The following is a 57,671-nucleotide window of genomic DNA, read 5'->3' as shown; positions in this document are numbered from 1 at the left end:
AGGTAACGCCTGAAAATATCACTGAGGTTACCGATGAAATGTATGCCAATGCTTTATTAACGGCAGGTATAGAGGATGCGGTAGTGGATGTAGCATCTCCTGTAAAAGTCAGCGGACATTCTGCCCTTGTTGGGATTTATAAAGCGTATGATGCAGGTGAAGGAGCTGGACTTGATAAAGATCGAACAGAAGTTGCCAATCAAGAATTGGACCTAGCGACTGACCTTGCTAAAAAAGAAGGATTGGATCAAGATAAAGTAAGTGAACTGTTGACAGAAATTAAAAAAGAAATCGCAGAACAAAATCCAGCGACAAAAGAAGAAATAGAAAAAATCATCGATGATAAGCTCAAAGCATTAGGAATTAACTTAAGTGCGGAAGATCGTCAGCTACTGATTGACCTGTTTGAAAAAATGAGAGACTTAAATATCAATTTTGATAATGTTAAATCTCAACTTGAGAATCTATCCCAAGATATCCAACAACGAATTGAAGAAGCAGTCGGAGATAAGGGATTCCTTCAAGCTGTTTCAGATTTCTTTAAAAATTTGTTTGATAGCATCAAAAGTATTTTTTCATAATGAGAAAAAGCTGTCCTTCGCTGGACAGCTTTTAGTATGCTGAGTAGGTGTGAAAAATGAATGACCAATATTATGATGCACTCTTAAATATTAAAACAGTGGGAGTTCAAAAAGGATTTAGTGAGTCTTTGCATTATCATCGTTATGAGCCTACGCCCTATAGTGCATTGGAAAGGCTATTCGCCGATTATGAATTACAACAAAGTGATCAGATTGTTGACTTTGGCTGTGGTAAAGGGAGGTTAAACTTCTTCCTTCATCATAGGTTTCATATGACCGTAATGGGGATTGAAATGAATGAAAGCTTTTTTCAGGATGCACTAGAAAACAAAAAACGTTTTTTGGAGAAGCATAGGAAAAGAAAGGATAAAATTCACTTTCTTCATTGTAAAGCAGAAGAATATGAGATTCAGCCAGAGGATAATCGATTCTATTTTTTTAATCCATTCTCCATCCAGATCTTTATGAAAATCATAATAAATATTTTAGGCTCTGTAGAACAATTCGAACGTGATATTGAAATAATCTTGTATTATCCATCAGAGGATTATATCTTTTTCCTGGAGAATCAAACTCCTTTTACACTTAAGCGAGAGATTAAACTTCATGGTATGTACGAACAAAATGTGAATGAGAGATTTTTAATATACGAAAATTCGTATTAAAGGATTAAAGCCCTCGGTGTCATGGAGACAATTGAGGGCTTTTAAAATTGAGGGATAATAATGAGGTTAGAGCATTTCTTAAGCTGCTCATATCGCTTTCTTGTAACCATTTGTTTGGAATCTTCATAAATTCACAGTGACTACTGTTTAAATAGCTATAGATAATTTGAGCTTCATCAATTTCGTCTCTGCTTACAGGTGGATTTACAGTAGATTGATCAAAGTAGGTCATGTTTGCCGCAAGATGTTCAATATTTGACGGATGTAAGACATACTTATCACTGAATAGAATTTTATTCCGCTTAATAAGGAACAGCTTAAATGTGCTTTCATTTAAAAATTCAATCACGGCTATATTATTATTTTCTTCCGTAAAGTCAATGACTTTTTCTTTGTTTATAAGAAAATTAATTGCACTTATATAATCTCTATACTTTGCAGCTGTTTCAAAATCAAATTGCTCCGCCGCAAAATCCATTTTTTGTTCCAATTCATTGAGCATACCCAAGTCCTGACCAGAAAGTAACGAGATGATATTTTGGATTATTTTGTTATGCTTGTGTTTAATAGGACCGCCTAAACACATACCCATACATAGACCTAAGGAATGATTTAAACAGGCTGTGCCCTTTTTCGAGGGGTTACTGCAAAGAATTTTAAAGTTTTCTTTTAACGAAACGATTGCTTTGTCCACTGTGTGTCTGCTTATAAAGGGACCAAAATATAATTTCCCCTCTCTACGGATGGGGTTGTTAGTGACTTCTATTTGATGGAGTTCTCGGTCCAAATGAACCACTATATAAACATACGAATTTGAACTTTTCATTTTCTTATTAAATAAAGGTTTATGCTCCTTAATCAATTTACATTCAAGCATAAATGCTTCAAATTCTGTATCAGTAAGAATAAAATCAAAATCTTTAATGTTGCTAACCATTTTCTTTATTTTTTGCGGATGTGCTTTTGATTTTTGAAAGTAGGATTGCACCCTGCGCTTTAGGTTTTTTGCTTTTCCAACATAAATAATCGTTTCCTGTGAATCTTTCATTAAATAGACTCCGGGGGTAGAGGGGAGTTGTTTTACCTTTTCTTTAATTGTCATTTCATTCTCCTCCCTATCTAATTTCTCTTCCCATCATAAAAGAAAAATCAGGAGGTCTGCAACATTCAAGTGGATCTAGTATATAAAATACCTAATAGGACAAGCATGACGATATCTAATCGAGCATGGAAAGCAAATTGTATTATTCCTGTGTTTATCAAGGGGAACTTTGTTAATAGAAGAGCGGCAATCATAATCCCTATTAAGGGAATAACAGCATTTTTCACATTACGATTCGTTAGGATCAAGATTCCACAAATAATTTCTAAAAATGCAACTACATGCAGCATGATAGATGGATAAGGTAATCCTAATCGGACAAAGGTATTAGCTAGGTCTTCACTGATTAATTTTAACGCACCAGAAGTAATGAAAACGTACGCGACAGCGTAGCGAATGAAGCTAATGACAGAAAGCGAAGTATTCATGATTTATCTCCTCCTTTGCTATAAATGTATGCTGAAAATAGGACAAACAATGACTAATGATAAGGAAAATGTGCATACTATCAACGGAGATCATTACATATGAGGAAAACAAAGAGGAGGAGGAAGCTCAGCTGGAGCTTCTCCTCCTTCGATATTTTTTAGCGGAACATGACATTTATCATGTATTAGGCATGACATGTGTGTCTGCAAACATGAGGTTCATTCAGCTATACTAAAATTACTAAAATTAGGAAGGGAATAAATGCGATGATGGAACAAAAACAAAAACAGTTGCGAAATCTAGTTGCTCCTTATGAAAACTCAACGACAAAAGCCAGTGTATGGCAATTAGTTAATACAATGGTACCATTCTTTGTCCTTTGGTTTCTTGCTTATCAAAGTCTGTCAGTATCCTATTTGTTGACACTTGCAATCTCGATAGTTGCGGCAGGATTTTTGGTGCGAATATTCATTATTTTTCATGATTGTTGTCATCATTCCTTCTTTAAGAATCGGCAGGCAAATAAAATACTTGGAATGATTACCGGCGTCTTAACACTTTTTCCATATAGTCAATGGCAGCATGAACATAATGTTCACCACGCTACAAGTAGTAATCTTGATAAACGTGGTGTTGGCGACATATGGGTTTTAACTGTCGAAGAATACATGGCGTTATCGTTTTGGGGGAAGCTGCAGTATCGACTATATCGGAATCCGTTCGTTATGTTCGGGTTAGGTCCAATCTATCAGTTTTTATTAAAGAATCGCTTTAATCGAAAAGGGGCACGTAAAAAGGAACGGATGAATACGTACCTTACAAATCTTTTTATCGTGGCATTAGTCAGCTTATTTTGCTGGACGCTTGGTTGGGAGTCGTTTCTATTAGTTCAAGCTCCAATCTTTCTAATCTCAGGTTCATTGGGAATTTGGCTATTTTACGTCCAGCATACCTTTGAAGATTCTTACTTTGAAGAAGACGTAAACTGGGAGTATGTGAAAGCGGCAGTAGAGGGAAGTTCTTTTTATAAACTTCCAAGGCTTCTCCAATGGCTGACTGGGAATATTGGCTACCACCATGTTCATCACTTAAGTCCAAGAGTCCCAAATTATAAGCTTGAAGAGGTCCATAACAGTACGCCACCATTACAAAATGTACCGACAATCACTTTGGCAACAAGTTTAAGTTCTTTAAAATTCCGCCTTTGGGATGAAAATGCGAAAAAATTTGTTAGCTTTAGAGAGCTAAAAGTACAAGTCAAGAATAATAAAGTACTTCGACCGGAAAAAGCATAAATATCATCTCAGCCCCAATCCAATTTGGGGCTATTCTTTTAAAGGAAAAATGGGAAATGTGTTACTATTGTTTATAGATAGGTATTCTAAGAATTAATGAGGTTTTAACTGTGATAAAAAGGTATTTAACATTTCAAAAGAACAGCGGAATTTCTCCTTATATTTGGACGATTTTATCCATATTGCCGTTTTATTTTATTTTCCAACAATCTTCTCCGATTAAAATTGTTGTAGGAATTATCCTTACGGTTCTGTTTTTTATTTTCTATCGAATTGCCTTTATTTCTAAAGGATGGCTGGTTTATTTATGGACATTTATCCTTATTGGGATATCGATTACTTCTACCAGTCTATATAGCTATGTGTATTTCTCCTTTTTCCTTTCTTATTTTATTGGAAATATTAAAGAGCGTATGACATTTTTGACGCTATATTTTATCCATTTAATCAGTACCTCTGCATCAATCAATTTTAGTATTGTCCAGCAGGATGAGTTTTTCCTAAAGCAATTACCCTTCGTTATTATCATTTGGATAAGTGTTATTCTGCTTCCATTTAGTATTCATAATCGGAAAGAGATGGGGCAGTTGGAAGAAAAACTAGAGGATGCAAATAAGCGGATTTCGGAATTAGTGAAACTAGAAGAGAGGCAGCGAATTGCTCGTGACCTGCATGATACTTTAGGACAAAAACTTTCGTTAATTGGACTTAAGAGCGATTTGGCAAGAAGATTAATCACCAAGGATCCTGAGCAAGCTCGCAATGAATTAAAGGATGTGCAGCAAACGGCAAGAACGGCATTAAGTGAAGTAAGAAAAATGGTATCTTCTATGAGAGGAATCCGCTTGAAGGATGAAATTGTCCGGGTAAAGCAAATTCTAAAGGCGGCAGAGATAGAATTTAATGGTGACCAAGATGTTTCCATTAAAAAGGTATCATTGTTAACAGAGAATATTCTCAGCATGTGTTTGAAAGAGGCTGTGAACAATGTGGTCAAACACAGCGGGGCAAGCGCTTGTTCCGTATCCATTGAACAATCATGGAAAGAAATTGTGATGAGAATTCATGATGATGGAGTTTTTAAAAGCAGTGATAATGCTGAATCGAAAGGCAGCGGGCTATTAGGAATGAAAGAACGGTTAGAATTCATTAATGGCAGCTTGGAACTATTAACAAAAGAAGGAACAACCTTAGTGATTAAAGTACCAAATGACGTAAAACCTGAGGATAGGGAGGGAGAATAAATGATAAAAATTGTAATTGCCGAGGATCAGCAAATGCTTTTAGGAGCCTTCGGTTCACTGCTGAATTTGGAAGACGATATGGAAGTAGTTGGCAAGGCATCGAATGGGGACGAAGCAGTTGAATTGGTCCGAAAGTTGAAGCCTGATGTTTGCATCATGGATATTGAAATGCCTGGAAAAACAGGTCTTGAGGCAGCAGAAGAGATAAGAGGGCAGGCATGCAAAGTCATTATTTTAACTACATTCGCTCGAACAGGATATTTTCAACGGGCTCTAAAAGCAGGGGTTAGGGGATATTTATTAAAGGACAGTCCTAGCGAAGAACTAGCAAGCTCTATTCGCAGTGTCATGGAGGGAAAACGAATCTATGCTCCGGAACTAATGGACGATGTCTATGGTGAAGAAAATCCCCTTACCGATCGGGAAAAAGAAGTACTAGAACTCGTCGCGAACGGAAAAAACACCCAAGAAATCGCTGACCAACTCAGCATCAAAACCGGAACCGTACGCAACTACATCTCAACCATCCTCGACAAACTAGACGTTAAAAACCGCATCGAAGCCATCACCCAATCGAAAGAAAAGGGATGGTTTAAGTAAATAGGTATCGATAAAGTGGTGACAGGCACCGCTCGTGGACACTGTCCACCCCAGATGGACACTTTGAAGGGTAAAAAGAAACAGAAGGAGTTTGGTTTCTGTTTCTTTTTTGCGTTCTCGGCATGATATAATTAGACTGAATATTATGTTTATTTAAATTAAGAAGGAGTGAGTGTTGATGAGTTTAGCTTCCCAGGAGACAGAGACGAGAGGAAAGAATTCTTATAGTTTTGATGAGTTTGTTTCGAGGCGTGAGAATCTTGATTGGTATCGTGATGACCCGTTTTTACAGAACGCAGTGAAGAAATTTACTGGTTCAGATTATGAACAGGTGCATGAAAAAATCCTCGCTTTTTCACCGACGGTTTCATCAAAATGGAATCAGCTGGCTGAACGAATAGCCAGGCCTGAGGTCCGACCGTATATGCTTCATTACGATGCGTTTAACCATCGAATTGATCGGATCGTTCGCCCAATGGAAGTCCATCAATTAGAAGGTGAAGTCTTCGGTGAAGGGCTGTTTTCGAGTAAGATGCCCCCTTGGGAAAGCTTTGTGAAACGAATGTTAACTCATCAAATTGGTGAAGGCGGTGTTACCTGCCCATTGACCTGCACCCATGGGCTAATAGCTTTGCTTGATCAATTTCCGAATTTAGAAATTCCTGAACTTCAAGATATTTTAATACATACTAAAGAAGGAATAAACGGAGAGTTTGCCATCGGAGCTCAATTTATGTCCGAAATTCAAGGAGGATCCGATCTTCCGGCAAATATATTGGAAGCGGTTCCAGACGGTAAGTACTATCGTTTATACGGAAATAAGTTTTTCTGTTCGGCAGCCCATGCGGATTATTCTGTTGTAACCGCTAAAATATCGGGCTCAAATAAAGTTTCAACCTTTATCGTGCCATCATGGCTTCCAGGCGATAAAGAGAAGGAAAAACGAAACAGTTATCAAATTAATCGGATAAAGTGGAAGCTAGGAACAGCAGAATTACCAACAGGAGAAATCCAATATGATGGGGCGCTGGCCTATCCAATCGGACCAAAGGATAAGGGAATTGCTGTTGCAGTAGGAATCGTCCTTACACTATCTCGTCTTGAAATTGGAATTGCCTGTTCTGCTTTTATGCTCCGGGCATCCAGAGAAGCAAATTTGTATGGTGAATTCAGAACTGTGTTTGGCAAGAAGGTAAAAGACTATCCGTTATCAGCAAGCAAACTAAAAGGAATTGAAAATGCCGCCCAAAGGACAACTGCCGGCGCCTTTAAAATTTATGATCTTTTCTTACGATTAGAAAAACCGCTTAATCCTGGTATTCACTCCGACCAGCCTATAGAGATTCGGAAACAACTGTTCAATCTTCGAGAGTTAGTGTTACTGCAAAAAATCTGTGCAACGAACGAAGGGGCAGAAATCTTACGTGATGCCATATCAATTTTTGCCGGACATGGTGTAATGGAGGAGTTTTCTTCATTACCGAGGATTTTCAGAGATGTTGTGGTGAATGAACAGTGGGAGGGACCTCGTAGTCTGCTGTTAACTCAGATTTATCGTGATATTCAAAGAGTGTCAGAGTGGTATTCACCGTCAGAATTTGTTAGTAATGTACTAGGCGGTGCCACCAAAGAAACGATACAAAATTTCTCCGGGAAGCTTGAAGATCTAATGCAAAGACCAGTATTAGGTGAAGTGAATGAAGCTTCCATCGAGGCAGCAGACGAATGGGATCGTTTTTGTGACTCCTTCTTTAAAGCTTACCAAGAAGTAGCTTTGGCCGAAATTAAATGAAAAATTATCGAAGACCTGTCACCTGCAGTGGCAGGTCTTTAATTTTTAAAAAATAGGCAAACTAGATGTTGACCTTAACGTAGCGTAAAGGTGTATCGTTAGATTATGAGGAGGTGATCGAATGGAATATACAGTACAAAAGTTAGCCAGTCTCGCAGGTGTCAGCACGAGAACTTTACGATATTATGATGAAATTGGAATTCTTAAGCCGGCAAGAATCAATTCATCGGGGTATCGAATCTATGGTCAGGCCGAGGTGGATCGCTTACAGCAAATCCTTTTCTACAGAGAGCTAGGTGTTGGGTTAGAAAGCATAAAGGATATCGTCACATCGCCTTCCTTCGATGGTGCCCAGGCACTGCGTGAACATCACGAGAAACTCCTCGAAAAGAGAGAGCAATTAAATTTATTAATTGCCAATGTGGAAAAAACCATAGCAGTAACAGAAGGGAGAATGAATATGTCTAATAAAGAAAAGTTTGAAGGCTTTAAGAAAAAGCTGATAGAGGATAACGAGAAAAAATACGGAAAAGAAATTCGTGAAAAGTATGGTGAGGAAACCGTAAATGCGTCAAATGCAAAAATGATGAACATGACGCAGGAACAATACGACGAGGTTACAGCGCTTGCGGATCAAGTCCAATTTACCTTAGCCGAAGCATTTAAAACTGGTGACCCCGCAGGTGAACTGGCACAAAAAGCAGTTGATTTACACAAGCAATGGCTCACCTATTATTGGAGTGAATACAGCAAAGAGGCCCATGCAGGTCTAGCGCAAATGTATGTGGATGATGAAAGATTTACAGCGTATTATGACAAAGAGCAGCCAGGTACAGCAGAATTTTTACGAGATGCCGTTCATATTTACACAGGAATGAAAAAGTAGAAAAAAATCACCCAACTGGGTTCTCAGGAATCATCCAGCTGGGTGATTTTTTTATCTAAAAACTATTAATGAATTTCTCAAGATAATATTTCGTAATCGCCAAATATTCCCGGGCATAGGATTTCGGAACGGCAACTAATGGAGTTTCTGCTGGCAGACCTTCAACCTTAAGTCCCTGATCCCTCGCTATGGATTTTGCACGATACAAATGAAAATCATTTGTTACAAGTAACCCTGTTTCAAAGTCATTAGTAAGTAGCTTTTTTGAAAATTTAATATTTTCGACGGTATCGGTAGATTTATCCTCAAGGAGAATCCTCTCTGCATGGATCCCAGCTTCCAATAAGCTATTTTTAATTGCTGCTGCCTCGCTGATATCTTCACCAGGCCCTTTTCCTCCAGAAGCAATCGCGATTGTTTCTGGATTTTTCTTCAAATATTCCGCTGCGGCTTCAATTCGATACTGCAGTGCCAACGATGGTTCAGTGCCCTTCACACGAGCCCCTAAAATGATCAGATAATCCCCATTATTAGAAGTTTCTAATTGGCTATGCTCTCTTATCTTCATGTGTAGAATGGAAAAATAAAGTATCAAACTAAAAAGTAAAATACATCCAACTATTAGTAAGCGTTTTCTCATGTTTATCATCCCAAATCCAATTCTAAAATATTATTCACACTCTTATCCTACCATAGTTTCCCAAAAAACAATTTAAATCTATGGAGCAAAAAAATCGTTTATTTCAATACATCTTGTTTTTAATGGGCTAAAGAGTAAAAATAGAGTGAATTATGTTAAAAATTTCACTTATTTGACAAATTACGCAAGAAGCAATAAAGTAATATATGTCATAATAATTATAAAATTTACTATATTATGATATTTCATTTTATTATTCAATTCAAAAAAAAATTATAAGGTAGGTGCAAATGTGAGTAAAAAACCTATTCTTCAAATAAAGGATTTAAAAGTGTCGTTTCAATCTGGGAAAAAGTTCGTCCCAGCCGTTGACGGAATCAGCTTTGAATTAAACGAAGGAGAGATATTAGGGATTGTTGGTGAATCCGGTAGCGGAAAGAGTGTGACCTCATTAACAACAATGGGATTAATCCCTTCACCACCAGGAAAAATTGAGAACGGTGAAATTGTATTTGAGGGAAAAGATTTAAAAAATATTTCCGAAAAAGAGTGGAGAGAAATTAGGGGAAATCAGATTTCAATGATTTTCCAAGAACCAATGACATCATTGAACCCGCTTTTCACGGTGGGAAATCAGTTGATGGAAGCCATTCGATTACATACAAAGCTTTCTAAAGCGGAGGCAAAACATAGAAGTATAGAGTTACTTAGATTAGTAGGAATTCCAAGAGCTGAAGGTATCCTCCAAGAATACCCACATCAGCTGTCAGGTGGAATGAGACAAAGGGTAATGATTGCGATGGCGATGGCATGTAATCCTAGGGTGTTGATTGCGGACGAGCCGACTACAGCACTCGATGTAACCATTCAAGCTCAGATTCTAGCATTAATGAAAGATTTAAATCAAAAAACAAATACTTCTATTATCTTAATTACTCATGATTTAGGAGTAGTTGCGGAGATATGCGAACGAGTGATTGTTATGTATTCCGGGCAAATAGTCGAGCAAGGTGATGTTCGAACCATTCTGAAAGACCCGCAACACCCATATACGAAGGGACTTTTAAAATCTGTACCAGATTTAAGAGGAAAAAAAGATCGTCTTTACAGTATACCAGGTTCTGTTCCGACACCGGGTACGATTCATAAGGGTTGTCGTTTTGCGGCCAGATGCTCAGAGGCTTTTGGAAAATGTCTGGAAGAGTCTCCTGAATTAATCAAAATGGAAAAACAGGGACATGAAGTAAGATGCTTCCTACATACATTAAATGAGAGGAGCGAAGAGTATGTCGGAATTACTTCTTGAGGTCAATGGCCTGAAAAAATACTTTCCAATTACGGGAGGAATATTAGGAAGAAAACAAGGTGAAGTAAAAGCTGTCGATGATGTTTCCTTTTTTGTGAAAAAAGGAGAAACACTCGGAATTGTCGGTGAAAGTGGTTGTGGGAAATCAACAACTGGCAGACTCCTTATGCGTTTAATTGAAGCGAGTGATGGAAAAATCATTTTTGAAGATAAAGAGATTACGAGCATGTCCAAAACAGAATTAAGGAAGACACGCCGTGATATTCAAATGGTATTTCAAGATCCGTATGCTTCCTTAAATCCTAGACATTCGATTGAACAAATATTGGAGGAACCTTTAATTGTTCATGGCATTGGCTCGAAAGAAGAACGCAAAAAACGTGTGAAAGAGATGCTTGAGGTTGTTGGTTTAAGTAGCTATCATGCCAAAAGGTATCCACACCAATTCAGTGGCGGTCAGCGCCAAAGGATTGGAATTGCCAAGGCATTAATGACAAAACCAAAGCTCATTATTGCGGATGAGCCAGTTTCAGCACTGGATGTTTCCATTCAGGCACAGGTGCTGAATCTAATGAAGGATATTCAAAAGGAATTTCAGCTTACCTACATATTCATCGCTCATGATTTAGGGGTTGTTCGTCATATTAGTGATCGAGTTGGTGTGATGTATTTAGGTAGATTAATAGAATTAGCAGATAGTGAAGAGCTATACGAAAATCCGAAACATCCGTATACCAAAGCCCTCCTTTCTGCTGTGCCTATTCCAGATCCAGATATCAAAAGAGAGACCATCTTAATTGATGGAGAGCTTCCAAGCCCGGCGAATCCACCGACAGGCTGTGCTTTTCATACAAGATGCAGGGAAGCAATGGAGATTTGTAAAACAGCAAGACCGAAGGAACACAATCTCAATGGTCATTTTGTTGCTTGTCACTTGTTTAACGAGTAGAAAGCAGCATTTATGATATAAAACAAAAAATATAGGGGGAAATGCGAATGTCGAGAAAGAGTTTTAAAATGCTTTTGATTGCCCTTTTAGCAATCAGCATGTTTCTAGTTGGCTGTAATACCAAATCCAATGAAGAAACAGGCGGTAAGAATAGTGGCAATGAAGAAGCAGGTTCTAAAAAGGATACACTTGTTTATGGCCGTGGTGGAGATTCCACATCTCTTGACCCAATCACAACAACAGAAGGTGAAACCTTCAAAGTAACGGAGAACATTTTTGAAACGCTTTTACAGTATGGGGACCAGGATACAACAGTTAACCCAGGACTAGCTGAAGAATGGGAAGTGTCTGAAGATGGATTAACTTACACTTTCAAGCTTCGTCAAGGAGTTAAATTCCATGATGGTACTGATTTCAATGCAGAAGCGGTTGTCTTTAACTTTAATCGCTGGATGAATGGAAACGCAGACAGCTTCCCTTACTACTCTATGTTTGGTGGTTACAAAGGGGAAGAAGGTCACGTAATTAAAGAAGTTACAGCTGTAGATGAGCACACAGTTAAATTTGTCTTAACTAGACCACAAGCTCCTTTCCTTAAAAACTTAGCAATGTCTCCATTTGGTATTGCCAGCCCAGCGGCTGTTGAAAAATTTGGTGACAAATTCCGTGAAAATCCAGTAGGTACTGGACCATTCAAGTTTGTTGAGTGGAAGCAAAATGACACGATTACTCTTGAAAAGAACCCAGAATACTGGCAAGAAGGCTTACCGAAATTAAACAAAGTTATTTTCCGTGTTATTCCTGAAAATACAGCTCGTCTAAATGCGCTTTCTAATGGCGAGATCGATGTCATGGATGGTCTTAATAACTCAGATGAAGCAACGGTTACGTCAAATGCTAATTTACAGGTTATCGAACGTCCATCTATGAACGTTGGTTATATCGGTTTAACAACAACTCGTAAACCATTTGATAACAAGCTTGTACGTCAAGCCATTAACCATGCTGTAGATAAGAAGTCAATCATTAAAGCATTCTATGGTGGTAAAGCAGAAGAAGCAGTTAACCCAATGCCTCCTTCTATCGAAGGCTATAATGATGCAATTGAGCCATACCCATATGATTTAGAAAAGGCCAAAGCATTACTTGCAGAAGCTGGCTATGCGGATGGTTTTGAAATTGATTTATGGGCAATGCCTGTAGCTCGTCCTTACATGCCTGAAGCACAAAAAGTTGCAGAGGTTATTCAAGAAAGCTTAAGCAAAATTGGTGTTACAGCAAAAATCCAATCTGTTGACTGGGCAACTTACTTAGACAAAGCTGCAAAAGGCGAATTTGATATGTTTATGCTTGGCTGGACAGGTGACAACGGAGATGCTGATAACTTTATCTACACTTTATTAGACAAAGATAGTATTGGAAGCAACAACTACTCTCACTATAGCAGTGATGAGCTTCATGATGTATTAATCCAAGCTCAAACAGAATCTGAACCAGCAAAACGTAATGAGTTATACAAAAAAGCACAAGAAATCGTCCATGAGGATGCTCCATGGGTACCGCTTGTACACTCTACGCCATTATTGGCAGCTGGAAAAGATGTAACAAATTACTTACCACATCCAACAGGATCTGAAGCACTTACAAAAGTAGAATTTAAATAATAGGTTCTAACAAAAGGGGAGCGAGCTTTGCCTCCCCTTTTGTTAACACGATGAAAGAATTCTATTCACTATCTTGAATTCTAGTATTTCTTGTAAAAAGAGGTGAAAAATCATGTTTACGTATACGGTTCGACGTATGCTGTCTTTAATCCCTGTATTATTCGGAATGACACTGGTTGTTTTTGCCATTATTCATGCGATTCCAGGAAATCCTGCACAGGTCATCTTAGGCCAAAGGGCAACCGCAGAATCAATTGCGACGTTAACGAAAGAATTGGGGTTGGACAGGCCTTGGTACATACAATATGTTGATTATATTAATAGCCTCCTCCATGGGGATTTAGGGACTTCCTTAAGGACAAGGGGTCCAATTAATGAAGAAATTTGGCCATTCTTGGCTGCAACGATAGAACTAACGGTTGTTGCAATGATAATCGCCGTTGTTATTGGAGTCAATGCTGGGATTATCAGCGCTTGGTTTTCAAAATCATGGTTTGACTATGTTGCGATGGTCCTTGCACTTGTAGGTGTATCTTTGCCAATTTTTTGGTTAGGACTAATGGAGCAATGGTTATTTTCGATTGAGTTAGGGTGGTTACCGACAACAGGAAGAGAAAATGTCAGGGATCCGATAACAGCGATTACAAATCTGTATTTGATAGATACCCTTATACAAGGAAGATTCGATCAATTTACAACAGTCATAAAACATCTCATCTTACCAAGCATTGCACTAGCGACGATTCCAATGGCAATCATAGCTAGAATGACACGGGCAACGATGCTGGAAGTAATGAAATCCGATTACATTCGTACTGCGAGAGCAAAAGGATTAAGAATGTTCTGGGTTGTTTACAAGCACTCATTAAAAAATGCCATCATCCCTGTTCTTACTGTTATTGGATTACAAATGGGGCTATTACTGGGTGGAGCGATTTTAACAGAAACGATTTTTGGCTGGCCTGGAATTGGAAGATACCTTTACGACGCCATTGCCTATCGTGACTATCCTGTCATTCAGTCAGGTATTTTAATTATTGCTGCAATCTTTGTCTTGATTAACTTAGTAGTCGATCTTTTATATGTCTTGGTAGACCCAAGGATTAAATATAATAAATAGGAGGGATCAATGATGGCTGAACTTGCAAAAAATCCTGTCGATATCACGGAGTTGAGCGTTCAGGAAGAAAAGCTGATTCCTCCGTGGAAAGAAGCCTGGTTATCATTCTGTAAGAATCGCTTAGCTTTGATCGGCTTGGGAATCGTTATCTTTTTTATCATCTTAGCAATTATTGCTCCAGTTATTGCACCATATAGCTTTAAAGAGCAAGATTTAACGAAAAGACTATTAGCACCTTCCAGTGAACATTGGTTTGGTACAGATGATTTTGGAAGAGATATTTTCTCGAGGGTCGTTTACGGTGCTAGAATCTCATTATGGGTTGGATTTTTCTCAGTATTAGGGTCCGTTGTTCTAGGTACAGCACTTGGAATCATTTCAGGATACTATGGACGCTGGGTGGATGCCATTATATCTAGGATCTTTGATATTATGCTAGCATTTCCGAGTATTTTATTAGCGATTGCGGTTGTGGCAATCCTTGGTCCATCCTTACAGAATGCCTTGATTGCGATTGCGGTTATTAATATTCCCAACTTCGGGCGTCTTGTTCGTTCAAAGGTTTTAAGTGTTAAGCAAGAGGAATACATCATGGCGGCTCGTGCAGTCGGAATGAAAGACTCACGTATTCTATTCCGTCACATCTTACCGAACAGTATTTCACCAGTAATCGTTCAAGCAACATTAGCCATTGCTACTGCCATTATTGAAGCGGCAGCGCTTGGATTCCTTGGTATGGGTGCGCAGGCACCAACACCAGAGTGGGGGAAAATGCTTTCTGATTCTAAACAGTACCTCATGCAAGCTCCTTGGACATTATTCTTTCCAGGGATGGCGATTATGCTGACAGTGCTTGGCTTCAACTTAATGGGAGACGGCCTCCGCGACGTTCTCGATCCAAAAATGAAACAATAACGAAAGAGACTCCAATGTGGGTCTCTTTTCTTGTCTTGTCCAACCTATGAATAAGCAAAATGCCCAAGGAATTCCAATGAAATTGGAATTTTTTTATTTTCCTTGCGAATACTAATCGTGACAATCTGTAAAGGAGATATGTGAATGAATTTTTACCCTTATGAAGAAGATTCATTGTTATTCTCAAAAAAATCAGCTAGGAACGTTTTTATCGTTTTAGTTGTTTTATTTTTTTCTGTCTATATCGGCTCTGAGCAATTTGGTTTTTTTGATATGGCATTATACGGGTATCTATGGGCAACAGTATTATGCTTTGTACTATTAACGATTCGAATCACTTCCTGGACACTCCGGCCTCCGACTAGAAGACTGTGGAAACAAGGAATCAAAATGATGTTCAGTGCAAAAGGTTTAGCGTTCGTCTTTAAAACTCTTTATACCAATATAGGAGAACAAAGATTTCTTAGAAGAAGATCCATGTATCGTTGGGCACAGCACATGTTCATTTCCTGGGGTGTCCTTTTTTCCTTTGCTATCACCTTTTCACTTGTATTAAATTGGCTGCATTTTGAGTTAGTCGAACCGAAAACCTACGCAGCTGTTGTATTTGGGATTCCGTTATTTCGAATGGGTGTGGATTCTCCGCTCGCCATTGCGATTTATCACGGGTTAAATTGGACGGGGATTGCAACCATCATTGGCTGCGGCATGGCACTTTATCGTAGAGTTACAGATGAAAAAAAACTTGTAGAACAATCAAAGGAATATGACTTTTTCCCTCTCTTTCTATTAATAGCGATCTCCATTACAGGTTCATTATTAACCGTGTCTGCTTTATGGATGGAAGGAGCATTCTATTTAGGGATTGCCCTTGCTCACCAGATAACTGTTATTGTTTTTCTTTTATATTTTCCATTCAGTAAGTTTTGGCATTTACCGCTTCGGTTTTTAGCGGTCATGGTGCCAATGTATCATTCTATGGCAGAACAGAAACCTTGTGCACGCTGTGGACGAGAGTATGCCACCGCTACTCAAATCAAAGATGTTCAACTAGCTTTAGAAAAAAGGCATTTATCCGTCCCAATTGACCATACCACCTTTCATTTCTCTGATATGTGTTCGGAATGTCGAAGAATAAGTCACCGCTTGGGCGGGTATGGTGCAAAAGTACAACTTGGACAGGCCAATCTTGTTTTAGAGCCAAATGGAAAAAATGGTCTTCAACTGAAGAAGGGAGGACAACAGTAGAATGGGTCATGCACAAAATAAGGATTATTCACAGAGAGATTACGATGCGATTTTACGAGATGGTGAAGAACTAATTTCTACCCATTGCTGTTTTTGCGGGATGCAATGTGGAATGAATATAAGGGTTAAAAAAGAGGAGCAAACCGTTGTCGGTGTGGAGCCAAGATATGATTTTCCAATGAATGGAGGACGGCTTTGTCCAAAAGGGGTGGCAGCCTATCGACAAGCTGAGCATCAGGAGCGAATTCTTCATCCGTTGATTCGGAAAAACGGTAAACTTGAGCAGGCAACTTGGGATGAGGCGCTGGATCTAATCGTTTCAAAAATCCAAGAGATTCAAGGGAAGTATGGGAAAGATGCCTTTGGAGTTTACAGCGGTTCTTCGATGACCAATGAAAAATGTTATCTCATGGGGAAATTTGCCCGGATTGGCCTTGGTACCAAAAATATTGATTATAATGGGCGGTATTGTATGTCATCGGCTTCGGTTGGTTTTAATCAAAGTTTAGGAATTGACCGCGGCGGAACGAATCCGTGGTCCGACATTAAGTTTGCCGATGTTTTACTCATTGCTGGCTCTAATACCGCTGAGTGTCATCCATTATCAATGCCTTATATCTGGGGGGCAAGAGATCGCGGGGCAAAATTAATTGTTGTCGACCCAAGGCAAACGAAAACAGCCCTTGTTGCTGATGTACATTTAAATATCCGTCCCGGAACAGATGTGGCATTAACGAATGGATTATTACATGTCATGATTGAGGATGATTTAATTGATCATGATTTTATCGCCAAGCATACAACGGGTTTTGAAGAGTTAAAGGAATTGGTGAAGAAATTTACACCTTCCTATGTTTCAGAGATTACTGGAGTGGAAGTTGAAAAAATTGTAACGGCCGCAAGGATTTTTGGTTCAGCTAAAAATGGATTTACGATGTTTGCCCGTGGGGTGGAGCAGCATGCAACCGGAACGGATGCCGTGTCTAACTACGTGAATTTATGTTTAGTAACTGGGAAATTTGGAAGAAAAGGATCTGGGGTAGCTACCTTCACAGGCCAGGGGAATGGCCAAGGAGGCAGAGAACATGGGCAAAAAACCGATCAATTGCCAGGTTTCAGAAAAATCACGGATCCAAAAGCAAGAGAATACATTGCTGGTGTTTGGGGTGTTGAAGAATCAGAGATACCTGGTCCAGGGTTATCCGCTTTTGAAATGCTTAAAGCACTAGGGTCGGAAGTTAAAGGGTTATTATTAGTATGTAGTAATCCGATTGTTTCATCACCGACCGTTGGTGACGTAGGGGAGCATCTAAAAAGTTTAGATTTTTTCGTTTGTATGGACTTCTTTTTATCAGAATCTGCCGAATTAGCAGATGTCGTTTTACCATCAACGGTATGGATTGAGGACGATGGGACCACAACCAATGTGGAAGGCCGAGTAGTGAGATTGAGAGGAATAGACCGCACCCCTGGTGAATCAAAACGTGATTGGAAGGTGATTTGCGAAATTGCTGAGCGGTTAGGCAGAGGGCAATATTTCCAGTTCAACTCTCCAGAGGAAATTTTTAATGAATTGCGCGTGGCGAGTAAAGGCGGAACGGCCGATTATTATGGAATTACGTATGAAAAACTGGATAAAATGCAAGGCGTTTTCTGGCCATGTCCAACTGAAGAATCTGAAGGTAAGCCAAGATTATTTGAGGACAAGAAGTTTAATTTCCCTGATGGTAAGGCAAGGATTTTAGCGTTTGATTACAAAGGGCCAAATGAGAAAACAAGTGAGGAGTTCCCAATCATACTCACTACAGGAAGGGTTGTCTTTCATTATTTAAGCGGGAATCAAACACGCCGGATTGAGACACTTAGAAATTTCTGTCCTGACCCATATGTGGAAATCCACCCGAAGCTCGCGGAAAAATATAAGATCGCAAATGGTGAAACAGTCAAGGTTTCGAGCCCTAGGGGGAGCATTGAACTAGTTGCGAAAATCACCAAAATCACGCGAGAGGATATGGTTTTTGTACCTTATCATTGGGGGAAATCATTGGCCATTAATCATTTAACGAATCCTGCTTTAGAACCAAAATCAAAGATTCCGGAATTCAAGGTGTGTGCGGTCAAGCTTGAAAAAATAGCCTCAAGTGCAGGTGAAAAGCATGGATAAGGTTTTATATATCGATTATGAGCGCTGTATTGGCTGCCGTGCATGCGTCATCGGCTGTGAGGAATGCAGCGGGCATGATCATTTATCACGAATGTTTGTGGATGAACTGAATCCTGGTGAGACAGTTGCAACATCCCCAACTCCCTGTATGCACTGTATAACACCTGCTTGTGCAGAATCATGTCCCGTGCAGGCTATCTCTATAGCTGCCGATGGAACCGTATTATCTGCTTCAATGGAAAAATGTATTGGCTGCAAAAACTGTACATATGCCTGCCCGTTTGGTATTCCAAGAGTAGATGATCAAAAGAAAGTAATGTACAAATGTGACATGTGCTATGACCGGACATCAAAAGGTAGACCGCCAATGTGTGCCAGTGTATGTCCGACGGATACGATTCGTTTTGTGGCTCCTGAAGAAATTAAAAATCAACCTCCTAAGCCCGTGCAGTTTAAATGGGACTTTGGGGGCACGATTATTGAAACACAAACAGTGATCGGTCTGCCAGATACTGAAACACACAGATTTGGATATAGAGAAGGCGATGGTGTTCAATCATGAGGAAAATAGAAGAATTTCTTCGTAAATTGTCTTTCAATATCAGAAGAGATAGAGAATTAGATTTAAATCGACGAGGCTTTATTGCTTCCACCCTATCGTTAATGGGGATTTTCTTTGTAAGTGCAACCCCTTTGGCGGTTCTATCTAAAAACCGGGTAGAGGAAGGGCATGAGTCAGAATTATTTATTGCTAGTGTCAAGGATATCGCTGTAGGAGATAGTGTCTCCTTCCATTATCCGGATGAAAATGACCCGGCATTGCTAATTCGAATATCAGAAGATCAATATCGCGCTTACAACATTAAATGTACACATTTAATGTGTCCGGTTTATTGGGAAAAGGATACTGGGAAACTAACCTGCCCTTGTCACAATGGTTTCTTCAATGTGGAGGATGGGTCGGTTCTTGCTGGTCCGCCGCCTCGCGGCTTACCTTCTATTAAGTTGAAATTTAAGAATAAGAAAATCTATGCTGTTGGAATTACCCAGGCTCAGCATTAGGAGGAAAGGGATATGAAAATGGCTTGGTGGGTTTTTATGAGCTTTATTACCGTACAAATTATTCTGATTCAATACATGGTAGAAGAATATTTGGCGGGGCATTATGAAAATCTATTCTATTACGTGTTGTCGTTAGGATTTATGTTTGTTTTAACGTTAATAACCTATCTATTCTTTAGAAAAATTGATAAAGTGATGGATCCTTGAAAGGGGTATTAAAGTGAACGATGACAAAATCGCTTCCGTTGTAAAAGACTTCTTCCATAAAATTCATGCAGATGAATTAATGAGTAAGTTCTTTAAGAACCATGATCAGGAAAGAATTCAGCACCATCCAGAAACATTTTTATCTCATGGCCTTGGTGAATCAAAGTATAGTAATGAAGAAATTGCAAATGCCCATAAAGATATGAATATTAATAATGAACATTTTAGTTCGATGATTGCACATTTTATAACCTCTCTGGATCAGAATGGCTTTTCTGAAGAGGATAAAAGAAAAGTGAATGATGTATTACAAGGCTATAAAAAAGATGTTCAAGGAAATTGAAAAAGGTGGTGTCCTTCTTTTCGGGACACCACCTTTTTTCATGCGATTGAATCTTGTACTTTGTCTGCTAACTCTTCGTATTTATCAAAGAGCAGTGATCCTTTTTTATAAATAGAAGGCTCATAATCATCTTCTTTAGGTGCGAGAATTGGTAACTGGGCAATGATCTCTGTTCCCAGCTTGTCGGCCAGTTGCTCTGATCCGCCTTTTCCAAACAAATAATATTTACTGTCGTAATCTGGCGGTTGAAAGTATGACATATTTTCCACAATGCCTAAAATCTGATGATGATTATTACTGGCCATTTTACCTGCTCTTTCTGCCACATGAGAGGCAGTAGGATGCGGTGTTGTGACGACAATTTGATGTGAATTAGGTATAAGGCGATTAACATCCATAGCCACATCACCGGTCCCAGGCGGCATATCAATCACTACATAATCCAATGGTCCCCAAATAACTTCATTGATAAACTGGTTGATAACTTTACCTAGCATTGGACCGCGCCAAACGACCGGATCATTATTTTTTACGATAAATCCCATCGACATAACTTTTACATTATGAGATTCAACCGGGATAATCTTGTTATTCATAGATTTCGGCCCATTGCCAATGTTCATCATACTAGGGATACTGCTGCCGTAGATGTCAAAATCAATTAGCGCCACACTTTTATTTTGCCTAGCCAAAGAAACAGCTAGGTTTGCTGAAACGGTTGATTTGCCTACTCCGCCTTTACCAGAAATAACAGAAATGATTTTTCCAGATAACATGTTCGATCCTCCGTTTATCAAAGACAATTTTTCATTGAATCTTGGATATATTCCATCCAGTTGTCCCAATTGGTAACAATAAATGCCGGTTCACCGTTCGATAAATAGCCTAAAAAGCTTTTTTGATCATCGATATTCACCGAGTTATCTTTTTGTAATCGAGCAATAATGTCGTGTATGATGACATATTCCTCAAGTAATAATTCGCTCGAATAGCTAAATGTGAAAATATTATCATCTAACTTGATATCAGCAATTACTTTTTCAGCACTATCGAGAAATATTTGAAAGTGTCTTTCGTTTACTTTTTTTATAAAAGGCAAATTCAATTTAGCAAGGTTCACATTCTGCTGAAATGTTAGAGTTGTAGATAACAATGGGTAACCCTCCTTAAATATTCATTAACAGTATCTACAATAGATTCATTTTCAAACTCAAATTAACGAAAAAGCTCAGATATCAAATGCTCAGAGCTTTTTTATTACCATGAAGTTCGGTTTTAAGTTCCTGTACCATACACTTTTGTTGAATAATAATTGTATAATCTCACATAGGAATTTGTAAGCGTTTTCAAAAATAAAGCTAATAAAATTCAATAAAAACTGAAAATTAGGCGATTTTTATGTTGAATAAATATTACGTCATATGTATAATAATTCATTATGAAGGCGGTATTGGAGTTGAAGATATGAAGGCAGCGATTATAGGTGGAACAGGTTATGGGGCAATAGAATTGATAAGGCTTATTCATAATCACCCTAATCTTGAGCTAGGTACCGTAGTCTCTAACTCACAGGCAGGGACTAATTTTAGTGAATCATTTCCACATCTGACCGATGTTATTGAACAACCACTAGAAGCATTTGATGCAGAGAAATTAAGTAAAGAAAATGAAATGGTGTTTCTTGCAACACCTTCAGGGGTCAGCAGTCGTCTTGTTCCAGAGCTGGTCGACAAGGGGATGAAAGTAATCGACCTATCTGGAGATTTTCGACTAAGATCAGGCAGTGAATATGAAACTTGGTATAAGCATCCAGCACCGAGTGAGAAATATCAATCACAAGCAACCTATGGTTTAAGCGAAATTTATGCAGATCAAATTAAAAATGCAAAGCTGATAGCTAACCCGGGATGTTACCCAACGGCGACTACACTTGGGCTTATACCGATTGTTAAAGCAAAGTTAATTGATGAAAACTCGATTATTATTGATGCTAAATCTGGAGTTTCGGGAGCAGGTCGAGGTCTTTCACTTACCTCCCATTACGCTGAAATAAATGAAAACTTAAAAGCTTATAAATTAGGTGCACATCAGCACATTCCTGAAATAGAACAAATTCTTTCAGATGAAAGTAAAAGTCCAATTAAGATTACTTTTACAACACATTTGGTGCCAATGACTCGAGGTATCATGTGCACAATTTACGTGAATTTATTGGATAACATTTCAACGGATGATGTCATTGATCTTTACAATACTTTTTATGAAAATCATCCATTTGTGAGGGTGAGGCCAGCCGGTAAGATTCCTTCGACTAAAGAAGTGAGTGGCAGTAATTATTGTGATATTGGCTTGCATGTTGATCAAAGAACGAAAAGGTTAACAATCATTTCTGTTATAGACAATTTAGTTAAGGGTGCTGCAGGGCAGGCAATTCAAAATGCTAATTTGATAAATGGTTGGGAAGTAAGAACCGGTCTTGATTGCATTCCAATCTATCCATAAAGATCATTTACTAGATAGCTAGTCTGTTATAAATCGAAGAAACGAAGGACCAGCAAAGGAGGAGAATAGTTTGATGCCAGTAAAATCAAAAAAAGAAATTGTTGTTATAGAAGATGGGAGTGTAACTCTTCCAAAAGGGTTCAAAGCCGGGGGGATGCATTGTGGCATTAAGCGAAAACGGCTGGACCTTGGATATATAGTTTCAGACGTTCCAGCTACAGTTGCTGGTGTGTATACGACAAACATTTTTCAAGCAGCTCCACTATTAGTTACACAAGAAAGCATTGCGAAGGAAAATAAAGTTCAAGCCGTGCTGGTCAATTCCGGTAATGCCAATGCTTGCACAGGCGAACAAGGATTACTTGATGCCTATAAAATGCAGAAAGAGTTTGCTAAGGAACTTGGGATTCAGGATCATCTAGTTGCCGTCACGTCAACAGGAGTAATTGGTGAACTGCTACCAATGGATCAAGTGGAATCGGGGATCAAACAAATACTGCAAATGAAATATGAAAATGAAGAAAATTTTAAACAAGCTATTTTAACAACAGATACATGCATTAAGCAAATAGCCGTCCAAGTAAAGATTGATGGAAAAACAGTCACAATTGGTGGAGCGGCCAAGGGGTCAGGGATGATTCACCCAAATATGGCGACAATGCTTGGGTTTGTAACAACAGATGCTAATGTTGCCAACGAGGATTTACTTTCAGCTTTAAAAGATATTACCAATCAAACCTTCAACATGATTACGGTTGATGGAGATACGAGTACAAATGACATGGTATTGGTTATGGCAAATGGCTTAGCAGGGCATGAACAATTGACAAAGAGCCATCCAGATTGGGATGTTTTTAAAGAAGGTTTAAAAATTGTCAGTGAAGAACTGGCTAAGAAAATTGCTAGAGATGGTGAAGGCGCAACGAAGCTTGTCGAGGTTCAAGTTAACGGAGCGTACAGTCACAACGCTGCAAGAGCGGTTGGCAAATCCATTATTTCTTCTAATCTTGTCAAAACCGCCATCTACGGTACCGACCCGAACTGGGGAAGAATTGTTACGGCCATTGGTTACAGCGGGGTTCCTGTTGAGCCAAATTGTATCGAGGTCTCTATTGGCACTTTTAAAGTATTTGAAAATGGCCTACCTTGTCCGATTGTGGAAGAAGAAGTAAAAGAATATTTAGAGCTAGATACAGTAAAAATTATCGTTGAACTGAATCAAGGGGATTACGATGCAACAGCTTGGGGCTGTGATCTAACCTATGATTATGTGAAAATCAACGCATCGTACCGTACGTAAGGGGGGGACCAAAATGAAATATTTAGTCATTAAGTGTGGCGGAAGTGTGTTAGATAATCTGCCAAGGTCCTTTTATGAAGACATCGTAAAAATGCATGAAATGGGTGAGTGGACCCCTATCATTGTACATGGCGGCGGCCCGCTCATTACCTCATTATTAAAAAGCTTAAATGTTGAAACAACCTTTGTGAATGGCCTCAGAGTAACGGATCATCAGGTTTTGGATGTTGTAGAGATGGTATTGAGTGGATCCGTAAACAAGCAGGTTGTCAGGAACATTGTGGAGGTTGGGGGAAATGCATTTGGCATGAGTGGTGTTGATGGCACATTGTTAAAAGCGATGCCGATAGCAGACGCCGAAAACTTAGGCTTTGTAGGGGAAGTGGTAGATGTTAATCACCACGTTATTGAGGGGATCATAAATCAAGGTTATATCCCTGTCATATCCCCAATTGGAATTGATGCCAACGGGCAAAGGTACAACATTAATGGCGATATTGCGGCAAGTGCGATTGCGAAAGCTTTACAAGCAAATCTTTGTTTCATCAGTGATATCCCTGGAATATTAGTCGATAACAATGGTACTAAAACCAAGCTCGATAAAGTTTCAAAAACAATCATTGAAGAAATGATATCTAATCAAACCATTTATGGTGGAATGATACCAAAAGTAAAAGCAGCCATTGATGGACTTGTTCATAATATCCCTGAAGTGGGGATCATCAACGGTTTTGAGAAAAATAGCTTGATAGATTTTTCAAAGGGTAAGAACATTGGAACAAAAATTGTCTTAGAAGAGGAGATCGCGTAATGACAAATAACACTTCCGTCTCCCCAATCTCACCGGTTATGGCTACTTATGGCCGCTTTCCTGTAACATTGGTTAAGGGGAAAGGAAGCTATGTGTGGGACGATCAGGGAACTCAATTTTTAGATTTCACCTCAGGAATTGCAACTTGTAATTTAGGTCATGTTCCTGATGTAGTAAAAACGAAACTCGAAGAGCAGCTCCAAAATCTTTGGCACTGTTCTAACCTATATAATATCCCTAATCAGCAAGAACTTGCCGCTCTTTTAACAGCTAATAGCTGTGGGGATCAAGTATTCTTCTGTAATAGCGGTGCTGAGGCGAATGAGGCGGCTATTAAGCTAGCAAGAAGATATGCGCAAAAAGTTAAGGGGAATGTTGCATTTGAAGTCATTACCTTTCAGCAATCCTTTCATGGACGAACGTTAGCGACCTTATCAGCTACAGGCCAGGAAAAAATTCAGCAAGGATTTGCTCCACTTGTTCAAGGCTTTCATTATCTCCCTTATAACGATTTAGCGGCACTTGAACAACTAAAACGTTCACAGCCTGCAGCGGTTCTGCTGGAACTCGTTCAAGGTGAGGGTGGAGTTATTCCAGCAGAACCAGAATGGGTTAAGAAACTCGCAAACATATGCTTAGAACATGACATCCTCCTAATGGTGGATGAAATCCAAACAGGAATCGGCAGGACGGGCACATTATTTGCATACGAACAATATGGTATTGAGCCAGATGTCATTAGTATCGCTAAAGGTCTTGGGTCGGGTTTTCCAATTGGAGCGATCATTGCTAAAGAAAAGGCTGCAAAGGCATTTGAACCCGGAACACATGGAAGTACATTTGGCGGAAATCCGTTAGCAACAACAGCAGGAGTGGCTACGTTAAGCCACATAATCGATAGTAATTTATTAACTCAGGTAACTGAAGTGGCAGATTACTTGGATCAACAGCTCAATGATCTAAAAGATAAGTACTCGTTCATTAAAGAAATAAGGGGTAAAGGGCTGCTAAAAGGAATCGTAGTAGAATCAGATGCATTAGAAATTGTTAAAACGGCAATTGAAAAACAGCTCCTCATTCTAACAGCAGGTCCGAATGTTGTCAGGATTTTACCTCCGTTAACCGTTACAAAAGAAGAAATTAACGAATTTATCATAAAGTTGGAAGATACTTTCCAAAGTATATAAGAAAAGCGGAAGCGCCTTGCACAGGGGCGACAGGCATAAGACGAGCCGACTAGAAGGTTGTTTTTTTACCTTCTGGAGGGATTGGCTTAGACCTAAGAGCCCCTAGGCGCAGCAGCTAGACAATAGAGAAAGGCAGTGTTGGTTTTGGAACAGGGATACCTTACTTTGGAAACCGGAGAAGTTTTTGAAGGAATACTCATTGGAGCTAATAAAGACTCACTTGGAGAAGTCGTTTTTAATACAAGTATGACCGGCTATCAAGAAATCATTACCGATCCCTCTTATGCCGGGCAAATCATAACCTTTTGTTACCCCATTATCGGAAATTACGGGATAAATGCGATCGATGATGAAAGTATCTCACCAGCATTATCGGGTGTTGTCATTGGCGATTTATGTGAAACGCCAAGCCATTATCAATCGATTAATAAATTCTCGGAAAAATTAGAGCAGGCAGGTGTACCGGGAATTGCTGGAGTCGATACGAGACTGCTTGTTAAAACGATTCGCAGCCGTGGAACGGTAAAGGGATTTTTAAGTAAAGCAAAGCAAGCGGACTTTACAACAAATGAATTACAACCTCTTTGGGTAGAGAAAGTTTCAACAAAAAAGATTCAATTTTTCAAAAATAAGGGTCCGCATGTGGTATTAATCGATTTCGGTTATAAAAAATCGATCCTTAATGCTCTTTTAGAAGAAAAATGTTCGGTTACGATTGTTCCTTACCATACACCATTTGAAAAAATTAAAGCTTTAAATCCGGATGGGGTCCTGCTAAGTAACGGACCCGGAGATCCGATGTCCCTAAAGAAATGGTTCCCTGAATTGAAAAAGATTACTGAACACTATCCAACACTGGGAATTTGCTTGGGACATCAATTAATTGCTCTCGCCTATGGGGCAAAAACGGAAAAACTAGCGTACGGTCACCGTGGTGGGAACCATCCTGTTAAGGAATTGCTGACGGGGAAGGTCAAAATTACCGCACAAAACCATGGATACGTCGTTGTCGATGAAAGCATCGACGGTCACATATTTGAAGTTACTTATCGCAATGTAAATGATCAATCGATTGAGGGATTGAAGCATCGAAATTATTCCATCCAAACGGTGCAATTCCACCCGGAAGCACACCCAGGTCCGAGCGATACAGCGCATATTTTAACAGAGTTTGTAAGTCAGATTACATCAGCGGGAGAAGCACGTTATGCCATTAAATAAAAAATTAAACAAAGTACTAGTCATCGGATCAGGCCCGATTGTGATCGGGCAAGCTGCAGAATTTGATTATGCAGGCACTCAGGCATGTATCGCTCTTAAAGAAGAGGGTATTGAAGTCGTGTTAATCAATAATAATCCAGCAACAATTATGACGGATGAAACGATTGCGGATAAAGTATATATCGAACCACTTACAACCGAAACAATTGAAAAAATCATTCAAAAAGAAAAGCCCGATGGAATCATTGGAACTTTAGGCGGTCAAACTGGTTTAAATTTGACCGTTGAGCTATATGAAAAGAATATTCTACAAAAATACAATGTCGAGCTGTTAGGAACATCTGTCGCATCGATTAAAAATGGAGAAGATCGTGAAAAATTCCGGAGCCTAATGATCCAAATTGGTGAGCCTATTCCAGAGTCTGCGATTATTCATAGCTTTGATGAAGGCGTGAAGTTTGTAAAAGAGATTGGCTTCCCAGTCATTATCCGTCCTGCCTATACTCTCGGAGGACATGGCGGAGGCTTTGCTAACAACCATGAAGAACTAGAAGTCGTTTTGAAGAAGGGATTAGCAGCCAGCCCGATTACACAGGTACTAGTGGAGAGAAGTATAAAAGGCTGGAAGGAAGTTGAATATGAAGTCATGCGTGATGCGAACGATACGTGCATCATTGTCTGTAATATGGAAAATATGGACCCAGTTGGTGTTCATACTGGTGATTCCATTGTTGTGGCACCATCACAAACCCTGACAGATGTTCAATACCAAATGCTGCGTGATTCCTCCATCAAAGTAATCAGAGAATTGGAGATTATCGGAGGATGTAATATCCAGTTTGCTCTCCACCCTGAGTCAAACCAATATTACATTATTGAGGTGAATCCACGGGTCAGTCGTTCATCAGCGTTAGCCTCTAAAGCAACTGGGTACCCGATTGCTAGGATGGCCGCAAAATGTGCCATTGGCTATCATTTAGATGAGATTGTGAACCCGATTACAGGAAATACGTTTGCGAGCTTTGAACCAGCAATTGATTATATTGTCGTAAAGCTGCCGCGTTTCCCATTTGATAAATTTCCAGAGGCCGATCGTACACTTGGAACACAAATGAAAGCCACCGGCGAAGTAATGGCGATTGACCGTACCTTTGAAGGGGCGTTAAACAAGGCGATTCGCTCAATGGAAATGAATCTTTTTGGTCTTTGTACTGAGGCGAATAAAATGACAGACACCGCTGTCTTATTCGAAAAACTAGAAAAACCAAATGATCAGCGGCTTTTCATCATTGCTGAAGCATTTAGAAGAGACATCACTCTAGATAAAATCCAGGAATTAACACAGATTGATCCATGGTTTCTATACAAAATCAGCTCCATTGTTTCTATAGAAAAGGAATTAGCTTCCTATAATTGGGATTCGGTGCCTGTCACCCTCTTAAAAACGGCAAAGCGACATAATATCTCAGATAAGCTGCTTTCACAAATTTTTAAGATTGAAGAAAAGCAGATTCGAGACAAGTGGAAGGAGCTTAATTGGAAGCCTGGATATAAGATGGTTGACACTTGTTCGGCAGAATTCGATGCGGCGACACCTTACTATTACTCTACTTGGCTGGGCTCAGATGAGGTTGATGTCACTGCTTCTAGAAAAATCTTGGTTATCGGCTCTGGACCTATCCGCATCGGCCAGGGAATTGAATTCGATTACTGCTCCGTTCATGCCGCAAAAGCAATCAAGAAGCTTGGCTACGAAGCCGTCGTTATAAATAATAACCCAGAAACGGTAAGTACAGATTATTCCGTTGCCGACCGTCTTTATTTCGAACCATTAACAGCTGAAGATGTCCTCCAGGTTATTGATAAGGAGAACATTGAAGGGGTGCTGATTCAATTCGGGGGTCAGACAGCTATTAATCTAGCGCATGACCTGCAAGTAGAAGGTGTCAAAATTCTAGGTACATCTGTTAAAAATGTGGACCGATTTGAAGATCGAAAAGAATTCTATCAGTTGCTAGAAGACTTAAGCATTCCCCATATTGAGGGTGAAACGGTCCTTAGCCAAGAGGAGTTAGTACAGGCCGCTAAAAAATTAGGCTATCCGGTTTTAGTACGTCCATCATATGTCATTGGCGGCCAGTCGATGTTTACTATTTTCTCAGAAGAAGAACTTTATCACTATAGTTCGCAATTAGCTGAAAACTCATCGCAGGAAAAAATGTGGCCGCTACTAGTTGACCGCTATATGCCAGGGCTAGAATGTGAGATTGATGTGATTTGTGATGGTAAAAATATCGTTGTTCCTGGAATCTTTGAACATATCGAGAGAGCGGGTGTTCACTCTGGAGACAGCATCAGTGTTTTTCCACCAATCACCTTAACAACTGAATTAAAGAAAACAATTATTGAATACGCAGATAAAATTGCTAAATTTGCCCCAATTATTGGGATGATGAACATTCAATTTGTGCTCTATGAAAATCAAGTCTATGTGCTTGAAGTAAATCCTCGTTCATCCAGAACTGTTCCAATTATGAGTAAAGTCACCGGAATTCCGATGGTTGAATGGGCAGTGATGGCACAATTAGGTGAAGACTTGGGTAATGTAAGTAAAGAAACAGGGCTTTTAGCAGAGCCAGGATATTTTTCTGTAAAAGCACCAGTATTTTCCTCAAGCAAGCTAAAGGGCGTTGACCATGTCTTAGGTCCTGAAATGAAATCAACGGGCGAAGTATTGGGGCTCGGTGCCACCTTTATTGAAGCACTTGAAAAAGCAGTACCATCAAAAGGTGAGGGAGAAGAAACCTATTTATTATGTTCCATCGCTGACAGGGAAAAACCTGCAAGTCTTTCAATCCTGAAACAAATAGCCAAAACCCATGGAAAGATTGCCGCAACCGAAGGAACAGCGGAATACCTTGAGGAAAACGGAATCTTGGTGGAAAAAGTGATTAAAGATAGTGCAGATGTCGATGAACTATTCCGTCAGCATCCATTAAATGCCGTTATCAATATTCCGAATCAAGGAAGAAATAAGCAGAAATTTGGATTCTACATTCGTGAACAGGCGACTCGATACAATGTTCCGATGTTTACCCACCTTGATACGGTTGAGGCGATGATCGGTCTTCAGGCCAATCATATCTCTGACTCTAATATACGAACAGTTACGGAATACTATAATATCGAAGAGAGCGGTGTTGTACATGGCAAATGTGATTAAATGGAGTGGCAAGGATGTCTCCTGGAAACCCCAATTAAAGGGGAAAGATTTTTTAACCTTAGCCGATTTTCATACGAATGAGATTCTCTATCTTCTTGAAGAAGCCATTGAGCTTAAGAGTTTGCAAAAACAAGGGAAACCTCATCCCTTTTTGAGCGGAAAGGTGCTTGGGATGATTTTTGAAAAGTCTTCAACCCGTACAAGAGTTTCCTTTGAGGTTGGGATGTTGCAGCTTGGAGGGCATGCAATTTTCCTAAGCTCGAAGGATATTCAGCTAGGAAGAGGGGAGAGCATTTCTGACACTGCCAAAGTGTTATCACGTTATGTGGATAGCCTTATGATTCGAACGTTCTCCCATGAATCAGTTATGGAGTTGGCTGAACATGCTACGGTCCCTGTTATTAATGGATTAACGGACCTGCATCATCCGACACAAGTACTGGCAGATCTATTAACCATCCTAGAGCATAAAGGGAAATTAGCCGGCTTAAAAATGTGCTATTTAGGTGACGGTAACAATAATATGGCCCATTCCTTAATGGAAGGGGCGGTGAAAGTTGGCATGAATATTAGTATCGCCAGCCCGCCAGGTTATTTGCCAGACGGAAAAATCACGCAAAAAGTGATCGAAGCAGCTACCTTAACTGGAAGCAAGGTTTTTATCACGCATAACCCAATCGAAGCCATCCAGGATGCAGATGTTATTGTCACGGATGTTTGGACCAGTATGGGGCAGGAAGCAGAATCAGAAAAGCGATTAAAGGATCTTAAAGCCTATCAAGTAAATGAAGAACTATGTAAGTATGCAAAGCCAGATTATCTCTTTTTACATTGCTTACCAGCCCATCGTGGTGAAGAGGTTACAGCGGAAATTATTGATGGATCTCATTCGGTTGTGTTTGATGAAGCAGAAAATCGACTGCATGCTCAAAAAGCAATTTTAAAACTTTTACTAGAATAGTAGATTTTTTTGAATTTTATTGTATAATAATTCTATCGAATGAATAATAATACATTGAGATATGAGGAGAATAAAAAAATGGCAAAAGAAAAAATCGTTTTAGCCTATTCAGGCGGGTTAGATACATCCGTTTCAGTGAAATGGATTCAAGAGAAATATGGCTATGACGTTATTGCTTTAGGGCTTGATGTCGGCGAGGGCAAGGATTTAGAAGCCATAAAACAAAAGGCACTTAATGTGGGTGCTGTCAAAGCTTATATGATTGATGCAAAGGAACTTTTGGCAAAAGAATATATTTTACCAGCTTTAAAGGCGAATTGTTTATATGAGGGGAAATATCCTTTATCATCAGCACTTTCTCGACCATTAATTTCTAAATTATTGGTTGAAGTAGCTGAAAAGGAAGGAGCAGCAGCTGTTGCTCATGGTTGTACGGGAAAAGGAAATGACCAGGTGCGTTTTGAAGTTTCGATTCAAGCGTTAAATCCTAGCTTAAAGGTGGTTGCTCCTGTTCGTGAATGGGGAATGAACCGCGACGAAGAAATCGAATATGCGAAGGCAAATGACATTCCAGTTCCTGTTGATTTAGACAACCCGTTCTCAATTGATGCAAATATTTGGGGTCGTGCCTGCGAGGCTGGGGTTCTAGAGGATCCTTGGGCTGAAGCACCGGAAGCGGCATTTGATTGGACCGCACCAATTGAATTAACGCCTGATCTGGCAGAATATCTTGAAATTGAGTTCGAACAGGGTGTACCGGTAGCTCTTAATGGAGAGAAATTACCACTAGTTCAATTAATTGAAACCTTAAATGAGCTAGGAGGAAAACACGGTGTAGGACGTATCGATCATATTGAAAACCGTTTAGTAGGTATTAAATCTCGTGAAGTATACGAAAACCCTGCAGCGCTTATTTTGATCAATGCTCACAAAGAACTTGAATTTTTAACACTGCCACGTGAAGTTACGCAATTCAAAACACAGGTTGAGCAACAAATGGCGAAAATCATTTATGAGGGACTTTGGTACTCACCACTAAAGGCTGCACTTGATGCTTTTATTGATGAAACGCAAAAAGTGGTTTCTGGAACGATTCGAGTGAAACTTCATAAAGGGAATCATACTGTTGTTGGAAGAAAATCTCCACACAGCTTATATAATGAAGAACTTGCAACCTATTCAAAAGGTGATGCTTTTGATCACAATGCAGCGGTTGGATTTATAAAAATTTGGGGTTTACCAACAAAAGTTTATTCTGAAGTGAATAATAAAGAAACGATTTTAAAATAATCCTGTGCCCTCGAACCGTTTTCGAGGGCAAATTTCTTAGGTCTTAGGAGGAAGTATGCATGTCCAAGTTATGGGGCGGTCGCTTTACAAAGGAAACAAATAAATTAGTAGAGGAATTCACAGCTTCGATTTCATTTGACCAAAAATTAGCCAAGGAGGATATTGCCGGCAGTATAGCACATGTCACCATGCTAGGTGAATGTGGAATCATTCCTGCTGAGGATGCTGAAAAAATAAAGAGTGGTCTTCTTGAGATCAACCAAATGGTTAATCAAAACGAGGTTGAATTTCTTGTAGAAGACGAAGATATTCATATGAATATCGAAAAGCTGCTAATTGAAAAAATTGGACCAGTAGGCGGTAAGCTTCATACTGGACGGAGTAGAAATGACCAAGTGGCTACAGATATGCATCTATATTTGCGCACAAAGACAACAGGGTTAATCAATTTAATCGAAGATGTTCAGCAATCGCTTATTGAGCAGGCAAAGGCAAATGTTCATACGTTGATACCGGGATATACTCATTTGCAGCGTGCCCAACCGGTTTCCTTTGCCCATCACTTAATGGCTTATTTTTGGATGTTTGAACGCGATAAAGAAAGATTAGTAGATAGCTTGAAGCGGGTGAATTGGCTTCCGTTGGGATCTGGGGCTTTGGCGGGTACAACCTTTCCAATTAATCGTGAAAAAGTAGCGGAATTACTTGGTTTTGAAACAATCTATCCGAACAGTATGGACGCTGTTAGTGACAGGGATTTTATCTTGGAGTTTCTTTCAATCGGCTCCATTATCATGACACATATTTCGAGATTTTCAGAGGAGCTTGTCATTTGGTCGAGCCAAGAGTTTCAATTCGTCGAGTTAGACGATTCTTTCTGTACAGGTTCCAGCATTATGCCGCAAAAGAAAAATCCGGATGTGCCTGAGCTGTTAAGAGGGAAAACAGGTCGTACTTATGGAAATTTAATCGGATTACTTACAGTTCTTAAGGGATTGCCACTCGCTTATAATAAAGACTTGCAGGAAGACAAAGAAGGAATGTTTGATACGGTAGAAACACTCGAAGGTTCACTACAATTATTGGCGCCAATGATCGAAACGATGACGGTGAATAAAGATGTCATGCGAAAAGCGATTAACAATGATTATTCGAATGCTACGGATATAGCAGATTATTTAGTGAGAAAGGGTCTCCCATTCCGTGATGCCCATGAAGTAATTGGAAAAATCGTCTTGTACGCGATTCAGCAGCAAAAGTATTTGCTTGATTTAAGTTTTGAAGAATATCAGGAGTTTAGTACGTTATTTGAAGAAGATATTTACACAGTCTTATCACCCGAGCATGTTGTCGCTGTACGCAACAGCTTTGGAGGAACCTCGCCCGAGCAGGTGATGGAACAAATTCAGTTAGCTACAAATAAACTAAATAAATAATTGAAAAAGCAGAATAGGTATTCTTGGTACTATTCTGCTTTTTTCAATTGGAAGATAAAGTATACATACTTGTGAATGATTCAGAAATCGTTAATAATGAAAAAGTAAATAGATTTATAGAACTATCGTAATAGATTAAGGAGGAAAGTATGGATAAAATAGCGTTAATAATTTCGATCATTTCATTTATCGTATCAGTCATTACTAGTTACATAACTTATCGATTTAATAAAATTACGATTAGGAATACGGCTATACTTGAGCACAACAAGCTCCTTTTAGAAATAGATAAAATCTTAATTGATGAACCTGAGTTATGGGGGATTTATGATAACCATCCGTTATCTAAAAAAGAAAATAAAGAAGATCCCTTCCTACAAGCAAAGCAAGAAGCTTTTATTTATTATTATTTGAACCTGTTTGATGTAATTTTTGAATTTTATCATAGACAAATTGTTCAAAATAGAAATGACAAAAAACAATGGAAGGCATGGACACAATTTATCGAGCATTTCTTAGAAGGCTGTTCACAGGCACGTGATACGATTAAAAAATCATATCATTTATATGATGTTGATCAAGGCGATTTTTACAAGGAAATGATTGAGAAAATTGAAAAGTAAAGGAGTGCAAATTGTGAATGAACAATATGAAAAATCCAATCTTTATAAGATAACGAAAGCATCACTTAGTGACATTCCTAGTATGTTAGAGCTTAATTACAAAATTTACCCAGCAGAATGGCATGTTTCTGAAGATTATGTGATGAAAATAATGAAAAAAAACCCTGAGGTTTACAATGTTTTAAACACAGACATGGGAACCAAGGGAATATTTAGTTTATTTCCATTAAAAAAAGAAACGTACGATTCCATACTGAAGGGAGAACTTGAGGAATCGGATTTATCAGAATATATTTTAGATTATCAGGAACCAAAGGATGTCTATTTATATTTAATTTCGTTGATCGTCGATATCCATGACGGGAATCGGAAACAATTTGCAAAGAAAATTATTCAGGGGATACCGGAAGAATTAAGGAGATTGGCAAAAAAGGGAATAAACGTTAAAGAAATAGGAGCGATTGCTATTTCACTCGATGGGGAAGCAATACTCCCTAAAATTGGATTTAATAAAGACGAGGATATACTTGCATTACATAACCATAAATATCCTGTTTTTAGAGCTTCTATTGAAGAGATCACTCGAGCAATAGTTATATAGTTTTGGAATTTAAAGTACTCAGATTGAATCTTGAGTAAATGTAATATTCAATATATATTGACAGTTTTAGAGGAATCAACTAAAATTCCTAATAATATGATAATAAAAAAAGTACATAAAACTCTTATCCAGAGTGGCGGAGGGACATGGCCCGATGAAGCCCGGCAACCATCAAGTAATCTTGAAAAGGTGCTAATTCCTGCAGGTTAATATTAGCCTGGAAGATAAGAGGAGGAAGCAAACCCTCTTCTTATGAAGAGGGTTTTCTTTTTTTAATATTCTTTCAAAGGGGTGTAGGAAATGACGGTAATCAAAGTGGCAATACTGGGATTTGGAACAGTCGGAGAAGGAGTTTATCGAACGATTCATTCACATGCAGAAGAGCTAAAGACGGTTTTAGGGAAAAAGGTAGAGGTAGCGGCCGTCCTCGTTAAGAATAAGCAATTGGAACGAAATATTGCCGAGGATATTTTGATTACCGATAATATGGATGAGATACTACAGCTGCCAAAGCTGGATGTGGTTGTTGAAGCAATTGTCGGCCGAGAACCAGCCTTTACTTTTTTAAAAAAAGCTATAGAGAAAGGCATTCACATTGTGACTGCAAATAAAGAAATGCTTGCACATCATGGAAGAGAGCTGCAGAAGCTTGCGGAAGATAAAAATGTTTCTATTGGCTATGAAGCAACCGTTGCTGGAGGAATCCCAATTATCCAAACCATCAGGCAATTACTAAAGGTAAATCGAGTTCAAAAGGTTCAAGGAATCCTTAATGGGACATCAAATTTTATCCTGACAGAAATGAGGGAGAAGCAGCAATCCTTTGAAGAAGCGCTTTTGCTGGCGAAAGAGAAGGGCTTTGCTGAAGCTGATCCGACCAATGATGTGGAGGGCTTTGATGCTTTTTATAAAACGATGATTCTCAGCAGAATTGCTTTTGGTGCGGAACCGAATTGGAAGGAAGTTGAAGTGGAAGGGATTACCTCAATAACTAGTAATCTTATGGAAGCATCAATAAAGGATGGCCTACGATATAAACATATAGCTCACATAAGTAAGGAAGGCAGTGAAATTAAGGCCGTTATTAAGCCTGTATTAGTGAACCAATCCCATCCATTTTATCATGTAGAAGGGGTACAAAATGCTGTAAATGTTTCTACTGACATTGTTGGTGACATCACCTTACAAGGTCCTGGTGCAGGCATGTTCCCAACCGCCAGTGCGGTTATTGAGGATTTGGTCTATATTTGTCAAAATAAACCGAGTAAAAATAGAATTCGAAAAGCTGAATCTGAATCGTTAGCAGTTTATTAAAGGCTTAAAAGAGAAGCATAAGACCGCTGCTTCTCTTTTATGAATTTTTTTTACTTTCTTCTTTTGTTTGTTACACGTTGGTTAGCTGCATTTGCACGAGCAGTAGCTTCGAGATCTGCTCCGTCTGCAAATTCAGCGGAATATTCCACATCAATTCCGTCTGACTTCATGTTTTTTGGCACTTGTGGAAGTGACCCTTTATTTTTATCACGTGTTTTATGTCCTTGCGCACGACCCATTAATAAAACCCCTTTCAAAATGAGCTAACAGGGACCTAGAAAGGTTCCCTTATTAGCATTTACTTTTGAAAAGGGTTCATGAATGGAAAAAACTCCAAAAATCCTTATAGCTTTGTTTTTCTATCAGTAAATCCGCCTGCACGGTCTGCCATTTTAAATTCACGTTGATATAATACCTCTTGTGTACTCGTTAAGCTGTACTTCCCTCTATCCTTATCCTTTTTCTTCTTTTCAGCCATATTGCTCATTCCTTTCAACATGTATTGTTAATCGATAAAGCTAAATGGTAAAAAATAAATCACATCTTCCATTTTTACCTATTAAGAAAGGAATGATACAAACTATCGTGAAAAATATGGTAAAGTTATCTTGAGGTGAAAAGGATGGCTATAATTACGAAAATCACCACTCAGAAGAAAAATCAGGATCGGTTTAATATTTTTATGGATTACGGCAAAGGTGAGGAATATGCCTTTAGTGTCGATAGTGATGTCTTAATTAAATTTCAATTGAAAAAGGGCATGGAGCTTGATGATTTTTCGTTTTTAGAAATTCAGTATCAAGATGATATTCGCAAGGCGTATAATCTCGCCATTCATTATTTGGCTCGAAGAATGAGAACCGAAAAGGAAATAAAAGAGTATCTCCTTCAAAAAGAAATGGAAGAACCAGCAGTTAATGAAGCTCTCCATAAATTGGCAAGTCAAAAATATATCAATGACGAGGAATTCGCTTTTTCCTATGTAAGAACGCAAAAAAATACAACAGATAAAGGCCCAGATGTAATTACCAGCGAATTAAAGGAAAAGGGTGTAACCCAAAATATCATTCACAATGCGTTAAAAGAGTATCCACAATCAGAGCAAATTGAAAAAGCGACGAAGCTATGTGAGAAATTTTTTATTAAGAATAAAAAGGAGTCTGAGCGAATTTTGCGACAGAAGGCCGAGCAAATGATGCTTAGGAAGGGATACCCCTTTGCTGTCATCCAAATTGCCATCAATGAAGCTGAAGTTGAAAAGGATGACGATGAAGAGATGGAAGCAATCCAACACCAAGGTGAGAAAGCTCAGAGGAAGTATAGTAAATACACTGGATTTGAATATGAGCAAAAAATGAAGCAAGCCTTATACCGAAAAGGCTTTTCAATGGAACTTATTGAAAAATATTTAGCTGAAAATGGAAAATCATGACGCACTCACGTCATGATTTTTTACTTTCAATAATAATCGAATCCTGGTCAAGTTGTTTAAAAATGAGATCGGCTACTTCCCGTGGAGATCGTAAACGAGAGGGGTCTGATATATGAGTGCTGCCTGCCCAAAATGGAGTATTCATCCCACCCATATAAACTGCTTTAATTGCTAGATTACTTCCCTCGTATTCCTTTTGCAAGCTTTCCGTAAACCCTCTTACGGCAAATTTACTTGCTACATAAACAGCTTCATTGACTTTTCCTCTAAGACCAGCTGTTGAAATGATATTTATTATTTGACCTTCATCTTGCTTAGCTAGAATAGGTAATACGGCTTTTGTCAAAAGAATGGTGCCGAGGATATTGGTGTTAAGCATTTCGATGATCTCCTGCTCACTACTTTCGAGAAATGGACCAAAATGACCAACACCTGCATTGTTCACTAGACCAAAGATAGAATATTGCTTGCACCATTCGCTTACCTGGTTTGATATGTCATCCGTGTTGCTGATGTTGATGATGGCATAATCAGCCTTACCTCCAGCTGCTTCAATTTCGTTTTTCACAGCTGAAAGTTTTTCAACGGTTCTTCCAGTTAATAACAAATGAAACCCCTGCTTAGAAAAGCCTAATGCTAATTCCTTACCCAAACCAGATCCGGCTCCAGTAATAATGATGGTTTTCAATACACTCTCTCCTTTATGTACAACTTCAACCTTTATTATTTTACTTGATATCACTATACTAAAATAAAAGAAAAAATTAAATGGGAGTGGGTTAAATGCAGCAAGAGAAACGTTACAGTGAAATGACAGAGCATGAATTAAAACAAGAAATTGCCCAGCTTAAAGAAAAAGCCAGAAAAGCGGAACAAATGGGGATGGTTAATGAGTTTGCTGTATTAGAAAGAAAGGCGGTTATGGCACGAGCATATTTATTAAATCCCGATTCCTTTGCTCCTGGAGAAATATATGAAATTGAAGGTGCTCCTGGAGAATACTTTAAAATTGATTATATGAATGGCGTTTTTGCATGGGGATATAGACTAAGAGGAGATGGGGCAGAAGAAGCATTACCCATCTCGATGTTGAAAGGCACAAAATAAGGACAAACCAGAGTGTGTTCTCTGGCTTGTCGTTTTTCTTATCTAAAAATTAAGGTGAATCGTTGTAGCGTTGACTAGAAGCACGCATCCGCTCTTGAGGGTGTGTATTGATCGTACCGTCGGCTCTTGTAGATGCATACTCGGCCTTGGCACGTGGTTCACCTTCAAGCTTGTTATTATTTTGGTTTGGGAAATTTTTCGCTTTATTTCTCATGCTTTACCTCCGTCTAAAAGGGAATGAGAAACCGTGAAAAGCAAAGTGTTTTAATAACAAAGCTTATCACGTGATTATAGTATTTGTCATTGCTGCCGTGGATATGTTATAAGAAATTGGTAAAAAGGGAGTGGATACATGAACGATTTCCATGAAAAATTAACACAACGATTATTAGAAAAAAATCAACAATTATCATATAACCAAGCTCGTACTTGGGTAGAATTAATGTGGGACGATTTTGAAACAACCTCGGCAAAGGCTGGCAGGGATTATCTCGGGAGTGAAATGACTGAAAGAATTGTGGAACAATGGATTGATCATTATGGCAGCAGATTACATGATTTTGTAGCCAAAAATCCGAAATATAAACACTTCTTAAATCAAGATAATAATACAATAAATTAGAAAAGGCGCGTGACATCATGTCACGCGCTTTTTAGCTTGGTAAGATGTTTAGCTTTTTTCGCAGTTTCTTTTCACTGAATACCCATCCTGTATAGGAGCTGACTGGTTGTAAATCCAGATCCAATTGTACAACAGCGACAAAGGGGTAATGTCCATTGCTTCGGTACCTTAAGTCAATGAAACGGACTTCATAATAGTCGTCATATTCATCTAGTTCCCAGCGATAAACAGGTGAGAAAGAGAGAAATGCAGCAAGGTTCTTATCCTTTTTTGCCGCTTCAATAACAGGTGTTTCTGGAACAGGTACCCGATTAAAAACATCCAGAATTTCTACGGAAGATTCTATGGCCTTGCCAACAAAAAACTTTTCTTCGTTCATCGCAGCAATTCTCCATTGATGGAATTTCATCGTCGGAGCAATAATGATTTCTGTTGCGTTTGGTATGAGTTTTTTTACTTCCCGCAATACTTTTCTCTGTGCGTGAAAACGGAGGAAGTAGTAGCCAATAATAACCGTGAACATGGATAGAAAGGTATAGCCAGGGTCAGCACCAAAAACCCATATAACAATAGCCACGATATGGATAGCAAAAATAATTGGATCAAATGTATTGATTACCCCTAAAGCAACCCATTTTGAAGAAAAAGGTCTTAGTGCCTGTGTACCATAGGCATTAAAGATATCGACAAATACATGGATGAAGACAGCTGCAAATGCCCACCCCCATAGGTGGAGAAGATTGGCCGTCGGGAAAAATGGATAGATCACTGCCAAAAGAACAAGTGGCCACAAAAGAACGGCTGGGATAGAGTGAGTGACACCACGGTGATTTCGAATGTAGATTGCATTGTTCCGCAACTTTAGAACTGTATCGATATCAGGTATTTGTGAACCTGCAATCGTTGCGATTAAAACACTTGCGGCTGTAGCAGAGCTTCCAGCCACTACGGGATCGAGTGTCGCTAGGCCTCCTAAGGCAATTCCCATTACAACGTGAGTTCCAGTATCCAAAAGGAAAAATCCCCCTTCATTAAAAATCTTGTCAAATTCCTTAAAAAGGCTTATCGTAAAAAAATGCTTACTAATATATTTCCTAATTTCGAAATGGTTTAACATGCTGGAGGAATAAAAGTGATGGCAAGTGAATTGAAAAACTTAGAAAAAATGGATGTAAATTTATTTCAAATTGATTTGATCTCTTGGTTTAAATCGGAACAGCGTGATCTTCCGTGGAGGAAAGACCAAGATCCCTATAAAGTATGGGTTTCGGAAATCATGCTGCAACAAACCAGAGTAGATACTGTTATTCCTTATTTTAATCGATTTATTGAATGGTTTCCAACAATAGAAGACTTAGCGAATGCAAATGATGATAAAGTTCTTAAAGCCTGGGAAGGACTTGGGTATTATTCAAGGGTTAGAAATCTACATTCTGCTGTCAAAGAAGTAAAAGAAAAATACAATGGGCAAGTCCCTAATACACCAAAAGAGATTTCTGAACTCAAAGGAGTTGGCCCTTACACTGCAGGAGCGATTTTAAGCATTGCTTATGGTGTTCCCGAACCTGCCGTTGATGGGAATGTTATGAGGGTATTGTCGAGAATTCTCTCCATTTGGGAGGATATTGCTAAACCGTCGACTAGGAAGGTGTTTGAAGAAGCAGTGCGCCGGCTTATTTCCCATGATGAACCTTCTGAATTTAACCAGGCCTTAATGGAGTTAGGTGCATTAATCTGTACCCCGACTTCACCTTCTTGTTTGTTATGTCCCGTTCGTGAGCACTGCCAAGCTTTTCATGAAGGAGTACAAACTGAATTACCAATAAAAACGAAAAAGAATTCACAACGAAAAGTGGAGCTTGCAGCTGCCATTCTTAAGAACAGAAATGGAGAAATCTTAATTCATAAACGCCCTGAATCTGGATTACTTGCGAATTTATGGGAATTTCCTAATGTTGAAATCCAGCATCCTTTTATGACAGAGCGGGAACAAATAGCCACTCTTTTTCATGAATCATTTGATGATATGAATATAACCCTGGATAAAGGTATTGGTCAAATAGAACATATTTTTTCTCATTTAGTTTGGAATATTCGTGTTTTTACAGGTACAATTTCTTCAGATTTTAAGCAAGACTCTACCTGGAAATTTGTTTCCGTGACTGAAATGGAAGAGTATGCTTTTCCTGTCTCTTCGCAAAAAATGTTGAAGTTATATCAACAAAAATGAACGCCGTAACAAAGGCGTTCATTTTTTTATTGTCTAGCTGCAGCGTCTAGCGGCTCCCGCTTTTCATATACCCCCACGTCTCTCAATTTCCATGATGATATCACGATGTATCGCAACACCTTCACTATTTAAATATGGTGTCATTTGTTGTAATGAGTAATGAAAAAATGAAAGTTCGCTATCGTCCCAATCTGCCTTGGACATCATCGATAGTTCCGTCATATCCCGTCCTGAATACATTTTTCGTCTTCCTTTCAAGGGTTGTTTCACTTTATTGTTTTGTAATCAATTGTCTTCTATTCATAGAAAAGCTAAAATGATAACAATACTCGAACAAGAAGGGAATAGAAGAGATGACACAAAAAGTAGCATTAATTACTGGCAGCAGCAGGGGAATTGGCAAGGCTACGGCCTTACGACTAGCGGAATTAGGGTATGATATTGTTATTAATTATGCTCGAAGTAAATCTGGCGCAATGCAAACGGCAGAAGAAATTGAAGCTCTTGGAAGAAAAGTATTAATGGTGAAAGCGAATGTTGGTGACGTAAATAAAATTAAAGATATGTTCAAGCAAATTGATGAGGAATTTGGTCGACTAGATGTTTTTGTCAATAATGCCGCATCTGGAGTTCAGCGTCCGATCATGGAACTAGAAGAAAATCATTGGGATTGGACATTAAATATTAATAGCAAGGCATTATTATTCTGTGCTCAGGAAGCAGCAAAACTGATGGAGAAAAATGGCGGGGGGAAAATTGTTAGTATAAGTTCTTTAGGTTCCATACGCTATCTAGAAAATTATACGGTGGTAGGTGTATCTAAAGCGGCACTGGAAGCTTTAACTAGATATTTAGCCGTTGAATTAGCACCGAAAAATATTGTGGTTAATGCTGTTTCAGGCGGGGCGGTTGATACTGAAGCGCTTAAGCATTTCCCAAATAGAGAAGAACTTCTTCAAGAAGCGAAGGAAAAAACACCAGCAGGAAGAATGGTTGAAATTGATGACATGGTAAATAGTGTTATGTTTCTGTTATCAGAGGATTCCAGCATGATACGGGGTCAAACGATCATTGTCGATGGTGGTATTTCGCTGCTTGTTTAAATCATTTTTTTAAAATAATTTTTTTGGATAATCTCCACCTACCATGGATACATTATATTCGTGGAGGTGATTACAATGGCAAACAATCAACCAAACAAAACTTCTGCTGGAACAAACATTCAGCAAGTCAGACAACAAAATGCTCAGTCAGCTGGTGGTGCTGGAGCAGCAGGTGCTTCTGGCCAATTTGGAACTGAATTTGCGAGTGAAACGAATGCAGCTGAAGTAAGAAAACAAAATCAACAATCACAAGCTAATAAGAACCAAGGTTCTTCTGGCCAATTTGGCCAAAGCTAACAAAGATGTAAATGAGAAGGCACTCTGAAACGAAAGAGTGCCTTCTTTATGTGTGGAAAACGACAAAACTTCTCTTAAGTCTACATAAATAGTCAAAGGAGAAATATATTTGTTCAAGAATACATAGGTAAGAAGAAAATATAAGGCGGTGGGATCGTTGAATCATTTTAGCCGTTTAGTATCTGAGCAGATGATGACAATGGAAAAATTATTATATCTTCAATCGGAGCTCGAGCGTTGCCAAGAAATTGAAGAACAATTAATAACCTTGCAAAGTGAAACGGAGCTGGAAAGCATCCAAATTGATATTAATCAAATGAAAAAAGAGTTAAAGGAAATTCAAGAAATTTTTGAAAAACAAACGGAAGAAGTCATTCAATCTTATCGAGAATCCGATTTGGAACCGTCTTTATAAGTAGAAAATTCGGATTTTGGTTGAAAAATAGGCAATTTTTTTCAAAGAGTCATTGAAATCAATGGCTCTTTTGTTTTAAATTCTTTATTCAACCGTTATAATAATAAGAAATAGGAAATGAACTTTGTTGCCTTTTGTCGTTTAATCGTTGGAAATAGGTTACAAAGCGTTCTGGAATGAAAGTAGGGGAGAATCATGGGCGTTCCCATCGAAGGTGAACCAATACAAATACATAGCTATAAACACAATGGGCACATCCATCGCATTTGGGAGGAAACTACGGTTTTAAAAGGATCACAAAATTTAGTGATTGGTGGAAATGATCGGACGATTGTCACAGAATCTGATGGAAGAACGTGGATCACTAGGGAACCAGCGATTTGTTATTTCCATTCACAGTACTGGTTTAATATTATCGGGATGATCCGTGAAGACGGGATATATTATTACTGCAATATAAGCTCACCGTTTATTTTTGATGGCGAAGCCGTTAAATATATAGATTATGACCTTGATATTAAGGTCTTCCCTGATATGACATTTAATTTATTGGATGAGGATGAGTACGAGCGCCACCGCCGTGAAATGAAATACCCGGATGTGATTGATCAAATATTGAAAAGAAATGTGGATAAACTGATTCAATGGATCCGCCAACGGAAAGGACCATTTGCACCAGACTTCATTGATATTTGGTATGAGCGTTATTTAACCTATAGACGCTAAATAAAATCCTGTTGATTCCCTTCAACAGGTTTTCGTTTGCTAATAAAAGGAAGAGGGGCTAACCTTGAACAGTATTCGCAGGTACCTTCAATTTGTCAAACCATACCGGATGCAGGTGATGGTTACCATAATCATAGGGATATTAAAATTTGCCATTCCACTCATTATCCCAATGCTCATCAAATATGTGGTCGATGATGTAATTCAGAATCCTTCCTTAAATCATGATGAGAAAATACATAAACTATTCCTTATGATGGGGGTCATGTTAGTTGTTTTTGTCGTTCTTAGGCCGCCTATAGAATATTATCGTCAATACTTTGCCCAATGGACCTCTAGTAAGATTCTTTATGATATTCGCGATAAAATGTATACACATATACAAAAGCTTAGTTTCAAGTACTATGCCAATACCCGAGCTGGAGAAATCATTTCACGGGTCATTAATGATGTTGAGCAAACGAAAACCTTCGTCATTACCGGCTTAATGAATCTTTGGCTGGATATGGCAACGATTATCATTGCGATTGCCATTATGTTTACGATGAATGTAAAACTTACAATCGTTTCCATTCTGCTATTTCCGCTTTACGCCTTTTCGATCAAATACTTTTTCGGTAATTTACGAAAACTCACAAGATCACGTTCACAAGCACTGGCGGAAGTTCAAAGTTATTTGCATGAACGTGTACAAGGAATGCCGGTCATTAAGAGCTTTGCGATCGAAGAACATGAACAAGGTCAATTTAGAAAGGTGAATAAAAACTTTTTAAATAAGGCACTTGAACATACAAGTTGGAATGCGAAAGCATTCTCTGCTGTCAATACGATTACCGATATTGCTCCATTACTAGTAATTGGCTACTCAGCTTATCTAGTCATTGAGGGAAGCTTGACGCTAGGAACGATGGTTGCTTTCTTTGCTTACATTGATAAATTGTACAATCCTTTAAGGAGATTGGTGAACTCATCAACCACACTCACACAGTCATTTGCTTCGATGGACCGAGTGTTTGAATTTTTGGATGTAAAATACGATATTGTAGATTCACCTGATGCGAAAGAATTGCGCCATGTCGGAGGCGATGTTCTTTTTGATCATGTTCATTTTACTTATAATGAATCAGAAGAAATGATATTGAAGGATATCCATCTTGATGTCAAAAAAGGTGAAACGATTGCGCTAGTAGGGATGAGCGGTGGCGGTAAGTCGACATTCGTCAGTTTGATTCCCCGATTTTATGATGTCACTGAGGGTAAAATCCTTTTAGATGGTGTTGACATCCGTAAATACAAGGTTCAATCACTAAGAGATAAAATTGGAGTTGTGTTTCAAGATAATATTCTCTTTAGTGAGTCAGTCAAGGAAAATATTCTGTTAGGAAAACCTAGTGCTTCTGATGAAGAAGTATTCCAGGCGGCTCGTGCTGCCAATGCCCATGAGTTTATTATGAATCTTGCAAATGGGTATGACACAAAAGTGGGTGAAAGAGGGGTAAAACTCTCTGGAGGTCAGAAACAAAGGGTGGCGATTGCACGCGTCTTTTTGAAAAATCCGCCAATCCTGCTTTTAGATGAGGCTACCTCTGCCTTAGATTTAGAAAGTGAACATTTGATTCAAGAGGCACTCGAGGATTTAGCCAAGGACAGGACAACCTTTATTGTCGCTCACCGTTTATCAACGATTACACATGCTAACCGAATTGTATTAATCGAGCACGGCGAGATTGTGGAAGTAGGAACACATGATGAGCTAATGGCGAAGCAAGGGAATTATTATAAGCTTTTTCAAGTTCAGCAGCTTGAACAAAATAAAGAAACCGAAGTGAATTAAACACTTCGGTTTGTTGTTTTGATAAGAAAGCATAAAATTCAACTTTGAGAATTGTCCAGCTCAAGCCCATGGACAAGGCGCTTTCGCTTTTCTTATTATACTTGTTTGTTTTCTTCAATTGATATTTCATTATCATGGTAAGCGTAAAAGCTCGTAATTAATGTATTTAAATGCTCGATTTGTTCTCCGTAATCGATAATTGAAGAGACAATTTGCATTGTATGATAAAGATGAGGATCATTTTGGTTAGGATATTCCCGCTGATAGGACAGAAATAAATCGAATAATTCTTTTTTGTCAATTGTAATACCAGTTTCATTATTTATCGGATGGGTTGGGACCTTTCCGATAAACCGAAGCATGAGCTGCTCGTGATGATAAATAATCAAATCCAATTGTTCCTTAATCGACTGCTGAAAGACTTCCGGCAAATGAAGCAATTCATTTTCGAAACGGTGAAGCTTTTTTAAGGTATCAACGGCTTTTTTTGCAGCAGAAGTCATTTGTCTAAAAATAACTAGTTTTCGTGATTTTTCTAATTTATTTTTTTTGAAATAACTCCGTTCTTCCTGATACATTAAATAAAACTGTCCCATTTGAATGAGGCTATCCTTTAATTTTTCAATTTCTCCTTTCAGTTGATTGTGATCAAAATCATGGCGGGTACTTAAGCGAATCCAGCGAATAATCTCATCGGTTGTATCTGCGATTTTATAATATAGTTTCGTTTCATATTTTGGCGGTAGAAATACGAGATTAACGATAAAGGCGGAAAATACCCCAATCATGATCGTACCGAAACGGATACCTGCAAAGGGAATAAAGTCACTTCCGGGAGTTTCCATAATCGAAATTAAGGTTACAAGTGAGAGACCGATCGTATTTCCAAGATTAAGTTTAAGATTGATAATGATAACAATGATGGCTGCCAAGCCAATTACAATGAAATGATTTCCTAAAAGCAGAACAAAAATAACAGCGATAATAGCCCCAATTAGATTCCCCTGTACTTGTTCAACAATCGTTAAAAATGACCGATAGATAGTTGGCTGAATGGCAAAAATGGCAGCAATTCCTGCAAGCACTGGTGAAGGTGAATGCAAAAGTTGAGCTAAGTAGAGGGATAAGACAATCGCTATTCCCGTTTTTAAGATGCGGGCACCTAACTTCATGGTATATAGATTCCTTTCAATGCTAAGTGGTATAAAAGATAAACAATATTGTACTATACATGGATTCATATTGATAATCAAGAGAAATTATATGAACTTTTTTGATTATTGATACTGATTTTTTTATGAAAATAAAAAAGAAACGTCCGCCTAATAGCGGACATTTCTAAAGTTAATTTATCATTCTGTAGATACAGATGGATCAGCTTGTTCTTTTACAGGGATGATTTGGATAAAATTAAGTTCTGGGTCGGAAAGGAGGCCGAGAATTTGATAGGCTTCATCCAATTGTCCATCACTTTCAAGCAATTCTGTGTAATTACCTAATAACTCTTGAATATCATTTTTTCCCTTTTCGGTTAACTCTGTTACTGAAACTTTAGCACCTTTTGCAATCCTTCTCTGAATGGCCTCTTTCGTAAGGCCCACTTCTGGCTGGTTGCGGACATAGACTACTCCGCCAGTCATCCCAGCACAAATCCACGGACCAGGGTCTCCTAATACGAGCCCGCGGCCATTTGTCATATATTCAAAAGCAAAACCTTTAATATTAGCATTTGCACCGATGTTACCAGTTTCGTGTTTAGGAAGCGGCTTTTTCACTGAGCCACCGATAATGATATCTGCACCAGAAAGACGAATCCCTGCTCTTGCATCAGCATTGCCTTGGGCGACAAGTAGTCCTTTTTGTGCTCCATAACCAAAGCCTTTCCCCACAGAGCCGTTATAATAATTCCCATCTTTGCCTTTTGACTTGAGGATATGAATATTGCCTCCAAAAGACGTTTTTCCAACGCCATCTTGGCCGCCGCCGTTAACGGTAATTTCAATACCCTGGCTATTGTAGGCACCTAAACCATTTCCAGGAATTGAACCATCTTTATATTTTAATTGAACAGGAGGGAGCTGCTTATAAGAGCCGTCAAGTCTGCCACGAACACGGTGGCAGGAAACCCTGCTTCCTAGAACCCGTTGTTCAGAAGTAACACTGACAAATTCACGAGATGAGTGTAATTGCTCCACACTTGCATCTAAATATTCTGCACCAACGGCTACCTGCATTTGCACCTCTTGCAAGGTCTTCGTTTCTTCCGTTTTCGTAAATTGACTGATTTCCAGCGGCTTAAGCAAGTGAGCCAGGCTAAGCTGGTTTTGACCTTTAATCTGCTCAAGTAGATCAGAGCGGCCAACAGCATCCTGTAAATTACGGATACCTAAAGAAGCAGCAAGAGCTTTTAATTCCGTTCCAAATGCTGTAAATAGATTCATAATACCTTGAACAGCTAAGTCAAACTGACGTGGAACGAAACGGCGAAGACCGTGCTCTTTTGCCTGGACCTCAGATTCGATCTGTGTCGCAATCCCGACATGGCAAGTATCTAAATGGCAGCCGCGGCAAGTGGTACAGCCGATGGAAAGCATGGCTAATGTTCCAAAGCCAACCCGGTTTGCCCCAAGAAGCATAATTTTGATAACATCCATTGCACTTTTCATCCCGCCATCTGCCCATAATTCTACTTTATCACGAAGACCACTTTCGAGCAGGGCATTATGAGCTGCTTTGACCCCAATTTCGACAGGAAGACCAACATGCTGAAGAGCGTGAATTCTAGCAGCACCAGTACCACCATCAAAGCCGCTCAGTGTAATAATATCCGCACCAGCCTTCGCAATCCCAACTGCAATCGTCCCGATATTAGGCACGACAGGGACCTTTACAGCAATTTTTGCCTGGTCATTCCCTGTTTTTAATTCAAGAATCATTTGCGCTAAATCCTCGATTGAATAAATGTCATGATTGTTTGATGGTGAAATCAAATCGGAACCAAGTGTTGCATTACGCGCTTCTGCAACCTTAGCTGTTACCTTAGAACCTGGCAGATGTCCGCCTTCTCCAGGCTTTGCCCCTTGGCCTATCTTAATTTCTAAGAGATTAGAAGAGTTTAATAGCTCAGCATTGACACCAAAACGTCCGGATGCGACCTGTTGGCCTCTTGTTCTAGGATATTTGCCGAGCATATCCTTAATTTCTCCACCTTCACCGTTTAGACTTACCATGTTTAAACGGTCAGCCCCCTCTGCATAGGCTCTAAAAGCAATTTCATTCTGTGAACCAAATGACATGGAGGAGATAATAAATGGTAGGTCATGATCGCCAACCCGTATATCAACATCGTCTGGAGACAGTTGTTGATTACTATCTTTTAACTGAACTAAATGGCGAATGGTCGTTGGATTTGCCAATTCTTGTTCACTGATTTTATCCCGATAGGCACTGTAATCTCCTGTTGAAGCAACTTCACCGATGGCTTTCCAAATTCGCGGGAAGAGGTGGAAGGTTTTTCCGACTCTTTCTTTCTCATTTTGGTAGTCTTCTGCTCTCGATAATGCATCCGCCTTCATTGCCAAGTAATTATTTTCTATTTCATTCGAACCAAAGAAATTCACAATGTTTAATACATTAGCAATCTCTTCATGTAAACCAATACTAGAGAAGAGACGGCCGTATCCACGCAATTCATGAATACCGATGGTTGAAATGACCTTTTCAAGTCCTTTTGATAAGGCGTTATATAAGTTGATTAACGGCTGATCCGAATCATTTTGAACAGTCATGAACATATAGTAAGGACTGATCAAATCAGCACCTAAGCCAAATACGGTAATGATATCATGAAGAGAGCGAATTGCTGCCGAACGTAACAATAATGAACAGTTTCTTCTTAATTCCGCCTTCACTAATGCCTGATCAATAGCGGATGTGACTAAATGGGGATCAATCCAATAGAAATCATCCTGATGGGCTTTGGCATCATCAATTACTAGCAGACTTTTACCGTTCAGAACGGCTTGAACAGCTTCAGTTGCAATCCGTGTTAACGCTAAATCGACGGTTTCATTTTTATGGAATGTCGATGAAAGGAACACAGCCTGCTTCTGTGTTTGAAAATGGTGAACTACCTGGTCAAAACTTGGCTGCCCTAAAGCTTCTGAACAATTAAAACCTGCTTTACCTTCTAAAAGGAGCGGAGTAATTAATTCAAGAACAAGATCCAGCTTCTCATTTTGAAATAAATGTGGGCGCTTGCCAATAATAACCCGGGTTGAAAAATGTTCGGTTTCCCGGTCGCGGTCAATGGCTGGGTTCGTTACAACTGCCACACTTTCCTTAATATAATCCGCAATATTTTTGCGCTCTGGATTTAGGGCAGCAAGTGGAGCATCATGGCCGAGTGAACGGATTGGTTCTATTCCTTTTTCAGCCATTTGTTCAATTAATTGAATATGGTCGCGTTCCCAGCCAAAAGCTTTATATTGTCCATTATGGATTTTATTTGGGTAAGTCATTGTGACCGTTTTACCTAAAGTAGGGGCTTGCAAGCGAATTCTTGAATCTTGTAAGTTTAAACGCTTTGAAAAACGATTGTAAACCTCATTTTGATAGGCAGCATGCTCGTAAACTTCTAATTTATCACCGTTCCATTTAAAACCAACTTTCTCACCTGGAGCTAACGGCTTCGGATCATTTACATATTCACTTGAAGCGATTATTCCTGGTTCAGAGGAGAACAAGTATGAACTTTCAATTTCAAGCATCCACAGTGGACGAAGTCCTAGAGCATCAACACTGAAAACAGCTTCATCCGCAAACCGTGAAATGATCCCTGCTGGGCCTTGAGCAAAATGTCCCCAAGCTTCACGGAGGTAAGTATACAAATCTTGTAGTTTTTTAGGATAGGCCTTAATTTCATTAATAATTGGCGGGAACAAGAGATCCATTGCCTCAAATAATGTATAACCTTCTCGGCTAATTAAAGTTTCCATTGTTCTGCTGAGGTCTTGTGAGTCACTACCATCTTTGACAAGTGGTACACCAATCATTCTTGCTTCGTCACGAAGCTTTGCAATTGTATTAATTTCACCGTTATGACCAAGTACACTAAATGGCTGAACGCGGAAAAAACTTGATAATGTATTTGTAGAGTAGCGATTATGACCAAGTGTCATGGTTGAGGCAACAAGTGGACTAGCTAGGTCATAATAGTAACGAGGTAAGATATCTCCAGCCCCCATCACTTTATAAACAACATGATTTTGACTTAAGGAAGCAACATGAACATGTTCATTGATTTCAAAATCAATCAATGTCTCAAACAGGGCTTTTGATAATTCTTGATTTGTTTTTTCTGAAAGGCAGGCAAATTGCCAAAATACCGGATTTTCTTGAATCGCGATTGGACCAAGTGCGCTCGAATCCGTTACTTCGTTAGTTTCAAAAATTACTTCAAATTGATATTTTTCCAGCTTTTGTAGTAACTCATTTTTAATAGTATTCCAGTCCGCTTTTTGGCTGATAAATACATGCCCGACAGCGAAGCTTTCTTTTTCTACAAGGGAAGGGTCTACACCGGCTTTGTGTAATTTTTCTTTCCATAAAGCCATTGGGATGTCGACATGGATACCTACTCCATCACCTTCTCCGTTAATAAAACCTGCCCGATGGTTCATGGTCACTAGTGCTTCGATGCAGTCAAAAATATTTTTTCTTGTAGGCTGCTTATTTTTTTCTAGACAAGCCACAATTCCACAGGCATCGTGTTCATGCTTATGAAAATCTTTAAAAAGGGAAGGGGTCCATCTTTCTGTCATAAATATTGGCTTCAGTGGAGGTTCCTCTAAAGCCGCTTCACCTCCTATTGGATATTAAGTAATGTAGATGATTAAATTTGGTTGACTATTTAACGAGGCATTGTGTTAAAGAGTGAAAAATAGTAATTTTATAGTATCATATGAATTTTCAGAAATCAAATAAATATGCAAAAAAGTGGATGGACAATATGTTTGAAAATATTGGATGTTAATGGTGGGTAACCAATAATGTAAACGTTTTCAAATTTTTCGATAAAAATAGAGAGCGAAATTCGCTCTCAATTAGTGTATAAAAAATGTATAATTATTCATTCTTTAGTTGAAAAAATGCATTATTAACCGCATGAAGTGTTGCTTCAATATCTTCCTCTGTATGTGCGATGGTTAAAAACCATGCTTCATATTTTGAAGGGGCAAGATTAATTCCTTGATGAAGCATTAGCTTAAAGAATTTCCCGAAGATTTCTCCGTCAGTGTTTTCAGCTTGTTCGTAGTTTTCGATTTTTTCATTCGTAAAATACACAGTGAGAGCACCTTTTAATCGATTAATCGTTATTTGAATGCCATGCTCTTTAGCAGCTGCTAAAATCCCTGTTTCGAGCATCTCTCCAAGGCGGTCTAGATACTCATAAATACCCTCCTGTTTTAACACCTCTAGGCAAGCGATTCCAGATAGCATCGAAGCAGGATTGCCTGCCATTGTTCCTGCTTGATAGGCTGGACCAAGCGGTGCAACTTTTTCCATGATTTCTTTCCGGCCGCCATAGGCTCCAATTGGCAGACCGCCGCCAATGATTTTTCCAAGTGCCGTTAAATCAGGTTGAATTCCTAATAAATCTTGTGCTCCACCATACATAAAACGGAAAGCGGTTATGACCTCATCATAAATGACTAGAGCACCAGCTGCATGGGTTAAATCGTTTACTTGCTGTAAGAAGCCTGGATTCGGTTCAACGATACCAAAGTTTCCAACAATCGGTTCAACTAAAACGGCGGCAATTTGATCGCCCCATTTTTCTATGGCTTCTTTAAAAGGAACGATATCATTAAATGGTACCGTGATCACTTCTTGTGCAATACTTTTAGGAACACCTGCAGAATCGGGGGTACCAAGCGTTGAAGGTCCTGAACCAGCTGCAACGAGAACAAGGTCGGAATGACCATGATAGCAGCCGGCAAATTTAATAATTTTATCTCTTCCGGTATAGGCACGGGCCACTCGAATGGTGGTCATGACGGCCTCAGTGCCTGAATTGACAAAGCGAACTTTATCCAATGAAGGAATCGCTTCCTTCAGCATTTTTGCAAACTTTACCTCGTGAGGTGTTGGAGTACCATAAAGTACCCCAGACTCAGCTGCTCGTTTAATTGCTTCTGTAATATGAGGATGGGCATGGCCAGTAATAATCGGGCCGTAAGCAGCAAGGAAATCGATGTACTGATTGCCGTCGACATCCCAAAAATAGGCTCCTTGAGCTCGTTCCATTACTACAGGAGCACCTCCGCCTACTGCCTTGTAGGACCGTGAAGGGCTATTCACACCGCCAACAATATGATTTAAAGCTTCATTATGTAACCGTTCTGAATTGTTGAATTGCATTATTTTTCCTCCTTGCCATTTTCTATCTATATTATTTTAGCACTTTTTTTATTGGCTTTTATCATTCTGAATTTTACGATTTAATTTCTTTCTTCCTATATAAAGAGATATTTTATTGTCCAGGCCCGCATAATAATAGACTAATTGAAGGCTAACCTGAGGTGATTGAGAGATGTTTTATTTCCTGCTTCCAATTGTGATTTTCTGCATTTTTATGAGTATAAGAACTTTGTTTATTCCAAATACGATTAAAGGAAAGTTTGTTTCGATTGAAAATGCCCTTTATTTAGGGTCCATCTATCTAACAGTCATAATCGGGTTTGGTTTGATTTATTTATTATTTGAATTGAAGGGAATTTCATTACTGATGGAAATCAATAATAAGAATGACTATAACATATTTGAAACAAGTTTTTATTTTAGTGCGATGATGCTGTTTTCTGTTGGAAATGGCGATGTTGTCCCTCATGGGATTGGCAGGATGGTAGCGGTGGTAGAGGCGTTAATTGGATATACATTACCTGCTGCCTTTGTAGCTCGAGCATTATTTGACAGGACGCAAACGAATACGAAATAGTTGTTTTGTCCGCTATTATTGATTAGGCTAAGGAGGAAGAATATTTCCATGGGGTGATGAAACATGACAGTAGGAATAGGAATGCTGGCACCAGATTTTGCATTGGAGGCAAACAACGGTGAAACGATAAAATTATCAAATTTTAAAGGAAAGAATGTTGTTTTATATTTTTATCCTAAGGACATGACCCCGGGCTGCACCGCTCAAGCATGTGATTTCCGTGATCAAAGTCAGCAATTTCATGATTTAAATACAGTAATTTTAGGAGTCAGTACAGATCCGGTTAACAGACATGAGAAATTTGTTGAAAAGTATGGACTGCCTTTTCTCTTGCTCGCTGATACAGACCACGGGGTTGCAGAAGAATATGGGGTATGGAAATTAAAGAAGAACTTTGGAAAAGAATATATGGGAATCGAAAGGTCTACCTTTATCATTGATATTGAAGGTAAAATTGCGAAAGAATGGCGAAAGGTAAAAGTAAAAGGACATGTTGAAGAAGCTTTAACTTACATACGAGAAAATCAGCAATAATGTATTTCTACGCCTATTTTCTCGATTTAAGGCATTTGTCCAATGCAATAGAACATGATTTGAATATCCTTTTATTAGGGCATACCTCCTCAGATTAAACTTTTCGGGTCGGTTATCGACCCTTTTTTTTATGCACTTTATTCATTATTTTAATGGTTAAAACGGCCTATTAAAGGTGGCTTTAGTTATTTTCAAGGGAAAATTTTAAAAGGAAAAGAATTATTAGTGAATATGTATCATAAAATACAAACAACTCTTTTTCATGTACGTGCTGAACTTGCAACACCAAAAGGTTTATTTGTAACGGCTGATATGTTAATCATGAATTAGAATGGAAGGAAAAAAATGCATCAATAATATAAAAAACATTTGACTTATTACGATATTACAATATTGACAAAATGATAATTCCTCTAGTAAACTAATTATAACAATTATAATGTAAGAATATTTTTTAGAAAAGAGGTGCATGGCGATGAATCAATTAAAAGAAGCGTTGGATACCTTAAAGGAAACGGGAGTACGTATTACCCCGCAACGTCATGCGATACTTGAATATTTAATAAACTCAATGTCACATCCAACTGCAGATGATATTTATAAAGCACTTGAAGGGAAATTCCCAAATATGAGTGTGGCAACGGTTTACAATAATTTAAGAGTATTTCGTGAAGTTGGTCTAGTAAAGGAATTAACGTATGGTGATTCTTCAAGTCGTTTTGACTTTATCACCACACATCACTACCATGTTATTTGTGAAAGCTGTGGGAAAATTGTTGATTTTCATTACCCTGGTTTGGATGAAGTCGAACATCTTGCTTCACATGTTACAGGGTTTAAAGTTCAAAATCACCGCATGGAGATTTATGGGTCTTGTCCAGAGTGTACTGGTAAAGAAGTGCATTAAGGAACGAAATAAAAAGCCGATTTCTATGATAGTTAAAATCGGCTTCATTTTAATATTTAGGCTAGCTAATATTAAAAAAAGCTTTCTCAATTGAGATAGCTTTTTATTTTTTTGATTTTTTATTATAAGACTCGTCGAATTCTTTACCTTCAAGATTTGGATCAAGAGTCAGTGGTTCACGGCAATACATACACATATCAACTTTGCCTAGCATTTTTGTAGGTTTCTTGCAGTTTGGACATATTACTTGTATCGTCTTAGTTGATAGCATTCCAATCCAAAAATAAACAACTGTACTAGCTATGATAAATAAGAGTCCGATTAACATAAAAATAGTCATGATAAGAGGAGAGCTTCTAAAATAAATTCCCCCGTACATAACGATAAAACCGATGAAAATTAATGATAAAGCAAAAGTTCGAATCTTGTTTATTTTACTAGAATATTTACCCATGTTTCACCCTCCTAGGAAAACTATACCATATTTACATATGGAGAATAAATGTTATGTTGGAGAGTGTCGAATTTTGTCTCTTTTTTAAGAAGGAGTTTTTTAGTTACTGTCGAACTTATAGGCTATCGAGAAAAATGGAGGAATGATGAATGAAAGACATTCTTCGGCCCATATATCAAGAAAGGGCTAGTCAACCAAATACACTTGGTGTAATGATGATTGAAAAGAAGCTTAAATCTGGACATACAACGGATACTTTTGATGTGGTATTGCTAATTATAGTTAAGGAAGCAGAGATGCCTTTATTAATAAAGCATTATACTTGTGATGATCATAAGGCAGCGATGCATATTGTAACAGAAGTGCTTTTAAATGAATGGCTTACGCTGGGGACGAATCGAAAAATATTTGAATGGCTGGATAGCGCAAAAGTATTATTTGACCGTAATGAGTATATTGCCAACTTAAAAACAGAACTCCGTGAATTTCCTTTTAACGGACGTAAATTAAAGATGGGATTAGAGTTTGCGAAATTAATTCGTCGCTATGTAGACGGTAAGGATTTGTTTGATAATAAACAATTTTTGGATGCTTACAATTATGTTGTTCATTCTTTACATCACCTTGCAAGACTTGCCGTTATTGAAAATGGACTACATCCTGAATTAACTGTTTGGCAGCAGGTTAAACAAATAGAACCAGAGATCGTAAAGTTATATGAAGAACTTGTCAATAGTGAAGAAGCTATTGAAAAGAGATTGGAACTGTTATTCTTAGCAAGTGAATTTTTGATCCATTCCCGGACAAGTGTCGGTTGCTCACATTTATTAGAAGTATTAAGTAAAAAAGAATATTGGACGTTTAATGAAATTCAGACTGAAAAGGAACTTATTCCGTATTCTGTTGATATGGGTGTGCTGCTAGAGTATTTAATTGATAAAGGTCTAGTGGATGTTGTAAGTGTCGAAACAAAAGGACAGGGGATTTACCATCGTTGCTATCGTGTTAATGAAAAATTATCGTAAAAAAATAATAAAACCCTATTGACCTTTAATGTAATCCTTGTTATATTTATAACCGTCGCTGCGATACAAACAATTAATTTCGAAAGTGACGGTTTTCTTTTTTTTAAAAAGTTATTGACATCACAGAATGAAACGTGATAAATTAATAAAGTCGCTTCTGAGCGATGGATGAAATTGTTCTTTGAAAACTAAACAAACAAAAACGTCAACAAACAATAATATTTTTAGTTTCTATTATAGAAACTAAGCCAACGTAAATTTATGAGCTATATCAACTTTCTTGGAGAGTTTGATCCTGGCTCAGG

General features: G+C 38.6%; 58 protein-coding genes and 1 riboswitch (1 of these 59 running past the window's edge). Of the genes, 43 read left to right on the top strand and 15 right to left on the bottom strand.

The window, feature by feature from the left end; translation table 11 throughout:
* Together ACWM35_RS16070 and ACWM35_RS16065 are read left to right on the top strand one after the other, a co-directional pair.
* Positions 1–581 carry the 3' portion of a DUF1002 domain-containing protein gene (locus ACWM35_RS16070; RefSeq protein WP_454819814.1) on the top strand. The gene continues 331 nt to the left of window position 1, outside the view, so 581 of the gene's 912 nt are visible here — the last part of the coding sequence; its start codon lies beyond the left edge, outside the window; its stop codon occupies positions 579–581.
* Between the two features lie 56 nt (positions 582–637).
* Positions 638–1,246, top strand: coding sequence for a methyltransferase (locus ACWM35_RS16065; protein ID WP_454819813.1), 609 nt, complete (start codon positions 638–640; stop codon positions 1,244–1,246).
* A gap of 19 nt (positions 1,247–1,265) precedes the next feature.
* On the opposite strand, the gene ACWM35_RS16060 is transcribed toward ACWM35_RS16065, so the two are convergent.
* Both ACWM35_RS16060 and ACWM35_RS16055 read right to left on the bottom strand, forming a co-directional pair.
* Positions 1,266–2,348, bottom strand: a complete 1,083-nt coding sequence (locus ACWM35_RS16060; protein WP_454819812.1) for a UvrB/UvrC motif-containing protein — start codon at positions 2,346–2,348, stop codon at positions 1,266–1,268.
* Positions 2,349–2,413: 65 nt separating this feature from the next.
* Positions 2,414–2,776 carry a DoxX family protein gene (locus ACWM35_RS16055; RefSeq protein WP_454819811.1) on the bottom strand — a complete coding sequence of 121 codons (363 nt, stop codon included), beginning with the start codon at positions 2,774–2,776 and terminating at the stop codon, positions 2,414–2,416.
* A 267-nt stretch (positions 2,777–3,043) separates the two neighbouring features.
* Here ACWM35_RS16055 and ACWM35_RS16050 point away from each other — a divergent pair, with 267 nt between their 5' ends.
* The 5 genes from ACWM35_RS16050 (at position 3,044) to ACWM35_RS16030 (ending at position 8,594) form a co-directional block, all read left to right on the top strand.
* The gene (locus ACWM35_RS16050; RefSeq protein WP_454819810.1) at positions 3,044–4,072 is read left to right on the top strand and encodes a fatty acid desaturase; all 1,029 of its coding nucleotides are present in this window, start codon (positions 3,044–3,046) and stop codon (positions 4,070–4,072) included.
* A 110-nt stretch (positions 4,073–4,182) separates the two neighbouring features.
* On the top strand, positions 4,183–5,316 hold the full coding sequence (locus tag ACWM35_RS16045) for a sensor histidine kinase (RefSeq protein ID WP_454819809.1): 1,134 nt from the start codon (positions 4,183–4,185) through the stop codon (positions 5,314–5,316).
* On the top strand, positions 5,317–5,916 hold the full coding sequence (locus tag ACWM35_RS16040) for a response regulator (protein ID WP_454819808.1): 600 nt from the start codon (positions 5,317–5,319) through the stop codon (positions 5,914–5,916). It begins immediately after the preceding gene.
* 178 nt (positions 5,917–6,094) lie between these two features.
* On the top strand, positions 6,095–7,708 hold the full coding sequence (locus ACWM35_RS16035) for an acyl-CoA dehydrogenase family protein (protein WP_454819807.1): 1,614 nt from the start codon (positions 6,095–6,097) through the stop codon (positions 7,706–7,708).
* A gap of 121 nt (positions 7,709–7,829) precedes the next feature.
* The gene (locus tag ACWM35_RS16030) at positions 7,830–8,594 is read left to right on the top strand and encodes a MerR family transcriptional regulator (protein ID WP_454819806.1); all 765 of its coding nucleotides are present in this window, start codon (positions 7,830–7,832) and stop codon (positions 8,592–8,594) included.
* A gap of 55 nt (positions 8,595–8,649) precedes the next feature.
* Here ACWM35_RS16030 and ACWM35_RS16025 read toward each other — a convergent pair whose 3' ends face one another.
* Entirely contained in the window at positions 8,650–9,240 is a 591-nt protein-coding gene (locus tag ACWM35_RS16025; RefSeq protein WP_454820082.1) for a YdcF family protein, read from the bottom strand.
* Between the two features lie 286 nt (positions 9,241–9,526).
* Here ACWM35_RS16025 and ACWM35_RS16020 point away from each other — a divergent pair, with 286 nt between their 5' ends.
* From ACWM35_RS16020 to ACWM35_RS15970, 11 genes are all read left to right on the top strand, one after another.
* Positions 9,527–10,540, top strand: a complete 1,014-nt coding sequence (locus ACWM35_RS16020; protein WP_454819805.1) for an ABC transporter ATP-binding protein — start codon at positions 9,527–9,529, stop codon at positions 10,538–10,540.
* Positions 10,521–11,489 carry an ABC transporter ATP-binding protein gene (locus tag ACWM35_RS16015; RefSeq protein ID WP_454819804.1) on the top strand — a complete coding sequence of 323 codons (969 nt, stop codon included), beginning with the start codon at positions 10,521–10,523 and terminating at the stop codon, positions 11,487–11,489. Before ACWM35_RS16020 ends, ACWM35_RS16015 begins: the two co-directional genes overlap by 20 nt.
* A gap of 47 nt (positions 11,490–11,536) precedes the next feature.
* Positions 11,537–13,153: an ABC transporter substrate-binding protein gene (locus ACWM35_RS16010; RefSeq protein ID WP_454819803.1), complete on the top strand. Its 1,617-nt coding sequence runs from the start codon at positions 11,537–11,539 to the stop codon at positions 13,151–13,153.
* A gap of 112 nt (positions 13,154–13,265) precedes the next feature.
* Positions 13,266–14,273: an ABC transporter permease gene (locus ACWM35_RS16005; RefSeq protein WP_454819802.1), complete on the top strand. Its 1,008-nt coding sequence runs from the start codon at positions 13,266–13,268 to the stop codon at positions 14,271–14,273.
* Positions 14,274–14,285: 12 nt separating this feature from the next.
* Positions 14,286–15,188, top strand: a complete 903-nt coding sequence (gene nikC / locus ACWM35_RS16000) for a nickel transporter permease (protein WP_454819801.1) — start codon at positions 14,286–14,288, stop codon at positions 15,186–15,188.
* 144 nt (positions 15,189–15,332) lie between these two features.
* Entirely contained in the window at positions 15,333–16,436 is a 1,104-nt protein-coding gene (locus ACWM35_RS15995; protein ID WP_454819800.1) for an MFS transporter, read from the top strand.
* A 1-nt stretch (position 16,437) separates the two neighbouring features.
* Positions 16,438–18,600: a formate dehydrogenase subunit alpha gene (gene fdhF / locus ACWM35_RS15990; protein ID WP_454819799.1), complete on the top strand. Its 2,163-nt coding sequence runs from the start codon at positions 16,438–16,440 to the stop codon at positions 18,598–18,600.
* Positions 18,593–19,162, top strand: coding sequence for a 4Fe-4S dicluster domain-containing protein (locus ACWM35_RS15985; protein ID WP_454819798.1), 570 nt, complete (start codon positions 18,593–18,595; stop codon positions 19,160–19,162). The genes fdhF and ACWM35_RS15985 overlap by 8 nt, the downstream gene beginning before the upstream one ends.
* Positions 19,159–19,662 carry a QcrA and Rieske domain-containing protein gene (locus ACWM35_RS15980; protein ID WP_454819797.1) on the top strand — a complete coding sequence of 168 codons (504 nt, stop codon included), beginning with the start codon at positions 19,159–19,161 and terminating at the stop codon, positions 19,660–19,662. The genes ACWM35_RS15985 and ACWM35_RS15980 overlap by 4 nt, the downstream gene beginning before the upstream one ends.
* 12 nt (positions 19,663–19,674) lie before the next feature.
* A complete protein-coding gene (locus ACWM35_RS15975) occupies positions 19,675–19,869 on the top strand; it encodes a hypothetical protein (RefSeq protein ID WP_454819796.1) in 195 nt (64 codons plus the stop codon).
* Between the two features lie 13 nt (positions 19,870–19,882).
* Positions 19,883–20,212 (top strand): group I truncated hemoglobin, encoded by a 330-nt coding sequence (locus tag ACWM35_RS15970; RefSeq protein WP_454819795.1) that lies wholly within the window; start codon positions 19,883–19,885, stop codon positions 20,210–20,212.
* A gap of 38 nt (positions 20,213–20,250) precedes the next feature.
* Here the strand turns inward: ACWM35_RS15970 and ACWM35_RS15965 are convergent, their stop codons facing one another.
* Together ACWM35_RS15965 and ACWM35_RS15960 are read right to left on the bottom strand one after the other, a co-directional pair.
* Complete coding sequence (locus ACWM35_RS15965; RefSeq protein ID WP_454819794.1) at positions 20,251–21,009, bottom strand: Mrp/NBP35 family ATP-binding protein; 759 nt, start codon at positions 21,007–21,009, stop codon at positions 20,251–20,253.
* On the bottom strand, positions 21,006–21,365 hold the full coding sequence (locus ACWM35_RS15960) for a hypothetical protein (RefSeq protein ID WP_454819793.1): 360 nt from the start codon (positions 21,363–21,365) through the stop codon (positions 21,006–21,008). The genes ACWM35_RS15965 and ACWM35_RS15960 overlap by 4 nt, the downstream gene beginning before the upstream one ends.
* 311 nt (positions 21,366–21,676) lie before the next feature.
* Here ACWM35_RS15960 and argC point away from each other — a divergent pair, with 311 nt between their 5' ends.
* The 12 genes from argC (at position 21,677) to ACWM35_RS15900 (ending at position 36,681) form a co-directional block, all read left to right on the top strand.
* Positions 21,677–22,714: an N-acetyl-gamma-glutamyl-phosphate reductase gene (argC, locus tag ACWM35_RS15955; protein ID WP_454819792.1), complete on the top strand. Its 1,038-nt coding sequence runs from the start codon at positions 21,677–21,679 to the stop codon at positions 22,712–22,714.
* A 73-nt stretch (positions 22,715–22,787) separates the two neighbouring features.
* Positions 22,788–24,014, top strand: coding sequence for a bifunctional ornithine acetyltransferase/N-acetylglutamate synthase (gene argJ / locus ACWM35_RS15950; RefSeq protein ID WP_454819791.1), 1,227 nt, complete (start codon positions 22,788–22,790; stop codon positions 24,012–24,014).
* Between the two features lie 13 nt (positions 24,015–24,027).
* Positions 24,028–24,825, top strand: coding sequence for an acetylglutamate kinase (gene argB / locus ACWM35_RS15945; RefSeq protein ID WP_454819790.1), 798 nt, complete (start codon positions 24,028–24,030; stop codon positions 24,823–24,825).
* Positions 24,825–26,012 carry an acetylornithine transaminase gene (locus ACWM35_RS15940; protein WP_454819789.1) on the top strand — a complete coding sequence of 396 codons (1,188 nt, stop codon included), beginning with the start codon at positions 24,825–24,827 and terminating at the stop codon, positions 26,010–26,012. Before argB ends, ACWM35_RS15940 begins: the two co-directional genes overlap by 1 nt.
* Before the next feature lie 144 nt (positions 26,013–26,156).
* On the top strand, positions 26,157–27,233 hold the full coding sequence (locus ACWM35_RS15935) for a carbamoyl phosphate synthase small subunit (protein WP_454819788.1): 1,077 nt from the start codon (positions 26,157–26,159) through the stop codon (positions 27,231–27,233).
* Positions 27,220–30,456: a carbamoyl-phosphate synthase (glutamine-hydrolyzing) large subunit gene (gene carB, locus ACWM35_RS15930; protein ID WP_454819787.1), complete on the top strand. Its 3,237-nt coding sequence runs from the start codon at positions 27,220–27,222 to the stop codon at positions 30,454–30,456. The genes ACWM35_RS15935 and carB overlap by 14 nt, the downstream gene beginning before the upstream one ends.
* The gene (gene argF / locus ACWM35_RS15925) at positions 30,440–31,417 is read left to right on the top strand and encodes an ornithine carbamoyltransferase (RefSeq protein WP_454819786.1); all 978 of its coding nucleotides are present in this window, start codon (positions 30,440–30,442) and stop codon (positions 31,415–31,417) included. Before carB ends, argF begins: the two co-directional genes overlap by 17 nt.
* 78 nt (positions 31,418–31,495) lie before the next feature.
* A complete protein-coding gene (locus ACWM35_RS15920) occupies positions 31,496–32,707 on the top strand; it encodes an argininosuccinate synthase (protein WP_454819785.1) in 1,212 nt (403 codons plus the stop codon).
* A gap of 59 nt (positions 32,708–32,766) precedes the next feature.
* Positions 32,767–34,143, top strand: a complete 1,377-nt coding sequence (argH, locus tag ACWM35_RS15915; RefSeq protein WP_454819784.1) for an argininosuccinate lyase — start codon at positions 32,767–32,769, stop codon at positions 34,141–34,143.
* 149 nt (positions 34,144–34,292) lie between these two features.
* On the top strand, positions 34,293–34,766 hold the full coding sequence (locus tag ACWM35_RS15910) for a hypothetical protein (protein ID WP_454819783.1): 474 nt from the start codon (positions 34,293–34,295) through the stop codon (positions 34,764–34,766).
* Between the two features lie 13 nt (positions 34,767–34,779).
* Complete coding sequence (locus ACWM35_RS15905; RefSeq protein WP_454819782.1) at positions 34,780–35,367, top strand: hypothetical protein; 588 nt, start codon at positions 34,780–34,782, stop codon at positions 35,365–35,367.
* A gap of 121 nt (positions 35,368–35,488) precedes the next feature.
* Positions 35,489–35,598, top strand: a riboswitch (SAM riboswitch).
* A 69-nt stretch (positions 35,599–35,667) separates the two neighbouring features.
* Positions 35,668–36,681, top strand: a complete 1,014-nt coding sequence (locus ACWM35_RS15900; RefSeq protein WP_454819781.1) for a homoserine dehydrogenase — start codon at positions 35,668–35,670, stop codon at positions 36,679–36,681.
* Positions 36,682–36,731: 50 nt separating this feature from the next.
* Here ACWM35_RS15900 and ACWM35_RS15895 read toward each other — a convergent pair whose 3' ends face one another.
* Both ACWM35_RS15895 and ACWM35_RS15890 read right to left on the bottom strand, forming a co-directional pair.
* Entirely contained in the window at positions 36,732–36,920 is a 189-nt protein-coding gene (locus tag ACWM35_RS15895; protein ID WP_454819780.1) for a YfhD family protein, read from the bottom strand.
* Positions 36,921–37,024: 104 nt separating this feature from the next.
* On the bottom strand, positions 37,025–37,159 hold the full coding sequence (locus ACWM35_RS15890; protein WP_454819779.1) for a YfhE family protein: 135 nt from the start codon (positions 37,157–37,159) through the stop codon (positions 37,025–37,027).
* A gap of 144 nt (positions 37,160–37,303) precedes the next feature.
* Between ACWM35_RS15890 and recX the strand changes: the two genes are divergently transcribed.
* Positions 37,304–38,113: a recombination regulator RecX gene (recX, locus tag ACWM35_RS15885; RefSeq protein ID WP_454819778.1), complete on the top strand. Its 810-nt coding sequence runs from the start codon at positions 37,304–37,306 to the stop codon at positions 38,111–38,113.
* A 10-nt stretch (positions 38,114–38,123) separates the two neighbouring features.
* On the opposite strand, the gene ACWM35_RS15880 is transcribed toward recX, so the two are convergent.
* Positions 38,124–38,801 (bottom strand): SDR family NAD(P)-dependent oxidoreductase, encoded by a 678-nt coding sequence (locus ACWM35_RS15880; protein ID WP_454819777.1) that lies wholly within the window; start codon positions 38,799–38,801, stop codon positions 38,124–38,126.
* A 95-nt stretch (positions 38,802–38,896) separates the two neighbouring features.
* Between ACWM35_RS15880 and ACWM35_RS15875 the strand changes: the two genes are divergently transcribed.
* Positions 38,897–39,220 carry a YfhH family protein gene (locus ACWM35_RS15875; RefSeq protein ID WP_454819776.1) on the top strand — a complete coding sequence of 108 codons (324 nt, stop codon included), beginning with the start codon at positions 38,897–38,899 and terminating at the stop codon, positions 39,218–39,220.
* A gap of 49 nt (positions 39,221–39,269) precedes the next feature.
* On the opposite strand, the gene ACWM35_RS15870 is transcribed toward ACWM35_RS15875, so the two are convergent.
* The gene (locus ACWM35_RS15870; protein ID WP_454819775.1) at positions 39,270–39,434 is read right to left on the bottom strand and encodes a small, acid-soluble spore protein K; all 165 of its coding nucleotides are present in this window, start codon (positions 39,432–39,434) and stop codon (positions 39,270–39,272) included.
* Positions 39,435–39,572: 138 nt separating this feature from the next.
* On the opposite strand from ACWM35_RS15870, the gene ACWM35_RS15865 reads away from it, so the two are divergent.
* Positions 39,573–39,842, top strand: a complete 270-nt coding sequence (locus ACWM35_RS15865) for a YfhJ family protein (protein WP_454819774.1) — start codon at positions 39,573–39,575, stop codon at positions 39,840–39,842.
* A 31-nt stretch (positions 39,843–39,873) separates the two neighbouring features.
* Here ACWM35_RS15865 and ACWM35_RS15860 read toward each other — a convergent pair whose 3' ends face one another.
* Positions 39,874–40,854, bottom strand: coding sequence for a metal-dependent hydrolase (locus tag ACWM35_RS15860; RefSeq protein WP_454819773.1), 981 nt, complete (start codon positions 40,852–40,854; stop codon positions 39,874–39,876).
* 123 nt (positions 40,855–40,977) lie between these two features.
* Between ACWM35_RS15860 and mutY the strand changes: the two genes are divergently transcribed.
* Positions 40,978–42,072 (top strand): A/G-specific adenine glycosylase, encoded by a 1,095-nt coding sequence (gene mutY, locus ACWM35_RS15855; RefSeq protein ID WP_454820081.1) that lies wholly within the window; start codon positions 40,978–40,980, stop codon positions 42,070–42,072.
* A gap of 63 nt (positions 42,073–42,135) precedes the next feature.
* Here the strand turns inward: mutY and ACWM35_RS15850 are convergent, their stop codons facing one another.
* On the bottom strand, positions 42,136–42,312 hold the full coding sequence (locus ACWM35_RS15850) for a hypothetical protein (RefSeq protein WP_454819772.1): 177 nt from the start codon (positions 42,310–42,312) through the stop codon (positions 42,136–42,138).
* Between the two features lie 113 nt (positions 42,313–42,425).
* Here ACWM35_RS15850 and fabL point away from each other — a divergent pair, with 113 nt between their 5' ends.
* From fabL to ACWM35_RS15825, 5 genes are all read left to right on the top strand, one after another.
* A complete protein-coding gene (fabL, locus tag ACWM35_RS15845; RefSeq protein WP_454819771.1) occupies positions 42,426–43,175 on the top strand; it encodes an enoyl-[acyl-carrier-protein] reductase FabL in 750 nt (249 codons plus the stop codon).
* A gap of 75 nt (positions 43,176–43,250) precedes the next feature.
* Positions 43,251–43,472: a gamma-type small acid-soluble spore protein gene (locus tag ACWM35_RS15840; protein ID WP_454819770.1), complete on the top strand. Its 222-nt coding sequence runs from the start codon at positions 43,251–43,253 to the stop codon at positions 43,470–43,472.
* Positions 43,473–43,629: 157 nt separating this feature from the next.
* Positions 43,630–43,887, top strand: a complete 258-nt coding sequence (locus ACWM35_RS15835) for a YgaB family protein (protein ID WP_454819769.1) — start codon at positions 43,630–43,632, stop codon at positions 43,885–43,887.
* A 195-nt stretch (positions 43,888–44,082) separates the two neighbouring features.
* The gene (gene ntdP, locus ACWM35_RS15830) at positions 44,083–44,613 is read left to right on the top strand and encodes a nucleoside tri-diphosphate phosphatase (protein WP_454819768.1); all 531 of its coding nucleotides are present in this window, start codon (positions 44,083–44,085) and stop codon (positions 44,611–44,613) included.
* A gap of 64 nt (positions 44,614–44,677) precedes the next feature.
* On the top strand, positions 44,678–46,447 hold the full coding sequence (locus tag ACWM35_RS15825) for an ABC transporter ATP-binding protein (RefSeq protein WP_454819767.1): 1,770 nt from the start codon (positions 44,678–44,680) through the stop codon (positions 46,445–46,447).
* A gap of 95 nt (positions 46,448–46,542) precedes the next feature.
* On the opposite strand, the gene ACWM35_RS15820 is transcribed toward ACWM35_RS15825, so the two are convergent.
* From ACWM35_RS15820 to ACWM35_RS15810, 3 genes are all read right to left on the bottom strand, one after another.
* Complete coding sequence (locus ACWM35_RS15820; protein WP_454819766.1) at positions 46,543–47,619, bottom strand: FUSC family protein; 1,077 nt, start codon at positions 47,617–47,619, stop codon at positions 46,543–46,545.
* A gap of 180 nt (positions 47,620–47,799) precedes the next feature.
* Complete coding sequence (locus ACWM35_RS15815) at positions 47,800–52,269, bottom strand: glutamate synthase-related protein (protein WP_454819765.1); 4,470 nt, start codon at positions 52,267–52,269, stop codon at positions 47,800–47,802.
* A gap of 304 nt (positions 52,270–52,573) precedes the next feature.
* The gene (locus tag ACWM35_RS15810) at positions 52,574–53,869 is read right to left on the bottom strand and encodes a glutamate-1-semialdehyde 2,1-aminomutase (RefSeq protein ID WP_454819764.1); all 1,296 of its coding nucleotides are present in this window, start codon (positions 53,867–53,869) and stop codon (positions 52,574–52,576) included.
* A gap of 172 nt (positions 53,870–54,041) precedes the next feature.
* Here ACWM35_RS15810 and ACWM35_RS15805 point away from each other — a divergent pair, with 172 nt between their 5' ends.
* The 3 genes from ACWM35_RS15805 (at position 54,042) to perR (ending at position 55,887) form a co-directional block, all read left to right on the top strand.
* Positions 54,042–54,446, top strand: a complete 405-nt coding sequence (locus ACWM35_RS15805; RefSeq protein ID WP_454819763.1) for an ion channel — start codon at positions 54,042–54,044, stop codon at positions 54,444–54,446.
* 63 nt (positions 54,447–54,509) lie between these two features.
* Positions 54,510–54,980 carry a thioredoxin-dependent thiol peroxidase gene (gene bcp, locus ACWM35_RS15800; RefSeq protein ID WP_454819762.1) on the top strand — a complete coding sequence of 157 codons (471 nt, stop codon included), beginning with the start codon at positions 54,510–54,512 and terminating at the stop codon, positions 54,978–54,980.
* A gap of 469 nt (positions 54,981–55,449) precedes the next feature.
* Positions 55,450–55,887 (top strand): peroxide-responsive transcriptional repressor PerR, encoded by a 438-nt coding sequence (gene perR, locus ACWM35_RS15795; RefSeq protein ID WP_454819761.1) that lies wholly within the window; start codon positions 55,450–55,452, stop codon positions 55,885–55,887.
* Positions 55,888–55,990: 103 nt separating this feature from the next.
* On the opposite strand, the gene ACWM35_RS15790 is transcribed toward perR, so the two are convergent.
* Positions 55,991–56,341, bottom strand: coding sequence for a YgzB family protein (locus ACWM35_RS15790; protein ID WP_454819760.1), 351 nt, complete (start codon positions 56,339–56,341; stop codon positions 55,991–55,993).
* Positions 56,342–56,490: 149 nt separating this feature from the next.
* Here ACWM35_RS15790 and ACWM35_RS15785 point away from each other — a divergent pair, with 149 nt between their 5' ends.
* The gene (locus tag ACWM35_RS15785) at positions 56,491–57,366 is read left to right on the top strand and encodes a nucleotidyltransferase-like protein (RefSeq protein ID WP_454819759.1); all 876 of its coding nucleotides are present in this window, start codon (positions 56,491–56,493) and stop codon (positions 57,364–57,366) included.
* The last annotated feature ends 305 nt before the right edge of the window (positions 57,367–57,671 follow it).

The organism is Neobacillus sp. K501, from assembly GCF_053749995.1.
This window is presented reverse-complemented; position numbering and strand designations above follow the sequence as displayed.

Excerpts from the sequence above, each read along its gene's own strand:
- ACWM35_RS16065 (WP_454819813.1), top strand. The coding sequence starts at position 638 with ATGAATGACCAATATTATGATGCACTCTTAAATATTAAAACAGTGGGA.
- ACWM35_RS16060 (WP_454819812.1), bottom strand. The coding sequence starts at position 2,348 with ATGACAATTAAAGAAAAGGTAAAACAACTCCCCTCTACCCCCGGAGTC.
- ACWM35_RS16055 (WP_454819811.1), bottom strand. The coding sequence starts at position 2,776 with ATGAATACTTCGCTTTCTGTCATTAGCTTCATTCGCTACGCTGTCGCG.
- ACWM35_RS16050 (WP_454819810.1), top strand. The coding sequence starts at position 3,044 with ATGATGGAACAAAAACAAAAACAGTTGCGAAATCTAGTTGCTCCTTAT.
- ACWM35_RS16040 (WP_454819808.1), top strand. The coding sequence starts at position 5,317 with ATGATAAAAATTGTAATTGCCGAGGATCAGCAAATGCTTTTAGGAGCC.
- ACWM35_RS16035 (WP_454819807.1), top strand. The coding sequence starts at position 6,095 with ATGAGTTTAGCTTCCCAGGAGACAGAGACGAGAGGAAAGAATTCTTAT.
- ACWM35_RS16030 (WP_454819806.1), top strand. The coding sequence starts at position 7,830 with ATGGAATATACAGTACAAAAGTTAGCCAGTCTCGCAGGTGTCAGCACG.
- ACWM35_RS16015 (WP_454819804.1), top strand. The coding sequence starts at position 10,521 with ATGTCGGAATTACTTCTTGAGGTCAATGGCCTGAAAAAATACTTTCCA.
- ACWM35_RS16010 (WP_454819803.1), top strand. The coding sequence starts at position 11,537 with ATGTCGAGAAAGAGTTTTAAAATGCTTTTGATTGCCCTTTTAGCAATC.
- ACWM35_RS16005 (WP_454819802.1), top strand. The coding sequence starts at position 13,266 with ATGTTTACGTATACGGTTCGACGTATGCTGTCTTTAATCCCTGTATTA.
- nikC (WP_454819801.1), top strand. The coding sequence starts at position 14,286 with ATGGCTGAACTTGCAAAAAATCCTGTCGATATCACGGAGTTGAGCGTT.
- ACWM35_RS15995 (WP_454819800.1), top strand. The coding sequence starts at position 15,333 with ATGAATTTTTACCCTTATGAAGAAGATTCATTGTTATTCTCAAAAAAA.
- fdhF (WP_454819799.1), top strand. The coding sequence starts at position 16,438 with ATGGGTCATGCACAAAATAAGGATTATTCACAGAGAGATTACGATGCG.
- ACWM35_RS15985 (WP_454819798.1), top strand. The coding sequence starts at position 18,593 with ATGGATAAGGTTTTATATATCGATTATGAGCGCTGTATTGGCTGCCGT.
- ACWM35_RS15980 (WP_454819797.1), top strand. The coding sequence starts at position 19,159 with ATGAGGAAAATAGAAGAATTTCTTCGTAAATTGTCTTTCAATATCAGA.
- ACWM35_RS15975 (WP_454819796.1), top strand. The coding sequence starts at position 19,675 with ATGAAAATGGCTTGGTGGGTTTTTATGAGCTTTATTACCGTACAAATT.
- argC (WP_454819792.1), top strand. The coding sequence starts at position 21,677 with ATGAAGGCAGCGATTATAGGTGGAACAGGTTATGGGGCAATAGAATTG.
- argJ (WP_454819791.1), top strand. The coding sequence starts at position 22,788 with ATGCCAGTAAAATCAAAAAAAGAAATTGTTGTTATAGAAGATGGGAGT.
- argB (WP_454819790.1), top strand. The coding sequence starts at position 24,028 with ATGAAATATTTAGTCATTAAGTGTGGCGGAAGTGTGTTAGATAATCTG.
- ACWM35_RS15940 (WP_454819789.1), top strand. The coding sequence starts at position 24,825 with ATGACAAATAACACTTCCGTCTCCCCAATCTCACCGGTTATGGCTACT.
- carB (WP_454819787.1), top strand. The coding sequence starts at position 27,220 with ATGCCATTAAATAAAAAATTAAACAAAGTACTAGTCATCGGATCAGGC.
- argF (WP_454819786.1), top strand. The coding sequence starts at position 30,440 with ATGGCAAATGTGATTAAATGGAGTGGCAAGGATGTCTCCTGGAAACCC.
- ACWM35_RS15920 (WP_454819785.1), top strand. The coding sequence starts at position 31,496 with ATGGCAAAAGAAAAAATCGTTTTAGCCTATTCAGGCGGGTTAGATACA.
- argH (WP_454819784.1), top strand. The coding sequence starts at position 32,767 with ATGTCCAAGTTATGGGGCGGTCGCTTTACAAAGGAAACAAATAAATTA.
- ACWM35_RS15910 (WP_454819783.1), top strand. The coding sequence starts at position 34,293 with ATGGATAAAATAGCGTTAATAATTTCGATCATTTCATTTATCGTATCA.
- ACWM35_RS15900 (WP_454819781.1), top strand. The coding sequence starts at position 35,668 with ATGACGGTAATCAAAGTGGCAATACTGGGATTTGGAACAGTCGGAGAA.
- ACWM35_RS15895 (WP_454819780.1), bottom strand. The coding sequence starts at position 36,920 with ATGGGTCGTGCGCAAGGACATAAAACACGTGATAAAAATAAAGGGTCA.
- ACWM35_RS15890 (WP_454819779.1), bottom strand. The coding sequence starts at position 37,159 with ATGGCTGAAAAGAAGAAAAAGGATAAGGATAGAGGGAAGTACAGCTTA.
- recX (WP_454819778.1), top strand. The coding sequence starts at position 37,304 with ATGGCTATAATTACGAAAATCACCACTCAGAAGAAAAATCAGGATCGG.
- ACWM35_RS15875 (WP_454819776.1), top strand. The coding sequence starts at position 38,897 with ATGCAGCAAGAGAAACGTTACAGTGAAATGACAGAGCATGAATTAAAA.
- ACWM35_RS15870 (WP_454819775.1), bottom strand. The coding sequence starts at position 39,434 with ATGAGAAATAAAGCGAAAAATTTCCCAAACCAAAATAATAACAAGCTT.
- ACWM35_RS15865 (WP_454819774.1), top strand. The coding sequence starts at position 39,573 with ATGAACGATTTCCATGAAAAATTAACACAACGATTATTAGAAAAAAAT.
- mutY (WP_454820081.1), top strand. The coding sequence starts at position 40,978 with ATGGCAAGTGAATTGAAAAACTTAGAAAAAATGGATGTAAATTTATTT.
- ACWM35_RS15850 (WP_454819772.1), bottom strand. The coding sequence starts at position 42,312 with ATGTATTCAGGACGGGATATGACGGAACTATCGATGATGTCCAAGGCA.
- fabL (WP_454819771.1), top strand. The coding sequence starts at position 42,426 with ATGACACAAAAAGTAGCATTAATTACTGGCAGCAGCAGGGGAATTGGC.
- ACWM35_RS15840 (WP_454819770.1), top strand. The coding sequence starts at position 43,251 with ATGGCAAACAATCAACCAAACAAAACTTCTGCTGGAACAAACATTCAG.
- ntdP (WP_454819768.1), top strand. The coding sequence starts at position 44,083 with ATGGGCGTTCCCATCGAAGGTGAACCAATACAAATACATAGCTATAAA.
- ACWM35_RS15820 (WP_454819766.1), bottom strand. The coding sequence starts at position 47,619 with ATGAAGTTAGGTGCCCGCATCTTAAAAACGGGAATAGCGATTGTCTTA.
- ACWM35_RS15815 (WP_454819765.1), bottom strand. The coding sequence starts at position 52,269 with ATGACAGAAAGATGGACCCCTTCCCTTTTTAAAGATTTTCATAAGCAT.
- ACWM35_RS15810 (WP_454819764.1), bottom strand. The coding sequence starts at position 53,869 with ATGCAATTCAACAATTCAGAACGGTTACATAATGAAGCTTTAAATCAT.
- ACWM35_RS15805 (WP_454819763.1), top strand. The coding sequence starts at position 54,042 with ATGTTTTATTTCCTGCTTCCAATTGTGATTTTCTGCATTTTTATGAGT.
- bcp (WP_454819762.1), top strand. The coding sequence starts at position 54,510 with ATGACAGTAGGAATAGGAATGCTGGCACCAGATTTTGCATTGGAGGCA.
- perR (WP_454819761.1), top strand. The coding sequence starts at position 55,450 with ATGGCGATGAATCAATTAAAAGAAGCGTTGGATACCTTAAAGGAAACG.
- ACWM35_RS15790 (WP_454819760.1), bottom strand. The coding sequence starts at position 56,341 with ATGGGTAAATATTCTAGTAAAATAAACAAGATTCGAACTTTTGCTTTA.
- ACWM35_RS15785 (WP_454819759.1), top strand. The coding sequence starts at position 56,491 with ATGAAAGACATTCTTCGGCCCATATATCAAGAAAGGGCTAGTCAACCA.